A 57,671-nucleotide genomic window follows, 5' to 3' on the forward strand; every position below is an offset into this window, starting at 1 on the left:
CACATCGCGCGCGGTCTCGGCGATGTCGGCCAGGTGATAGGCGCTGTAGTGGAACAGGTCGCGGAACGTGGCCCACAGGAACTGTGCCTGCGGGTGCTGGCTCTCACGCAACTTGGCGAACTTCTCGGCCGGGTTCTTGATCTTGAGGATCTCGACCACTTCGGGTGCGGCAGTGCGATCGGCGGCGCGGTAATCCTGCTTCTGCAGGTCCAGCACCACGATGTCCTTGCCGACCTTGCGGAAGATACCGGCGCCGACCTTCTGGCCCAGCGCGCCCTTCGCGATCAGTGCGTCCAGCCACTTCGGCGACTTGAAATACTGGTGCCACGGGTCGTCCGGCAGCGTGTCGCCCATGGTCTTGATCACGTGCGCCATGGTGTCCAGGCCGACGACGTCCGAGGTGCGGTAGGTCGCCGACTTCGGGCGGCCGACCAGCGGGCCGGTCAGGCCGTCCACTTCATCGAAGCCCAGGCCGAACTCCTGCGTGTGATGGATGGTGGACAGGATCGAGAACACGCCAATGCGGTTGCCGATAAAGTTCGGGGTGTCCTTGGCGTACACCACACCCTTGCCGAGCGTGGTGACCAGGAACGCTTCCAGGCCTTCCAGCACGGCCTTGTCGGTGCCCTTGGCCGGAATCAGCTCCGCCAGGTGCATGTAGCGCGGCGGGTTGAAGAAATGCACGCCGCAGAAACGGTGGCGCAACTGCTCGGGCAGCACGTCGGAGAGCTTGTTGATGCCCAGGCCCGACGTATTGGAGGCAAGTACGGCGTGATCGGCCACATACGGGGCGATCTTCTTGTACAGGTCCTGCTTCCAGTCCATCCGCTCGGCGATCGCTTCGATGATCAGGTCGCAATCGCGCAACTGTTCCAGGCCGCTCTCGTAGTTGGCCGGCGTGATCGCCTCGGCCAACGCCTTGCTGGCGAGCGGGGCAGGGCTGAGCTTGCCGAGATTGGCGATGGCCTTGAGCACGACGCCGTCGGCCGGACCTTCCTTGGCAGGCAGGTCGAACAGCACGGTGTCGACGCCGGCATTGGTGAGGTGCGCGGCGATCTGCGCGCCCATGACGCCGGCACCGAGCACGGCGGCGCGACGAACTAGCAACGGATTGGACATAGCAATTAGCCTCTTGTGGAGCGTTTACGGTGTGGAATGAGCGCGGAAACCAGGTTCCGCGAAACGAATGAGTTCGCGCGCGGCACGCGCACGATGGTCGGCCTCGCTGACGCCCGCCGGGCGCTTGATCAGCCCGAAGTCGGCCATGGCATAGGTGAGCGCACCGGCCAGAAAATCCAGCCGCCAATACAGCTCTTCCTTGCTCAGGCCCGGCACGCAGCCGGCGATGGCCTTGCCGAATTCGCGCAGGACATGGCCGTAATGGTCGGACAGGAATTTGCGCAGGTTGTCGTTCTTTTCCGCGTAGGCGCGTGCGATCACCCGCACGAAGGCGCCGCCGTTCTGGCGGTCCTGTGCCATCGCCAGCGCCGGTTCGACGAAGGCGGCCAGCACTGCGGTGAGTTCGCCCGGCTGCGATTTCTTTGCCGCCTCCAGCTGTTGCAGGCGTGCAGTGGTCATTTCGTCCATGCGACGGCGGAACACCTCGTTGACCAGGTTTTCCTTGGAGCCGAAGTGGTAGTTGACCGCGGCGATGTTGACGTCGGCCTGGGTGGTCAGCTGCCGCAGCGAGGTGCCGGCAAACCCGTGCTGGGCGAACAGCTCCTCGGCGGCACCGAGGATGCGGTCCTTGGTGGAGAAGTGGGCGGGCTTGGGCATGCGCTGGGGTCGGACTCAATCAAACGATTGTTTGAGTCTACGGGTTTGGTTGCGGGCAGGTCATGCGGCAATGCAGCACGATTCAGGGGGCGGTGTGCAAACACGGTGGCGAAGAGATAGAATTGGCTATCGCAAAGAAGCCTAAGCCCGCGTTTTGACGCGGGTTTTTTTCATGATAACCTCGGGTCTTTAGTGGCCCGCCCAACGGAGAACTTCCCATGGCGCTGGAGCGCACCCTGTCCATCATCAAGCCCGACGCCGTCGCCAAGAACGTTATCGGTGAAATCTACAGCCGCTTCGAGAAGGCTGGCCTGAAGGTCGTGGCCGCCAAGTACAAGCAGCTGTCGCGTCGTGAAGCCGAAGGCTTCTACGCCGTGCACCGCGAGCGTCCGTTCTTCAATGCGCTGGTCGAGTTCATGATCTCCGGCCCGGTGATGATCCAGGCGCTGGAAGGCGAAAACGCCGTTGCAGCACACCGCGACCTGCTGGGCGCGACCAATCCCAAGGACGCTGCGCCGGGTACCATCCGCGCCGACTTCGCCGATTCGATCGATGCCAATGCCGCGCACGGCTCGGATTCGGTCGAGAACGCTGCCAACGAAGTTGCGTATTTCTTTGCCGCCACCGAAGTGGTCTCGCGCTGAGGCCGAGAGAGTCGAATCGTGAATGAGGTTGTGATCCCATCCGTGTTGCAGGACGTTCCCGTCCGTTCCCCGGAACTGCGCAAGCAGAACTTGCTCGACCTCGATCGCGAGGGACTGGAGCGCTTCTTTGCCGACACGCTCGGCGAAGCGCGTTACCGTGCCCATCAGGTGATGAAGTGGATTCACCATCGCTACGTCACCGATTTCGACCAGATGACCGACCTCGGCAAGGCATTGCGTGCGAAGTTGCACCAGCATGCCGAGGTACTGGTTCCAAATGTCGTCTTCGACAAGCCGTCGACCGACGGGACCCATAAATGGCTGTTGGCCATGGGCACCGACGGCAAGAACGCCATCGAAACGGTCTACATCCCCGACAAAGGCCGCGGCACGCTGTGCGTGTCCTCCCAGGTCGGCTGCGGGTTGAACTGCACGTTCTGTTCGACCGCCACCCAGGGCTTCAATCGTAACCTCACCACTGCCGAGATCGTTGGGCAGGTCTGGGTGGCGGCGCGCCATCTGGGTAACGTGCCGCACCAGCAGCGCCGCCTCACCAACGTGGTGATGATGGGGATGGGCGAGCCGTTGATGAATTTCGATAACGTCGTGCGCGCGATGAGCGTGATGCGCGACGATCTGGGCTACGGCCTGGCCAGCAAGCGCGTGACCTTGTCGACCTCCGGCCTGGTGCCGATGATCGACCGGCTGTCCACCGAAAGCGATGTCTCGCTGGCGGTTTCGTTGCACGCCGCCAACGACACGCTGCGCGAGAGCCTGGTGCCGTTGAACAAGAAGTACCCGATCGCCGAGTTGATGGAGTCCTGCGCGCGCTACCTGCGTGGCAACAAAAAACGCGACTCGGTGACCTTCGAATACACCCTGATGAAGGGCATCAACGACCAGCCGGAGCATGCGCGCCAGTTGGCCAGGCTGATGCGTCAGTTCGACAATACGGTGCAGTCCAAGGACGCCGGCAAGGTCAATCTGATTCCGTTCAATCCGTTCCCGGGTACGCGCTACGAGCGCTCTGGCGAGACGGAAATTCGCGCATTCCAGAAGATTCTGCTCGACGCGCAGGTGCTGACGATGGTTCGCCGTACGCGTGGCGACGACATTGATGCGGCGTGCGGGCAGCTCAAGGGGCAGGTCATGGACCGCACCCGTCGCCAGGCGGAATTCCGCCGCACATTGGAAGGGCAGGCCGATCGAGATGCGGCAGCGTGAACTTGCGTTAATGGCGGCCGTGGCGATCGCGTTATGCGCGGTCGGCTGCGGTGGTCGCAATGCCAAGGCCGGTTCGGCCAAAAGCGTGGAAGAAGTCGCGCCGGTCTATTCGTTCCGCGACAACAAGGCCACCAAAGATCGCCTGGCGGTGCAGGAAAAGCTTGGCCTGGCCAGTAACCGGATGCAGACCGGTGACTATGCGGGCGCCGAAGAGCAGATTCGCGCCGCGTTGAAGAAAGATCCGCAGTCGGTGGACGCCATCGGCATGCTGGCCCTGATCCAGGGTGGCCGCGGCGATGTCGCCGGTTCGGGCGCATCCTATCGCCGCGCCGCCGAGCTGGCGCCGCAGCGCGGAGATGTCTTGAATAATTATGGCGCGTGGGTATGTGCCAATGGGTCGCCTGCCGAATCGCTGATCTGGTTCGATCGCGCATTGGCCGACCGCACCTACGCATCGCCTGCGTCCGCACTCGGCAATGCAGGTGGTTGCGCACTCAAGGCGGGGCAGCCCGAGCGCGCGGCGAGCGATTTACGCAAAGCGCTCGAACTGGATCCGAGTAATCCCTATGCGTTGGAGTCGATGGCGCGGCTGGAGGCCGGACGGCGCAATTATTTTGAAGCACGTGCTTTTATCGAACGACGGCTTGCGGCTGCACCGGTAACGGCTTCCGTGTTACAACTCGCCATTCAGATTGAGCAAGGGCTAGGCGACAAGGTAGCTGCCAGCCGTTACCAACAGCGGTTGGTCAAGGAATTTCCTGACGCAGCGACCGCTAACCCCGGGGCCAATGCATTGTGATCAGTGATTCCAATCCGAACCCTTTCGAGCAGGAAAAGGGCTGCGGGCCGCAGTTACGCGACGCACGCGAAGCGGCAGGCCTGAGCATTGACGATGTCGCCGGCAAGCTGCGCATGCCGGCACACGTGGTGCGGTCGCTTGAGCAGGAAGACTGGCAGCGCCTGGGCGCCCCGGTTTTTGTGCGCGGTCAGTTGCGCAGTTATGCGCGGCTGCTGCATATCGATCTGGAGTCTTCGCTGCAGCAAGCCAGCATCGCGCCGATCGAACCGGTGAAGCTGGTCAGCCATACCCACACGCCACGTGCGCGCCGCATTTTCGAAAGTACTGCGCGCAAGGCGATGTATGTCGTGATCACCGGTGTGTTTGCGGTACCGGTCTGGTACGCAACACGCTCGCATCTGGACGGCAGGTCGCCGAGCACGGTGTCTCTGGACAGCATGCCGGTCGCAGCGAAGACAGGCACGGCCGGTAACGCTTCAGCGCAACCGGCCGCAGCGCCGCGCGAGCAGCCGGCGCCGTACATTGCGTCGATGACCCCGGTGCCGCGCGCAACGCCCGAAGCCGAAGCAGTACCGGCAGTGGCGGATGCTGGCAAAAGTCTGTCGTTGAGTTTCAGTGGCGACAGCTGGGTGCAGATCCTGGCGCCGGATGGCAGCGCAGTCGAAAAAACATTGATCCGTGCCGGTGAGCGTCGCAGCTATTCGCCGGGTCAGGTGGGCCGCATCGTGCTTGGCAATGCGTCGGCGGTAGAGGTTCAGCAAGGCGGCAGTATCGTCGATGTGAAACCGTTCCAGCGCGCTAACGTGGCCCGTTTTGCGGTATCCTCCGACGGCTCCGTGGTACCTGCTTCCGAGTGAAGCGGACTGCGGTTTTTCATTTTTCCCTTTTGATGTTCCGCGCCTCCGGGATGACGGAGCGAGAGTACGCATGGCGATCGACGATCTGCTGGACGAACACGAACAAGGCGAACGCGTTCGTTCCTGGTTGAGAAAGAATGGCGCGGGACTGGTGGGCGGCGTCCTGCTCGGTCTGGCCCTGATCCTGGGCTGGCAGTGGTGGCAGAAGCACACCACCACCGAATTGGTCGAAGCCAACGCGCGTTATGAAGCGGTGGTGAAGTCGATCCAGGGCAAGGACCTGGACAAGGCGGCCAAGGACATCGTGGCGCTCGACGACGGCAAGGGCGGCATCTATGCCGAGCTGGCGGCGCTACGTCTGGCCAAGGCGCAGGTCGATGCCGGCAAGAATGCCGAAGCGATCAAGACGCTGCGCGACGTGCCTGCACAAGGCGAGCTCAAGCAGATAGTGCAGCAGCGTTTGGCACGCGTGCTGACCGAGAGCGGCAAGCCGGACGAGGCGATCAAGCTGTTGGCCGATGCGCAGGATCACACCAGCCTGGAGATCCGCGCCGACGCGTTGGTCGCGCAGGGCAAGGCCGATGAGGCGCGTGCGCTTTACGCCAAGGCATTGACCACGGTGGATGTGGCCTCGCCGCAGCGCCGGTTGCTGGAAACCAAGCTGATGGATGTGGGCGGCAAAGTGCCCGATCCGGCGGAGCAGATTTGATGAAGCAGGACACCATGTACAAGCGCATTGCGTTGATCGCCCTGATGGGTATGTCGTTGGCGGGTTGCAGCACGGTCAAGGGCTGGTTTGCCGGTAAGGATGCTGCCGCCAAGAAGGCGCAGGAGCCTGCCGAGCTGGTCAAGTTCGAACCGTCGGTCAAGGTCGACAAGATCTGGTCCACCGGCATCGGCAAGGGCGAAGGGCACATTGGTGTGCGTCAGCGCCCGGCTGTGGCCGATGGCAAGGTGTACGCCTCGGCGATCACCGGCGGCGTGCAGGCGCTGGACCTGCAGACCGGCAAGCGCGTGTGGGAGTACAAGCCAAAGAAAGAAGAACGTAACGATCGCAAGTTCAAGCAGCGCCTGTCCGGCGGTCCCGGTGTTGGCGAAGGCCTGGTGGTGATCGGGACGCTGTCTGGCGATGTGATTGCGTTGAACCAGGCCGACGGCACCGAAAAGTGGCGCGCCAAGGTACCCAACGAAGTGATCGCCGCGCCTGCCATTGCACAGAGTCTGGTACTGGTGCGTAGCAACGACGGTCGCGTCAGCGCCTTCGATGCGGCGACCGGCGAGCGTCGCTGGTTCCATGCCGAGGAAGGCCCGACCCTGTCGGTGCGCGGCAATGCGCCGATCGTGACGGGCCCAGGCGTGGTGTTCGTCGGCAACGATAGCGGCACCTTGAGTGCGCTGGCGCTGCAGGATGGCCGCCCGTTGTGGGAGCAGGCCATCGGCGTGCCGGAAGGTCGCACCGAGCTGGAGCGCATGTCCGACGTGGACGGCGCACCGGTGGTGGATGGCACCACGCTGTATGCCACCAGCTTCAAGAACGAAACGCTCGCGCTGGAAGGCCCGAGCGGCCGTCCGCTGTGGACGCGCGATCACGGCGGCGCCGGTGGCGTTGGTGTGTCGTCCGCCATGGTGGTGGTGTCCGACAACGCCGGTTCGGTGTGGGGCCTGGACAAGAGCAGCGGTGCGGCGATGTGGTCGCAGGCTGCCTTGGCGCGTCGCTCCCTGACCGGTGTGGCGCATCCAGGGCGATTACGCCGTGGTTGGCGATTACAAGGGTTATCTGCACTGGCTGAAACTCAGCGATGGTGCACTGGCCGCGCGCGCTCGCGCTGGACGCGACACGCTGCTGGCGCAGCCGATAGTCGTCGATGGCATTCTGCTGGTACAAAACACCGACGGCGATCTCACCGCCTTCCGGTTGGCACAATAAGGACCTTGCGATGCTGCCCCTGGTCGCCCTGGTTGGACGGCCCAATGTCGGCAAGTCCACCATCTTCAATGCGCTGACGCGCACCCGTGACGCGCTGGTCCACGACCAGCCGGGCGTCACCCGCGACCGTAACTACGGCGTCTGCCGTCTCGACGAGGAGCGCCCCTTCATCGTGGTCGATACCGGTGGTATCGCCGGCGACGAGGAAGGCCTGGCCGGTGCGACTGCGCGTCAGGCACGCGCTGCCGCAGGCGAGGCGGATCTGGTGCTGTTCGTGGTCGATGGTCGCGAAGGCGCCTCATCGCTGGACGACGAAATTCTGGCCTGGTTGCGCAAGCTCGCGCGGCCGACTGTGCTGGTCATCAACAAGATCGACGGTACCGACGAAGAGACCGTGCGTTCGGAATTCGCGCGCTACGGCTTCTCCGATGTGGTTGCGCTGTCTGCTGCGCATCGGCAGGGGATCGACGAACTGCTTGAAGAAGTCGGTGCCCGTCTGCCCGCGGAAGGTGCCGGCGAGTTGTTGGATACCGATCCGGCGCGCGTGCGTATCGCCTTTGTCGGTCGCCCGAACGTGGGCAAGTCGACGCTGGTCAATCGCCTGCTTGGCGAAGAGCGCATGATCGCCTCGGAAGTGCCGGGCACCACGCGTGACTCGATCGCCGTGGATATGGATCGCGACGGTCGCCAATACCGCTTGATCGACACGGCAGGTCTGCGTCGCAGGGGCAAGGTCGAAGAGGCGGTGGAGAAATTCAGCGCGTTCAAGACGCTGCAGGCGATCGAACAATGCCAGGTCGCAGTGCTGATGCTCGATGCCGGCGAAGGCGTCACCGATCAGGACGCGACCATTCTTGGTGCAATCCTGGACGCCGGCCGTGCGCTGGTCGTAGCGATCAATAAGTGGGATGGACAGAGCGACTATCAGCGTGCGCAGGCCGAAGACCTGTTGTCGCGCAAGCTGGGCTTTGTCAGCTGGGCCGAGGCGGTGCGGATTTCCGCGTTGCATGGCTCGGGCATGCGCGAGCTGTTCCAGGCGATCCATCGCGCGCATGCATCTGCCACGCATGAGTTCAGCACCAGCGAAGTGAATCAGGCACTGGAAATCGCCTACGAAACCAATCCGCCGCCGAGCATTCGTGGCCACGTCTCCAAGTTGCGCTATGTGCATCCGGGTGGCGCAAATCCGCCGACGTTTATCGTGCACGGCACGCGATTGAAGGTGCTGCCAGAATCCTACAAGCGCTATCTGGAAAACTTCTTCCGCAAGCGCTTCAAGCTGGTGGGGACGCCGGTGCGTTTCATCTTCCGCGAAGGCTCCAATCCGTACGAGGGCAAGAAGAACACGCTTTCGGACCGTCAGGTTGCGCGCAAGCGGCGTTTGATGCGGCACGTCAAGGGCAAGTAAGTCTTTGCCGTATGCCATGGCGCCTAGGCGCCGTGGCATCGATGGATTGCAGCAGCATGTGCTGGGTAGCGAGCGGCGGGTAATGCGCCCGCATGCGGCGTCTGGATGACAGGCCTACGGGGTAGGCCCCGAGCAGTGATGGCACGCTGGTATCCTTCATGCCATGAACGACTATCCCACCCGTATTGCTTACGCGCAGGCGTTGCAGATTCTGCACGCCGTCGCCGGTGCTAATCGTCCGCCCGACGAAAACATTGCCACCGCGCGTGCCGATGGCCGCATCTCTGCCGCCGACCTGATTGCGCCACTGGCGTTGCCGCCATTCGCCAACAGTGCGATGGATGGCTTTGCATTTCGGCATGCCGATCTGGCTGGCGCGCAGACACGCTTGCAGCTTGTCGGCGAGCAGTTTGCCGGCGAGCAGTGGGGCGGCACGCTGGCCGAAGGGCAATGCCTGCGCATCACCACCGGTGCCCCGCTTCCAGCAGGTGCCGACACCGTGGTACCCAAGGAAGACACCGAGGAACGCGACGGCGTGGTCACCATCCGGTCCACACCCAGCGCGGGTGCATCGGTGCGCTTGGCCGGCAGCGATGTACGTGCAGGCGATCTGGTGATCCAGACCGGGCAGGTGCTGACTCCCGCGCGTATCGGGCTGGCTGCGGCGCTGGGGATGTCGCGACTGGCGGTGGCACCGCGGCCGACCATCGCGGTGCTGGCCACTGGCGATGAGTTGGTGGAGCCGGGCATGCCGCTTGGCCCCGGCCAGATCTACAACAGCAACCGCGACATGCTGATGGCGCAGCTGCGTGCGCTGGGCTATGCGCCGACCGCGTGGCCGACCTTGCCGGACGATCCGCAGCGCATCCGCACCATGCTGGAAGATGCGGCGGCTGCCTTCGATGTGGTGATTACCTGCGGCGGTGTGTCGGCTGGCGAAAAGGATTATCTGCCGGGACTGATCCAGGAGTTGGGGCAGATCCATTTCTGGCGTGTGCGTATGCGTCCGGGCATGCCGGCGGTGTTGGGCCAGATCGGGCGCTGCCTGGTGTTGGGGCTGCCGGGTAATCCGGTGTCTGTCCTGGCAACGTTGATCGCCTACGGTGTGCCGCTGCTGGACGGGTTGCAGGGACGCAGCGAGCCGCGCCCGGTGTGGCACGCCGCGCTGGCCAGTCCCTGGGAAAAACGTCACGAGCGCCTGGAATTCCTGCGCGGCCGCTTGGAATGTGGCACCGACGGACGTCTGAGCGCGCAGCCGCATCGTGGTGACGCTTCGCATCTGCTGCGTGGCGCGGCCGACAGCAATGCCCTGATCGTCCTGCCGGAGCAGGCGCGTCGCTTCGAGGCGGGCGAGATCGTGCGGGTGATTCCGTACGCGCTGTAGGCATACGACCAAGAGCGGCTCACTCAACGTGGTGAGCAGTCGTCAAGTGGTGTGGACGGCGCGCTCAGAATCGGTGTGTACAAGTGATTCCGAGCACGGGCCGCTCTGCCTAGCGGCTGCAACGTCGTTTTACTAGCTGCTCTAATGACTCGTCTGAGCGGCGACGCTGCTGTCGCGAGGGCAAGAAGGAAGCGGTGCGGAGAACGTGTGCGGCTTAGCTTCGCCGCGCTGCAAAAGCCGCTGTGGTACGCCGGCGCCTGAGGTGGGTTCGCTCAACGCGTTAGCGCGTCAACCGACGTTGATTGGCCGCCGAGTCGCGCCGGCGCATCTGCGCCGCTAGCGCGATCAGGGCGTTGATTGGACGTTGCAGACCTGCAATGCCGCTTCGAAAGCTGCGCTCAGCCGACTGCGCTGCCGCAAAAGGACGCGTAGTCCGCATAGCCGGGAAATGCGACACCCGGCGCGCATAACGGGCAGTGCGGGTCGGGCGGCAGGCGGATCTCGCGAAATCGCATCGACAGCGCGTCGAAGCTGAGCAGGCGGCCGCTCAGGCTGTCGCCGATGCCAAGCAGCAATTTGAGCGCTTCGGCGGCCTGCAATAGCCCGATCACACCCGGCAGCACGCCGAGCACGCCGGCTTCCGCGCAGCTGGGCGCAAATTCCGGCGGCGGCGGCTCGGGGAACAGGCAGCGGTAGCACGGCGCCTGCCCGCGATTGCGGCCGGCATCGAACACGCTCACCTGTCCTTCGAACTGTTGCACCGCGCCGTAGACCAGTGGCTTGCCGAGTTTGACGCAGGCATCGTTGAGTAAATAGCGCGCCGCAAAGTTGTCGGCGCCATCGACCACCACATCGACATCCTGCAACAACGCTTCCACGTTGTCGGCGGTCACGCGTGTCTGCACCGCCTCGACGTGCACGCGGGGATTGAGCGCGCCGAGGCGCTGCGCCGCCGAGTCGACCTTGGCAGTGCCGACGCTGTCTTCGGTGTGCAGGATCTGGCGCTGCAGATTGCTGCGGTCGACGACATCGTCGTCAGCCAGGCGCAGGTGGCCGACGCCTGCGGCAGCGAGATAAAACGCAGCCGGCGAGCCCAGCCCGCCAGCGCCGATCAGCAGCACGCGCGCACGTGCCAGCCGCTGCTGGCCTTGCAGGCCGACCTGCGGCAAGCGCAGATGCCGCGAATAGCGCTCGAGAAAATCCTGTTCGTCCGCCGGCAGTGTCGGGCGCACCAACGGCAGGCCATCGCTCATCCATGCAGTGGTCCCGCCAAGCACCGATGCCACCTGCGTGTACCCCTGTGCATGCAAGACCTCGGCCGTGTGCGCGGAGCGTTTGCCACTCTGGCAGATCAACAGGATTTCGCGTGCTTGGTCGGGCAGATGCTGGGTGGGTGCAGTTTCAAGATCGTGTTGCGCAATCGCCAACGCACCTTCGGCCTGGCCGCTGGCGCGCTCATGCAGGTGCCGGATATCGATCAACAAGGCGCCTTGCAGGGCGCGTGCACGCGCATCGGCGGGGGAGAGGTCATGGCTGTTCATGGCGCCATTGTCGCGCAAACATCGGGGGTTTGATGTGCGGTGGCTGACGGTGGGGATCGAGTGTACCCAGGCCGATCCTCTGGCCTTCGAGCGCGGTGTCGAAGAACCCTTTACAACGCCATCTTGGCGATGACTGTACGAAGTCTTCTGCAGGTGTGGCCCGCACCTGGCGCAGAAATTCTGCGGCAAGCTTCCGGCGATAACTGCAGCAGATCGATCAGCATCGCGAAGTGGCTGCACCTTGCGTTCAATCACGAGCTCAACAACAACCCGACGCTGCTGGCCGGAGCGCGCAAGTGACTAGGAACCACGACCAATCACTGCCTGGGTTGCCAGCGCGCAGATTTCCCACGCGAGATTGCAGCGCTGGTACGTCCGTAGCACTACGGATTTTCGTTTCTGCCGATGGCGTGGCGTGCTGCATTGTCATCAGGCTCACCCAGGCGGCGGTAGCGTAGCGGAATGGTCTTGCGTTGGATGTTCGTCAGACAGATGCGGACGGTCTCTGGAATCTGCGTGTTCGCGTCAACGCGCAAGTTATGCGCCGTCCGAATCCACCTGAGCATTCTTCGCTACGTCTTATCCCCCGCGCTTGGCTACAGAAGGAGAGATCTTGATGACACCCGATATCGATGCGCAATTGAAACAGCTGGTAGAACACTTGCCTGAGATTCGCAGCCAGCATCCGGACGATTTTTGGGACGTGTTCCACGCACGTGCCGAGAAAATTACTGCTGCTGCCCAGTCGCAGGAAGAGGCCGCGCAGATTGTTAAACGGATCGATGAAATTCTGGCCGCCAATCAGCTGGGACCAGCAGACCCTGGGGCGTGAGATCGCCGCTGCTCGGTTGCCAATCGCGGGCGATAGCGCATGAGTCGGTGCGACCTATTGATCGATTTGCATGTCTTGCGTGATTGAAAGCGGCGCTGCGTCAGTACTGCCTCGGCGCTGGTTTCGTCTTCATGCTGCTGCTTGTTCGTGATGCACGTATCCGGTTTCGCCTCGGTGAAACACGGTGCGTTGCGTGGTGCGTGCGGGGGCATCGTATGGTTGTGTGTGCGACCGCATCGCCAAACGCCGGTCTTCCAGGCGTGGTAGCAGACCGGTGAAGGCGAGACTGGCACCTTCTCGCATGCCTGGCTTGATGCCTTGCCTGTCGTGGTCGGGCGCATGCAGCGAGGCGTGTGCGCCTGCGCATGCCTGCGCGGCAGCTTCACCTCGCTTGGGCATCGCCTTCATGTGACCGCCGCCATGCTGCGATTTCATCGAGCGCGCAACAAGCTGGCATTTCCATGGCAAGCACCACACGCAAGATCGCCACCTTCAACGTCAACGGAATCGCCAGCCGGTTGCCGCACCTGCTGGAATGGCTCACGCGCGAGCAGCCGGATATTGTGGGTCTGCAGGAGCTGAAAGCCACACAAGAGGCGTTCCCGGAGCAGGCGGTTCGCGATGCTGGCTACGGTGTGATCTGGCAGGGACAGCGCGCCTGGAATGGCGTTGCCTTGTTGGCGCGCGGCGCCGACCCTGTCGAGATTCGCCGTGGCCTGCCCTGGGACCCGAGCGACACCCAGAGCCGCTATCTAGAAGCGGCGATTCATGGGGTGGTGGTGGCCTGTCTGTATCTGCCCAACGGCAACCCGCAGCCTGGTCCGAAATTCGATTACAAGCTGGCCTGGTTTCAACGCCTTATCCGGCATGCGAAGACGTTGGTGGAGTTGCCGCATCCGGTGGCCTTGATCGGCGACTTCAACGTCGTGCCGACCGATGCGGATATCTACGACCCCAAGGGCTGGCGCAAGGATGCATTGCTGCAGCCGGAAAGCCGGCAGGCGTACCAGACGCTGCTGGAGCAGGGCTGGACCGATAGTCTGCTGGCGGTGCATGGCGATGCGCCGATCTATACGTTCTGGGATTACTTTCGCCAGCATTTTGCGCGCGATCGCGGGCTGCGTATCGATCATCTGCTGCTCAATCGCGCATTGGCGGCCGGCTTGCAGGATGCGGGCGTAGACAGATGGGTGCGGGCCCTGGAAAAGGCCAGCGATCACGCGCCTACCTGGATCAGCGTGCGGGTACCGGACGCGATCGCCGAGACCATGGCGAGCGATGAAACCGCATCGACGACGCGCAAACGTGGGGCGACGAAAAAAACGCCAGTGCGCAAGCCGGCAGCCAAGACGGCGGCGAAAAAGAGCGGTTCAAAGCGTTCTGCGAAGCAGTCCGCTACGGGAGCGGTAGCGAAAAAGAAAAATGCAACGCGCACGCCGGCAGGCAGTTCAGCAAACGCTGGCAAAGCAGCAGCCAAGAAGGCTGTGCGCACGGTTGGCAAGACGTAATGGAAACGGCTATGCCATGCATCCGTTTACCAGCTGGTTGCTGTGCCAAGTCAGTCACGCCGTCGCGCTATAACGCTTGCTAATGAGGGTGGGGTACGGAAATGCGGCTTCAGCATCTTTCTCTGGCACTACGCTGTACTCCATGTACTCCAGCTGGAACGGCACTACAAATCACGCACTGCACGTGCGTTGATCCTTCAGTCGATGCCTGTTTGTGCAGTCGACGCTCAGAAGCTCTGCCAGCCACTCCTCAGTCATTCCATCCAGGCGACGAAGTTTGATCCGCTACGGCACATCGCCGATGCTTACGGTCAGCAGGACCAAGACATTGCTGAGGATAGACGCAGGATTACCAACCAGCGCGCTATAGAGGCAGCTCGATCGCGGCGCCCAGGTTATGGCGCTACCAGAACGCCACTGCCCACGCTGTACCGGCCACGCTGCAGGCCGGTATCCTAGCCAGGTCATCCACCGGTCGGCATCGCATTGCTCATGATCAGCTACGCCGAAGCACTTGCCATCGTGCACCAGCAGGTCGCCACGCTAGCCAGCGAGTGGGTGGACAGCGCCGATGCCGAGGGCCGTGTACTTGCGCAGGCGTTGTCGAGCCCGGCCGAGCTGCCACCATTCGATAACAGCGCCATGGATGGGTTTGCCATCGCCACACAGGGGCTTGGTGCTGCAGCAGGCAGCGAGCATGTAGTGGCGGGCACGGTCGCAGCAGGGACAGACGCCGGTGCGGCGGAGTTGGGTGCGGCGTGGGAGATCATGACCGGCGCTGGCGTACCTGCGCATGCCGATGCGGTGGTGCCGATCGAGCAGGTAGATGTTCTTGCCCACCACGACGCACGCCCCAGCCGCATCCGGCTGCGTGCGGATGTGCGTGCAGGGCAGCATATTCGCTGCCGTGGGGAAGATGTGCGCCTGGATGATGTCGTGATCGCTGCGGGTACCGTGCTGCGTGGTGCGCATTTGATGTTGCTGGCTGGTTTGGGATGCGCGCAAGTTCGGGTCGTGCGGCGACCACGGGTTGCGCTGATCGCGACCGGCCGCGAGTTGATCAGCGACCCCACGCAACCGCTGCAACCCGGACAGATTCGCGATGGCACCAGCAGCTATCTGCGCAGCCAGGTGCACGCAGCGGGCGCGCTCCTGGTCTGGCAAGGGCAGGTGGGTGACGACGATGCGGCGTTCGACGCCGCACTTGCACAGGCGCGCCACGCTGGCGCCGACGTGATCTTGAGTACGGGTGCGGTGTCGCGCGGTCGCTATGACTTTGTGCCCGATGCACTGGCACGGCACGCAGCGCGCCTGCTGTTTCACAAGGTCGCCGTGCGACCGGGGAAGCCGGTGTTGCTGGCACGGTTTGCCGACGGCGTGTTGTACTTGGGCTTGCCGGGTAATCCTATGGCGAGCGCGGCCGGGCTCCGTTTTTTTGTCGAACCGGCCTTGCGCGGATTGCTGGGCATGCCGGACGAGCGCGGCCTGCGCGTGGCATTGGAGACGCCGCTGCAAGCGCGGCCGATCTGGCGCCAGCATCTGCGTGCGCGGTTGTACTGCAACGCGCTGGGCGCGCTGTGTGTGCAGATCCTGCCGCAGCAGGAATCGTTCCGGGTGGCGCCCTTGCTGCAGGCCAATGTCTGGGCGGTGCTGGAGCCGCAGGACGACGCAGCGGCGCCACATACGACGACGGAGGTGTTCGGGCTGGGCCATCTGCAGCCGGCAGCACCGGTGTTGATGGCATGAGCCGGCATGTGGACTGCACGACAGGCGCGTGCACGGCATGAGCGCCGCATCTCCATGGACTGGCGTGGTGCTGGCCGGTGGCCGCTCGTCGCGGATGGGGCAGGACAAGGCCATGCTGCTTTGGCGCGGGCGTCCATTGATTGCGCAGATGCAGGCGCTGCTGCGCGATGCGGGTGCGCAGGATGTACTGATCAGCGGCCAGCGCCCGGACTATGACGGCATCGCCGATACGCAGCCGGATCTGGGGCCGCTCGGCGGGTTGGTCAGCGTGATCGATCAGGTCGCCGATCTGACCACGCTGGTGGTGGTGCCGGTGGATATGCCGCTGCTTTCCACGCAGTTGATAGAGCGATTGCTGGCACCCGCGCAGCAGCGCTGTGTCACTTTCGATGAGCAGATGTTGCCGATGCGCCTGTGCATCGATGCCACCGTGCGTGAAGCGTTGTCGACGTTGATGCATGGTGCTGCAGCGTCACGCTCGCTGCGCGCCCTGCAGCGTTCACTGCAGTGCCATCGCGTGGCTGTCACAGACAGCGAACGCGCCGCGTTCGTCAATTGCAATACGCCCGAGCAGTGGAGCCAGCTTATTCATGAAAATCCAGATTGAAGGTCAGCAGGTGCGGTTCCGTATCGACGAAGACGAACTGGCTGCTTTGCTTGCCGGGCGCAGTGTCGACAATCTCAGCCGCTTGCCAAGCGGGCAGGGCGCGCGGCTGGTGCGTCATAGCGTCAGCCTGACCGGCGGTCACGCTGCATGCAATTGCGCCACCGATCACTGGCAATTGCTGGTGCCGCGCGACGCTTTGGAACAACACGCCCGCCAACTTCCGAGCCGCGAGGGATTGAGCTTCAGTTTCGATGCGGGCGCCGGGCATGCAGAACACATGGCGCTGCACGTGACCTTCGATATCGATGTGCGCGACAGTGCGCGCAAGCGGTTTCCGAAGGAGTGAGTTGACGTCTTAGATGCGCCGTTGCTGCATGCGCGTGATGGGCCGACACAGGGATGGAATGCGGTAAACGCGCGTCCTGCGGTCTGCCCATCACCGACACGGCTGCAGTCTGCTTGCGACTTGAAACGGCTGAAAACGTAGTGAGCAGTCGTCAGGCGAGTAAGGACGGCACACCGGAAGCAGAGTGCATGAGCGATACATACGCACTCCGAGCACCGACCGCGCCGCTTGGGTGCTGCGTAGACGTTTCTGTTAACCGCTCTTCGTCACGGCGTGAGCCGCTTGCACCGTTCGGTGCAAATGCCTGGTACGCGCTCGCAGGCCAGTCCGCGTTCCTGCAGTGCGGCTTCGATCGGGGCCGCTGCCATAGGGCAGTAGCCGGTACCGCTGCGCAGCGCGACTACATGCAGGCCTTCGCTTGCCAGTTCCAGCAGCAAGGCGTGCTGTGCCTGAGGCTCGGGCGGCAGTGCGCGCCGCGAGGCGTCGCGGCGTGCCAGCTCGAGTACCGCGTCGGGCACATCCGCGCCGACCAGCAGTACATCGGCCAGATTCATCGCACGCAACGCCTTCAAGGTCAGCAGCCCTGGATCGCCGGGGCCGGTGCCGACCAGCTGCACGCTGCCGCGCGCCGGGACGGTATCAGCGTCGTCCAATGCCGCGTTGAACGCAGCGTCGGCTGCGGCATCGTCGCCGGCCTGCAGCAGCAACGGCACCTGCCCATCGATCACGCGATCGAACCAACGCCTGCGCCGGTTCATATCGGGAAATTGGCTGCGGATACGCTCGCGATGGCGCGCAAACAAACCAGCGAAGCGGCCCACCGATGCATCCAGCTCGCGCTCGAGCCGCTCGCGCAGGCGACGTGCCAGCATCGGCGCCGCACCGGCCGATGAAATGGCGATGACCAGCGGGTCGCGATCCACGATCGCCGGCACCTGGTACGTCGACAGCTCGGCATCGTCCACCACGTTGACCAGCCGCTGACGCGCGCCCGCGGCCGCAGCGACGCGTTGATTCAAGTCGGTGTCGTCGGTGGCTGCGACCACCAGCCAGACCGTGTCGATCCAGGCCGGATCGAACTCCCCGCCCAGCTGCTCGAAGCGCCCGGCCTGCATCAACACCGCAAGCTCAGGCGACAGCGCGTGCGCATACAGGCGGATCTGCGCGCCTGCCTTGAGCAGCGCGAGCACCTTGCGCGTGGCGACCTCGCCACCGCCGATCACCAGCACGGCACGCCCCTGCAGATTTGCGAACAACGGGAACAACGGCATCAGACCCACTCCAAAATGATGACTCGCACCAACGGCATGTTGCATGGCACCATCGGGCCACGTCCACACGCCTCGCCGCCGCCAATGCGTGTTTTGCTGGTCAACGATACCGAAAAGCCCATTGGCGAACTGCGCCAGGCGTTGACGCGCGCCGGCTACACGGTGCTCGACGATGTGGCATCGGTCGGTGCGTTGCTGCATGCGGTGCAGAGCCAGCAGCCGGATGTGGTGGTGATCGACGTGGATTCGCCGTCGCGCGACACGTTGGAGCAGTTGTCGATGCTGCACACCCACGCGCCGCGCCCGGTGGTGATGTTTTCCGGCGATGGCGACGACGCGCTGATCCACGCGGCGGTAGGCGCAGGTGTCACCGCTTATGTGGTGGATGGCCTGGCGCCGGCGCGGCTGGCGCCGATCGTGCAGGTAGCGCTGGCCCGGTTTGCGCACGAAAGCAGCATGCGCAAACGCCTGGACGATGTGCAGCAGGCCTTGCAGGACCGCAAACAGATCGACCGCGCCAAGGGTCTGCTGATGGAAAAACGTGGCCTCAGCGAGGCCGATGCGTACGCCGCGCTGCGCCAGCAGGCGATGAAGCAGGGCGTCAAGCTGGCCGAAGTGGCGCGACGCATCGTGGCCATGGCCGAGTTGTTGGGATGAACAGATGAGCCAAGCCGATCTCCCCGTATTGCGCGTGGCCTACATGCCGCTGATCGACTGCGCGCCGTTGATTGCCGCACACCGGCTGGGCCTGGATCGCGTGCACGGCCTGCAGCTGGACCTGCACCGGCAAGCCTCCTGGGCCGGCGTCCGCGACCGTCTGCTGGCGGGTGAGGTGGACGCAGCGCATGCGCTGGCCAGCCTGGTGTATGCCATCGATTTGGGCGTTGCCGGGCCGCAGTGCCCGATGGCGTTGCTGATGACGCTCAATCACAACGGTCAGGCGATCACCATGGCGCCGGCATTGGCGCAGGAGCTTGTCGACGGCCAGGCGTTGCCGCAGGTACTGAAAAACCTGGGACGACGCGCGGTGTTTGCGCAGACCTTTCCCACCGGCACGCACGCGTTGTGGCTGTATTACTGGCTGGCCGCGGGCGGCGTGGACCCAATGCGCGATGTCGATGTGCTCAGCATTCCACCGCCGCAGATGCCCGACGCCCTGGCCAGTGGATTGATCGATGGCTACTGCTCCGGGGAGCCCTGGGCGGCCGTGGCGCAGGTGCAGGGCAGCGGCGCGCGGGTGATCCGCAGTGGTCAACTGTGGCCCGGTCATCCGGAGAAGGTACTGGCCTGCCGGCGCGAGTTTGCCGCCTTGCAGCCGGAGCTGACTGAGCAATTGACCGCCTGCGTGCTGGAAGCGTGCCGCTGGCTGGATGCCTCCGCGGACAACCGCGCGCACTGCGCGCAGTGGTTGGCGGAGCCGCAGCATATCGGCGTGTCGGCGGCGCATCTGGCAGCGTGCCTGGATGCCGATGCAGATGCCGATGGTCTAGCGCGCGATGCCACTGCGCTGGCCTTCCATCGCCACGGCGCGGTGAACATGCCGTGGCTATCGGATGGCGAGTGGTTCCTGCGCCAGTTTCAGCGCTGGGGATGGCACGACATTCAGGACGACGATATCGCGCGGCTGCGCGACATCCATCGCTTGGACAACTATCGCCGTGCTGCGGCGCGCGTGGGGGTGGCTGTGCCGGATGGCGATCATCGGCGCAATCGGTTGTTCGATACACCTATAGGCGACTGACACGTTTTTCTTGCTGGGCCTTGCCCGGCCACCATCGCGGGACACGCTGTGCCTCCGTCCATGGAGCCCCTGATGCGGCATCCACGCCGCATAACGTCCCGCGACGGTAGGCGCGCAATGACCAGTGGAGAGGGCTGGTGTGTTGGTCTTCAATAAAGCGACCGACCAACGGTCTGGCGCGGTGTCCTCGCCGATTGCGGGACCGTGTGGCGGCATGGATGCCGCCACGGAGCGTCCAGAGATGGATTCACAGCGTGTCCCGCGAGCGGCGAGGGCACCGGGCGCTCGACGCAGTCAGTAGTTGCCTGTCCCTCTAACGACGCGACTCATCGACTTATCTTCTGCATCGCATCTTCTGCATCGCAATGCTTGGACAGCGCAGATGCATCCACTGCGGAGCCGCAGGTCCACGGCTTCGCTGCGGCACACGCGATGGGTGCAGCATGTTGATCTTGCCTAGCTAGCCACCTGGATGGTCGGCGCACGCTATTGGTGCGTAGCCGCACGAAAGACGGGAGTGGCGAGCTGCATCTGTCCACCAGAAAGCCGCGAAGCATTCTCGCGAAACTCGATGAAACGTCAATTTTTCAATGGCTTGCAGCAATGTGACGTATTGATGAAAAAGTTGGCACGCTGATTGCGTAGCAGTCACGTGCAGGTACAACGGCGTGCCTGCAACAACACGCACACGGTGCAGCGGTTCAACGGCGATCCGCACGCATCCAGGACAACGGCGTCCTTCCGGTTTACCGGAGGGGCGCCGTTTTTTTTGGCCATCGCATTCGAAGAGGTCTCTATGCAGCGCTCGTTCTGGCGATCCGGGCACACGCCCACCTTGTTCGCATCCTTCCTGTATTTCGACCTGAGCTTCATGGTGTGGTATCTGCTCGGGCCGTTGCAGGTACCGATTGCGCAAGCGCTGGGATTGGATACGCAGCAGCGCGCCTTGATGGTGGCGGTGCCCATCCTGTGCGGCGCGTTGCTGCGCCTGGTGCTGGGCATGTTTGCCGATCGCGTCGGTGCAAAGCGTGCCGGCGTACTCGCCCAGCTTGCCGTCATCGCCGCGTTGTTCGGTGCCTGGCAACTGGGCGTCAACAGCATGGGGCAGGTGTTGATACTGGGTGTGCTGCTCGGCATTGCTGGCGCCTCGTTTGCAGTGGCATTGCCGTTGGCATCGCGCTGGTATCCGCCCGAGCATCAGGGCACTGCGATGGGAATTGCCGGTGCCGGCAATTCCGGCACGGTGCTGGCCGCGTTGTTCGCGCCGATGCTGGCCGCCGCATTCGGCTATCAAAACGTGTTTGGACTGGCGTGCATCCCCTTGGTGCTGACGCTGATCGTGTTTGCGTCGATTGCCAAGGAAGCGCCCACACCGGTCGCACGCAAGCAATGGGCCGACTACGGCCGCGTGCTGGTGGGCAACCGCGATGCATGGCGCTTCATGTTTTTCTACGCGATCACCTTTGGCGGGTTTTCCGGCTTTGCGAGCGCGTTGCCGGGCTACTTCCACGACCAATTCGGCTTCGATGCGCGCACTGCCGGGTGGGCGACTGCGGCCTGCGTGCTAGCCGGTTCGGTGATGCGGCCGCTCGGTGGCGTCATTGCCGATCGCGTCGGCGGCACACGTGCCTTGCTGACGGTGTATCTGCTGGTGGCCGTGCTGGTGGGCATTGCCGGATTCGGTGCGGGTGGGGCCACGCTCACGCTGGCGTTGTTCGTACTGACCTTGCTGTGCCTTGGCGCTGGCAATGGCGCTGTTTTTCAGCTTGTGCCGCAGCGATTTGGCCAGGACATCGGGGTGATGACCGGCTTGATCGGCATGGCCGGCGGCATCGGCGGGTTTGCGCTGGCCGCGAGCCTGGGCGTGCTCAAGCAACACACCGGCAGTTATGCATTGGGCATGTGGCTGTTCGCTGCCTTCGCGTTGGGTGGCTGGGCGCTGCTGGCCGGGGTCAAGACCCAGTGGCGCAGCGAGTGGTCCACCGCCGGCGCGGCGCGCGTCTGACATGTCGACAGGAATCCAGGCAATGAAGCAACCCAGACTCGTCGTCATCGGCAACGGCATGGCCGGCATCCGCACCGTAGAAGAACTGCTCAAGCTGATGCCGGGCATGTATCACATCACCGTGTTCGGGGCCGAGCCGCATCCCAACTACAACCGCATCCTGCTCTCGCCCGTGTTGGCCGGCGAGCAGGAGTTCGACGACATCGTGTTGAACCCGCTGCAGTGGTACCGCGACAACGGCATCCATCTGCACTTGAACAAGGAAGTGACGCGCATCGATCGCGTGCGCCGCCGCGTTATCGCCGCCGATGGCACCGAAGCCGAGTACGACAGGTTGTTGATCGCCACCGGCTCGGTGCCGTTCGTGCTGCCGATTCCCGGCAATACGTTGAAAGGCGTGATCGGGTATCGCGATATCCAGGACACCCGCACCATGATCGACACCGCGCGCAGCAGACAGCATGCGGTAGTGATCGGTGGCGGCCTGCTCGGTCTGGAAGCGGCCAACGGGTTGAAAGTACGTGGCATGGATGTGACCGTGGTGCACCTGGCTGGCTGGTTGCTGGAGCGCCAGCTCGACCCGGTGGCCGGCAACCTGTTGCAACAGGCGCTGCGCGCACGCGGGCTGGAGTTCCGCCTCAATACCGCCACCAGCGCGCTGCTGGGCAATGCACAGGGCGAAGTGATCGGGGTGAAGTTTGCCGATGGCAGCGAGATCCCCGCCGATCTGGTGGTGATGGCCGCCGGTATCCGCCCGAACACGCGGCTGGCCGAAGAAGCCGGCATCCATTGCTCACGCGGCATTGTGGTCAACGACAGCCTGCAGAGTTTCGACCCGCGCGTGTATGCGGTGGGCGAGTGCGCCAACCATCGTGGCATTGCGTACGGTCTGGTCGCGCCATTGTTCGAGCAGGCCAAGGTCTGCGCCAACCATCTGGCGCAGTTCGGTATCGGTATCTATCGCGGCTCGGTGGCATCGACCAAGCTCAAGGTCACCGGCATCGACTTGTTTTCGGCCGGCGACTTCATGGGCGGCGATGGCTGCGAAGAAATCGTGCTGTCCGACCCGGCCGGCGGCGTCTATAAAAAGCTGGTGATCCGCGACGACGTGCTGGTGGGTGCGTGCCTGTATGGCGACACCAGTGATGGCGGCTGGTACTTCAAGTTGCTCAAGGACGGCACGCCGATCCAGGCGCAACGCGACCAACTGATCTTCGGCGAGAGCGCGTTGGGCGACTCGGGCACCGGCGGCCAGGACCGCGCCAGCGCCATGTCCGACAGCGACGAGGTCTGCGGTTGCAACGGCGTGTGCAAGGGGACGATTGTCAAAGCGATCAGCGAGCAAGGCCTGTTCACTGTGGACGAGGTGAAAAAGCACACCAAGGCGGCCAGTTCCTGCGGTTCGTGCACCGGCTTGGTCGAACAGATCCTGATGAACTGCCTGGGCTCCAACTTCCAGGAAACTCCGAAAACCAAGGCGGTTTGCGCGTGTACCGACTTGAGTCATGGCGAAGTGCGCCGCGCCATTCGCGAACACAAGCTTCTGACCCACGCACAGGCCTATGCCTTCATGGAGTGGCGCACGCCCAATGGCTGCGCCACCTGCCGGCCGGCGATCAACTACTACATGCTCTCGACCTGGCCGCATGAAGCCATCGACGACCCGCAATCGCGTTTCATCAACGAGCGCGCACACGCCAACATCCAGAAAGACGGCACATTCTCGGTGATTCCGCAGATGAAAGGCGGGGTGACCAACGCCAGCGAGTTGCGCCGCATTGCCGATGTCGCCGACAAGTACGCGGTGCCGATGGTCAAGGTGACCGGCGGCCAGCGCATCGATCTGCTTGGCGTCAAGAAAGAAGATCTGGTGGATGTGTGGCGCGATCTGGGCATGCCGTCCGGCCATGCCTACGGCAAGTCGATCCGCACCGTAAAGACCTGCGTGGGCAGCGAGTTTTGCCGCTTCGGCACCCAGAACAGCACGCAGATGGGCATCGATCTGGAAACCATGCTGGCCAACATGTGGAGCCCGCACAAGGTGAAGCTGGCGGTGTCCGGTTGCCCGCGTAATTGCGCCGAATCCGGCATCAAGGATGTGGGCATTATCGCTGTGGACTCGGGCTGGGAGCTGCATGTTGGCGGCAATGGCGGCATCAAGACCGAGGTTGCGCGCTTTCTGGTCAAGGTGACCACGGCCGAGGAAGTACGCGAATACACCGGTGCGTTTTTGCAGCTGTATCGCGAACAGGCCTATTACCTGGATCGCACCGTGCACTACATCGCACGCGTGGGGCTGGATTACATCCGTGCGCAGGTGGTCGACGACGCCGCCAACCGGCGTGCGCTGTACGAGCGGCTGTTGTATTCACTGGAAGGCCTGGTCGACCCCTGGAAGGCGCGCATCGCCGGCGAGCGGCGCCAGGAATACCAACCGCTGCGCATCGCCGCGCCAGCCGCAACGGTGGAGGAATGAGCATGCACAACGACGCATGGGTGCGCGTGTGCGCATTGCAGGACCTGCCGGCGCTGGGTGCGCGCGTGCTGGAAGTCGATGGGTTACCGCCGATCGCCATCTTCCGCACTGCCGGCGACCAGGTGTTTGCGCTGCGCGATCGTTGCCCGCACAAGGGCGGGCCGTTGTCGCAAGGAATCGTGGCCGGCGACACCGTGACCTGCCCGTTGCATGGCTGGGCGATCGGCTTGCAGAGCGGGCAGGCCTACGCACCGGACGTGGGCTGCGCGCCGCGCTACCCGATCAAGGTGGAAGCCGAAGCAGTGTGGATCGTGTTGCAGCCGGTGTCGCAACCGGATGCCGTGACCGAGCCGGCGACATGAGCGAAGGCCTGCAGGCCGCGTCGCCTGCCACGGCAGCGCAGTCGCACATGGCAGCGCCGATGCATCGCATCACGCGTTCGACCTGTTGCTACTGCGGTGTAGGTTGCGGCGTGCTGATCCACAGCGAGCACGACGCCGATGGCGAGCGCATCGTGGGCATCGAAGGCGACCCGCTGCATCCGGCCAATCACGGCCGTCTGTGCAGCAAGGGTCTGGCGTTGCCGCAGACCGTTGCAAGCACGCAGGGGCGTGTGCTTGCGCCGGAGTTGCGCCGGCATCGGCAGGCACCGCGTGCGCCGGTGAGCTGGGATCAGGCCCTGCAGCATGTCAGCAGCAAGCTGGCCGCCATCGTCAAGGAACATGGCCCGGATTCGGTGGCGTTCTATCTGTCCGGGCAGCTGCTTACCGAGGACTACTATGTCTTCAACAAGCTGGCAAAGGGCCTGCTCGGCACCAACAACATCGATACCAATTCGCGCCTGTGCATGTCCAGCGCGGTCACTGGGTACAAGCTTGCGCTCGGTGCCGATGGCCCGCCCACCTGCTATGAAGATCTGGAGCTGGCGCACACCGTGCTGTTTGCCGGCAGCAACATGGCGTATGCGCATCCGGTGCTGTTTCGCCGGCTTGAAGACGCACGCGCACGCAACCCGGACATTCGCTGGATCGTGATCGATCCGCGGCGTACCGATACCGCGGCCATGGCCGACCTGCACCTTGCAATCGAACCCGGCACCGACGTCGCCTTGTTCAACGGCATGCTGCATCACCTGATCTGGGAGGGTCTGGTGGATGCGCGTTTCGTTGCGGCGAGCACGCAGGAGTTTGATGACCTCAAGCGGATGTTGCGCGAGTACACCCCGCGCATGAGCGCCGAGATCTGCGGAATCTCGCACGAGGACCTGGTGCAGGCGGCCGAGTGGTTCGGGCGCAGCCCGGCGGCGCTGTCGCTGTATTGCATGGGCTTGAATCAGTCGGCGCACGGCACCGACAAGAATCTTGCGTTGATCAATCTGCATCTGGCCACCGGTCAGATCGGCAAGCCGGGCGCGGGGCCGTTTTCGCTGACCGGCCAGCCCAATGCGATGGGCGGGCGCGAAGTAGGCGGCATGGCGACGATGCTGGCGGCGCACCGCGAGATCGGCAACGCGGAGCATCGTGCCGAAGTGGAGCGGCTCTGGGGCGTGCCGGCGGGGCGTATCTCGCCGACCCCCGGCACGCCGGCGGTGGAGTTGTTCGAGCGGCTGCGCGCAGGCACCTTGAAGGCGGTGTGGATCGTCTGTACCAACCCCGTGCATTCGATGCCGGAAGTGGCCGGCATTCGCGCCGCGCTGGAACAGGCCGAACTGGTGATCGTGCAGGATGCCTTCTCCGGCACCGACACCGTGCCTTATGCCGACGTCTTGCTGCCGGCGGCCAGCTGGGGCGAGAAGGACGGCACGGTGACCAACTCCGAACGCCGCATCACCCGCGTGCGTAAGGCAGTGGAAGCGCCGGGGCAGGCGCGTGCCGATTGGTGGATTGCCAACGAAGTTGCGCGTCGACTGGAGGCGCTGCTGGCGCCCGCCACAGGCGCCGGCCTGTTTGCATTCGACAGCACCGCACAGGTCTTCGACGAGCATCGTGCGCTGACGGTAGGGCGCGACCTGGATATCGGTGGCCTGGATTACGCAGTGCTGGACAACGGGCCGCAGCAATGGCCGTTTCCTGCAGGGGCGACGCAAGGGCAGGCACGGCGTTACACCGATGGAGTGTTCGCCACTGCCGACGGCCGTGCGCGGTTTCATGCAACGCCGTATCGCAAGGTGGCAGAAGCCACCTCGGCACGCTTTCCGATGCGCCTGCTCACCGGTCGCCTGCGCGACCAATGGCATGGCATGTCGCGCACCGGGCGCGTAGCCGCGGCCTATGCGCACAGCCCGGAACCGTCCTTGCGCATGCACCCGGACGATGCCGTACGCCGCGGGCTGGTGGCTGGCGAATTGGTACAGGTGGCCAGCAAGCGCGGTGCGCTGGTGCTGCCGCTGGAGTTGTCGGACGAACTGCGCTCCGGAACCGTCTTCGCCGCAATGCACTGGAGCGGGCAGACGCTGTCCAGCGGCGGCATCAACGAGGTCAGCACGTCGGCGGTGGATGCGCGCTCGCACCAGCCGGAGCTCAAACACGCGGCAGTACGCGTGGAGAAGGCGGCGTTCGGCTGGCATCTGCTGGCGGCACGCCGCGGTGATGCGTTGGCATTGCAGCAGGCACTGCAACCACTGCTGCGCGAGTGCGGCTACGCGAGCTTGCGTCTGCATGCCGAGCCATTGGCCGATGCCGGTGGGCAGTGGGCGGTGCTGCATGCGGCCTGCGAGCGCGCGCCCGATCCTGCCTGGATCGATCGTCTGGTGGCTGCGCTGCAGTTGCCGGCCGGCGCCGACGTTCTGGAATACCGCGATCTGCGCCGCGGATTGATGCGCCGCGTTGGCTGGCGTACACAGGACGGGCAGAGCCATATCGATGGCCTGCTGCTGACTGCCGCATACCCCAGCGATGCCAATCAGTCGCTGCTGACGGTCGCCTTGGCCGGCAAGCCCTGGCGGGGTGCACGGCTGGCCGTGTTCGCACCGACGCCTTCCGCGCCCAGTGACCCGATCGTGTGCACCTGCATGCAGGTGTCGGCCGCCGCGATTCATGCGGCCATCGACGATGGCGCCGACGTGGCGCAGCTCAAGCAACGCCTCGGCTGCGGCACCGTCTGCGGTTCCTGCGTTCCGCAACTGACCCGGCTGTGCCGCCAAACGCGGCTGGCCTGATGCACCTCATCCCTCCACACACTGCGAGATCTCTCATGTCAGTCACACCTTCCTGCGCGCGTGATGTGGTGTTGTTGTCGGCCGGTCCCGGCGATCTGGAGCTGCTCACCATCAAGGCGGTCAAGGCGCTGGCAGTGGCGCAGGTGCTGTTGCTCGACGACCTGGCCAACCCCGACATCGTCACGCTGGCACCGCAGGCGCGCGTGATCCGCGTGGGCAAGCGCGGTGGTTGCCGCTCCACGCCGCAGGAGTTCATCTGCCGGCTGATGCGGCGTTATGCGTTGCAGGGCTTGCGCGTCGTGCGCGTCAAAGGCGGCGATGCGTTGTTGTTCGGCCGTGCGGGCGAAGAAATCGGTTTTCTGCGACGCGCCGGCGTGGGCGTGCAGGTGATCAATGGCGTCAGCGCCGCGTTTGCCGCCGCAGCGTCGCTGGAAGTGTCATTGACACATCGCAGCCATTGCCACGGCATCACGTTTGTTACCGCGCATACGCATGACCATGGTGAGCCGAACTGGGGCGCGCTGGCAGCCAGCGGCACAACGCTCGGCATCTACATGGGGTTGCGCCGTGCAGACGCGCTGGCGACGGCGTTGCTGGCGCATCTGCCGGCCAGCACGCCGGCCGCCATCGTGCAGGCGGCCACGCGGCCGGAGCAACAGCGCAGGCTGACCACACTGGGCGAGTTGGGCAGTGCCGCGGCAGCGCTGTTGCCCGGTCTGCCGACCCTGCTGCTGGTGGGCGATGCATTGTCCGAAGCGTCGGTGGCCTGCGACGATCGCTTTGGTGCGGTGCTGCAACATGCAGTGGGGTAAGCGCTACGCTGCGCGTCGTGGCGCACTGCCTGATGCGTGTGCTGTCTAGCGTGCGCACGTTCGAATCGCAGGACGACGCGAGCGATTTTGCTGGAGCAGCCTGATCCGCCGATGCTGGGTGTGTGTGGTTTTGAGCGCTTATCGCTGACCGCTGATCGGTCACCCAGCTTGCAGGCAAAACACTCAGCGGCCACCGGACGCGCTGCGGGGGTTTGGAGCGGCTGAAAACCTCAGCGAGCAGTCGTCAGGTAGGTGTGGACGGCGTGCTCAGAACCGGAAGGTGCGCGTGATACATGCCGATTCCTCGCACCGGCCGTGCCCGCCTGGCGGCGGCACAATCGTTTTGTCAGTGGCGTTTAGAGCCGGCACTACGCACTCAAGCTGATCCTGCGTGCCTGCTGAGCGCAACTGACGACGGCTCGTTTCTGTCAGCCCCTGCAGTGCGGGGTGAACCGACCATCCGACACGGCAGGATGCAGCGCAGACCACGCTGATCCGAATCGTGGCTGCCGTCGTGGACGCTCCTCCGTCGGTACGCGGGTGCGCGCTGTCGCCATGACCTGTCGTTGGCGACATCTGTTTCGTCATTTTTGGTAGCGCTACCCATCCTGCAGCGTGATGCGGCGGCTCCAGGCGCGTGAGGTGTGCAAGATTTGCGCAGCGAGCGCAGCCGTTTTTTCCTGCATGTGCTCGTCTGCCCCCATTTGGCCTGTGTTTTGGGTTGGCACGAATGTTGCGTTAAGCCCCTCACCGAATGACGTACCCGATGCATCGAGAGGAGGCACAGTGGAAGACGGACAGAACAGTACTCGTAGCCGGCGTGGCTTTGCCGCATTGGACCCGGAGAAGCGTCGCGTGCTGGCCAGCAGCGGTGGCAAGGCTGCACACGCCAGCGGTAATGCGCACGAATTCACCAGCGACGAGGCACGCGAAGCCGGTCGTAAGGGTGGCCAGGCCGTGAGCCGCGATCGCGATCATATGTCGCGTATCGGCAGCAAGGGCGGGCGATCCAAGCAGGCCAAGCCGCAGGAAGAATCCGCTTAGTCAACGGTTGGGCATGCAATAGCATGCCGTCATTGATTCAGGGGATGCAGGCCCTGCGCCGGCACGGCGCAGGGCCTGCTTTTTTAGGGCGCAAGCCCACGAAGCGCGCGCGCCGACAAACAATCGATTGCACGCAGATGACATCGGTACACGCCATCGCCGCAATGCCCGCGCTCCCAAGTCCATAACTGATTGATGCAAAACGCATTACAAGTGCCCAGGAAATTTTTGCAGACCTGCACGTGCTCGCCATCGATTGCAGTGCAAATTTTCCGCCTTTGGTGATCAAGCAGTCTAGCGTCGGCAGAATTTGCAGACCTTGCAGAATCTGCAACGTGATGAGGCGAGTGCGCAGAACGGTCTTGGCAGCGAATCACAAGACCGACAACGCGCCCGCATGCGTGCGATGCCTGGTCCAGAGCGCAGATGCGATAGCGCTATGCACGGGTTGCGCGACGCGTGCGCAACGAAGCGGCAGGCCGGACCGCTGCGCAAGGTCGAGGCCGGGTGCATTGAGCAAGAGCGGCAACTCAAGGCGCGCGTCGAGCAGCATCTTGAGCAAACGCGGAGTCGGCAATGCCTGGTGGAATCGTGCATCGAACGCTTAGCGGCTCGCCATCGTCGGCGAAGGACGCCATGGGCAAGATCGCTGCGTTCAACCCAGCCATGGGGTGTGACGACCTTCGATGAGGTCGTCGAGGACGCACTGGCCAGCTAGCTGCTCAAGAACCTGGAGATCGCCGCGTCCACCGCGTTACCCAGTGCAGCCAAGACCATACGCGATGTCCAGGCACAACGTGTCTGCTGGCAGACTCTGCCGCAGGACGAGGAACAGGAACAGGCGATGGCCGACTGGCTGCTTGCACTTCTGCCCGCGCTGATCGAAGAGTGCTTGGTTCGCGATGCCATCCCACACGGGAGTGCCACACAGTGGCCGCCAGCGCTGATGCTCTAGGCATCTTGAGAATGCGGGCTTTTTCTTTCTGCGCGGCGAGCGCTTACCCTTGGACGCTCTTTGGCAACCCGGCTCGATCATGACAACGCATCTCGATTATCCGATCGGTACTCCTGGCCAGGCGTGGGGCGATGGCGAACGCAGCGCATGGCGCGCGCAACAAGTGGTGCAACGCAGTTACGCCGCCGAGGTGGTGCAGGTCATCGATGCACTGGATGAGCGCTACCAACGCGTGCACTACGGCAGCATCGTGGCGGATTCCATGCAGTACCCGCTGCTGGCCTTGCGCAGTGCCGCGTGGGACAACACGCTGCCGTGCGCACTCGTCACCGGTGGCGTGCACGGCTACGAGACCAGTGGCGTGCAAGGCGCGCTGCTATTTCTGCAGCAACGCGCCGCAGAGTATGTGGGCAGGATCAATCTGCTGGTGGCGCCATGCGTCAATCCCTGGGGCTATGAGCGCATCCAGCGCTGGAACGCCGACGCGGTCGACCCGAATCGCTCATTCCGCGACAACAGTCCGGCTGCAGAGTCGGCGGGTTTGATGCAACTGGTCGCCGCAACCGCTGGCACGATGCTGGTGCATATCGACCTGCACGAAACCACCGACAGCGATGAGAGCGAGTTCCGTCCCGCGCTGGCGGCACGCGATGGCGTACCGTTCGTGCCTGGCAGCATTCCGGACGGGTTCTACCTGGTGGGCGATAGCGAAGACCCGCAGCCCGCATTTCAGCAGGCGGTGATCGCGGCAGTGGAGCAGGTCACGCATATCGCGCCAGCCGATGCGCAGGGGCAGATCATCGGTGCGCCGGTTACGGGTCATGGGGTGATCAACTACCCGGTGCGACGCCTGGGCCTGTGTGCCGGCGTCACCGCTGCGCGCTATCGCACCACCACCGAGGTGTACCCGGACAGCCCCCGCGCCACGCCGCAGCAGTGCAACGCCGCACAGGTCGCGGCGATTTGTGCGGCACTGGATTACGCACTCTCGTAAAGGTGAAAACACCCAGGCAGCAGCCTGAGCGCGGGCTCGCGACGCGCCTTAGCTGCCTGCGTGCTGCAGACGAGCGAGCGGCGCCGACCGGCATGTAATCCAGCGCAATCACGCGGCTTTTGCTCAAGGCAGGCGTCGCTGCACCCTGGCGTCCTGCACATAGGCCGCCACCAGTTGCGCCTCCATCGGCCTGGATAACAGATATCCCTGCGCCTCATCGCAGCCCCAGCTGCGCAGCAACGCAATCTCGTCCGCGTGTTCGATGCCTTCGGCAACGGTGCGATAGCCCAGCGCGCTGGCCAGTCGCACCACTGCTTCTGCGCGCATCTGCATGCCGGCCTTGTTGGCAATGCCGGTGACCAGCGAGCGGTCCAGCTTGAGCACGTTGACCGGCAACTCGGTGAGATACCCGAAATTGCTGTAGCCGGTACCGAAGTCGTCGATGGCCACGCTGACGCCGGCATTGCGCAGGGCGCGCAGGCGCGGGACGGCTTCCACGTTGCTGCGCAACCAGCGGCCTTCGGTGATTTCCAGCTCGACCCGCGTGGTCGGAATGGCCAGGTCCTTGCAGCGATTGATCACGTCGGCGGCCAGATTGATGTTGCCGAAATCGCGCGACGACAGATTGATCGAGATGGAAAAATCCAGGCCTTGCGCTCGCCATTGCGCCAACTGCAGCAATGCGCTTTCGATCACCCAGTTGGTGACCGTGCACATCAGTGCGGTCTTTTCGAACAACGGAATGAACTCGTCCGGACCGATCGGCCCCAGGCTGGCATGCTGCCAGCGCAGCAGTGCCTCGAACCCGACGACCGACAGATCTTCCAGATCGATACGCGGCTGGAACACCAACCGGAAATCGCCGGCTTGCAGCGCCTTTTCCGCATCCAGCGCCAACCGATACGAACGCTGGATGGCATCGTCCTGCGAGGCGCTATACCAGCACACCACGGCATTGTTGCCGATGGCATCGCCCAGCGACACCAGCCCCTTGCGCATCACATCGTTGGTATCTGGTTGTTGCGGTGCAAAGCGCACCACGCCGGCATGGAAGGTCAGCGACATCGGCACCCCGGCGGCATCGAACGGCTTTTGCAGCATGTCGCGCAAATCCAGCAGCAGGTCTTCCATCTCGTCGGGCGCCGAGTTGAGCAGAAAAAACGCAAAACGCATCGACGCAACGTGATAGACGGTGGCCTTGCCGCGCAGGGCGCGGGTCAGCACGTAGCTGGCGTGACGGATCAGCTCTTCCAGCGGCTGCATGCCCAGGGCCTGGCGCGCCTCGTTGGCCGCCTGCGTGTCGTAGACCTCGATAAAAGCTGCAATGGTCGGCACGCTGTGGCTGCCAAAGGCCAGGGCATCCAGATCCGATTGCAGCTGCCGCGCGTTGAGCAGGCCGCTGTGCGGCTCACGCCGGCCCGCGCCGAATTGCAGCTCCAGCTGCGCTGCCGTCACATTGGCAAACATCAGCAGCTGCTGATGTTCCTGGCTGGCGAGGCGGCGCTCGCGCGTGTCGATCACGCATAACGTGCCGGTGATGCCGGCCTGCGGCGCACCGACCGGCACGCAGGCAATAAAGCGTGCTGGCAGTCCGGGAAACGCCGCATCGCCCAATTGAATCGGCGCGAGTGCGGCGCCTTCGATCAACTCCGTCACACCATTGGCAGCGGCCGGTGCGCGTTGACACAGCGCGATGGCTTGTTCGACCTGGGTGGTGCTGATGCCGCGCGCCGCGAGCACCCGCATGCGGCCGGCTTCGGTAATGGTCAACGCCGCCGCTGGTGCGACCAGCGCGTGGCACAGCAGGCGAGCGATCTGTTCGAGCGGCTCCATCCCGCCGAGATCGATTGGCACCCCAGACCAATCGAAGTGGCGTTCCTGTGTTTTGTCTGCCGAAGCAAGCGTCATGTCGTCAGGTTCCGTGTTGAAGATCACACACTGCAGGGCCACTAGAAACAATTCGAGGTCACCAATGGGTGATGAGCCGGGGGCGTGATGCCGCCATCACGCACGAATCCTGCGCGCAATAGCGCGCACTCCCGTAAGCAGGCACAACAAATAATCGATAAAGGCTGCTCGTCTCACTTTGGGCTGGCCTCTACAAATACCGCATTCCACCGACCGGCGTCGAGAGTGGATTGGTTATATCGATCCAACCGGACTCAGGCAGACCATTTGGCAGTGATTCCGTTCTTTCGCAACACGACATATTCGCGGTCTCTTCTATTCATAAGGTTCGGCCCGCTGTCACGCAGTGTAATGCGTATTGGCTGATTAGGTGATTCGGACTCAACCAATGCATTGGCATGGATCACCGTGAAATACGTCTTGATTTCAGCTGTTTCGCCCGTCTGGCAAGGCTATGACTGCATTAAAGGCGGCCGTTCAAGCGTTTGAAGCGGGCACAAGTAAACACGTCGACAGTTTATGTCCGTGTAACGCGCGGGTGCGTGGTTAGTGATACTCCGCACAGTTCAATTGAGGCGATTCGCCTATTAATTTGGCAACGTGTTTACCAGGGATTGGTATTAACCACTCTCATGCTTGAGCGAGCGGGTTGAAGCGAGTCACGCTTTAAATCCACCGAATCTTTAATCCACTTCCGTCTTTTGAAGGCGCGCATGTGTGCGCGCTGATCTATCGCGCGGCAATCAGGGGAATCAAAATGAATCGTGCATTTGCGCTGGTCTGGAACGCAGCCATTGGCAATTGGGTCGTGACGCATGAACTGGTGCGGCGTCGACGTAAGCCCGGAGCGACGCGCCGTGCATTGCCCAGCCTGGTGGTTCTGGCGGTGGGGGCCGCCGCTCCCGCATTGGCCTGGGGTGCGTGCACACCCGCATTGCCGACTGCCGGCGCAACCGTCACCTGCACCGGTCTGCCGATCCTCAGCAATGCTTTTTCGAGTAACGCGAATAATCTGACCGTCAACGTTGCGGCGGGCACGCAGATGACGGCTGGCTTGCTGGGCGGTACCGCCATCGCGCTCGGTGGCACCAATGCAACGCTCAACAACAGCGGCACCATCGACCCGTCCGTGCTGGGTCTGCTGTCGGTGTTGAGTACCGGCGTCACCATGGGCAACGCAGGTTCGACATCGGTGATTGCCAACAATCTGTCCGGCGGCACCATCTACGGGACCGGCGGGTTGCTGGGCGCCAATCTGCTCAATCTCGATGGAATGGCGTTGGGTCTGACCTCCGCCAGCAATGGCGTCGTGCAGATCAACAATGCCGGCTTGATCAGCAGCCGGACGTTGCTCAATCTCTCGGTGCTGGGTGCCGACACGCCGGTGATCGCGGTCAGTGGCGGCGGCACCGTCAATGCGGTCAATACCGGCACCATCGATGGACGCGTCGGCTTTCAGAGCTCGGCCACCGGCAACAGCTTCGTCAATTCCGGCACCATCAACGGCAGCGTGTCGATGGGTGCCAACAGCACCAATACCTTCACCGCAGTGACGGGCGGAAGCATCAACAGTGCTGGCGGACTCGGACTGGAATTGCTTGGTCCAGGCGGTTTGCTGAGCTTTGCACGCACCGGTGTGGTTGATGGCGGCGCGGGCGGAACCAATACGCTGATCCTGCAGAATTCCGCGACAGGAACCGGTAGCGGCATTACCGGTGTCGGCGCGGCAAGCACCGATCAGTACATCAATTTCGGCAGTCTGCGCGTCAACAGCGGGACCTGGACGCTGGGCGGCGCAAGCAACTTTGGCAGCAGCGCACTCAATGGCGGTGTCCTGCAATTTGCGATACCCGCGCAGTTGGGCACGGCGATCACCGCCAACGGCGGCACGCTCGAAGCCACCGCTGCCGGCCTGACGCTGGCACCGGCCGGCGGTATTGCGATCGCGGCGGGCGGTTTGACGGTGCAGGGCACCAATGCGCTGACCATCGGCAGCACGCTGACAGGCACGGGGGCGTTGACCAAGGCCGGTACCGGCGGATTGAATCTGACCGGCGCCAATACCTTCAGCGGTGGCGTCAACCTGAGCGGCGGCGCGCTGACCGCGGGCAATAGCGCTGCCTTGGGAACAGGCACCGTCACAGCGTCCGGCGGCAGCCTGCTGGCCGGTGCCGCACTCAACCTGGCCAACGCCTTTGTATTGAACAGCAACCTGGGCATTGGCGGGACCAATGCCGTGCGGCTCGGCGGTGTGGTCAGCGGAGCCGGTGCACTCAACAAGACCGGCTCCGGCACGCTCACGCTTGGCGGCGCCAACACCTATTCCGGCGGCACCACGCTGAGCGCGGGCAGCACGGTGCTGGAAACCTCCGGCGCGCTTGGCACCGGCACCGTCACTGCAGCAGGCGGGCTGCTGGACACCACTGCACCATTGACCTTGAGCAATGCGTTTGCGCTCAACACCACGCTTGGCCTGGGTGCCAGCGGCAATGCACTCACCTTGACCGGTGCGCTTGCCGGCACCGGCGGTCTCAACAAGACCGGCACCGGCACGCTGGCGCTCAACGGCGCCAACACCTATAGCGGCGGCACAACGCTGGCAGCGGGCACCCTGCAATTGGGGACTGCGTCCGCACTGGGCACCGGCGCGTTGAATGTCACCGGCGCCTCCAGTCTCAGCACCAGCGCACCGTTGGCGGTAACCAATGCGGTCAATCTTTCCGGGCCATTGACCTGGACCGGCGCGCAGGCGCTGACCCTTGGCGGCGCCATCAACGGCAGCGGTAGCCTGATCAAGAGCGGTGCCGGCGATCTCACGCTGACCAATATCAACGGCTATACCGGTGGCACCACGCTAAGCACCGGGCGCCTGGTGGTCGGCTCCAATGCTGCGCTGGGCACGGGAACCTTGACCGCCAGCGGCGGTGTGCTTGATGCAAGCACTGCAGCGACGTTGGGCAATGCGCTTGCGCTCACCGGCACGCTGGGCGTGGCCAGCAATGGCACCGCGCTGAATTTGAGTGGTGCGATCAGCGGCACCGGTGCGTTGAGCAAGCTCGGCACCGGCACGCTCACCTTGGGCGGTTTGAACACCTATAGCGGTGGCACCACGCTCGCCGGCGGCACTTTGCAGGTGACCAATAACGGTGCGCTCGGCACCGGTGCGCTGAGCTTGACCGGCAACGCCAATCTGCAGGGCACCACGCCCACCACGTTGACCAATGCAATCGCATTGAACACCAGTGCATTGACGCTCAATGGCACGCAGGCGCTGACGTTGGGTGGCGGCATCAGCGGTGCCGGCAGCCTGGTCAAATCCGGGAGTGGCGATCTCACCCTCACTGGCAACAATCTCTACACCGGTGGCACATCGCTGAGCGCGGGCAGACTTGTCGTCGGCAGCGACACAGCGTTGGGTGTGGGCGCATTGACCGCAGCAGCCGGCACCACGCTGGATAACGTCGCGATAAGCACGCTTGCCAACGCCATCGCGCTGACGGGTTTGGTCAGCATCGGCGGCAGCAACGCGCTGACGCTCAATGGCGGCATCAGCGGTGTCGGAAGCCTGGACAAACTCGGCCCCGCCAGCCTGATCCTGGCGGGAAACAACACCTACACCGGCGGCACGCTGCTGACTGCGGGCAGCCTGGTGCTCGGCAGCGATGCCGCACTGGGCACAGGCAGCCTCACCGTTGCCGGCGGCCTGCTCGATAGCACCGCTGCACGCGTGCTCGCCAACAACGTCGTGCTGAATGCCGATCTGCAGCTTGGCGGTAGCCAGGACCTGGCGCTCAATGGCGTCGTCAGCGGTGCCGGCGGTCTGGTGAAGAACGGCGGTGCGTCGCTGACGCTGACCGGCGCCAACACCTTTGCCGGTGGCGTGGATCTCAATGCAGGCGCCTTGCTGATCGACAGCGGGGCGGCATTGGGAAGCGGCGTGTTGACCGCTGCCAACGGCACGCAATTGCAGGCGACCACTGCAGCGACAGTGGGCAATGACGTCGTGTTGAACGGTGCGCTGTCGCTGACCGGCAACAACGCGCTCGACTTGACCGGCACGGTGAGCGGTGCGGGCAGCCTGATCAAACAGGGCACTGGCGCGTTGACGCTGACCGGCAACAATGGTTATGCCGGCGGCACGCTGTTGAATGCCGGTTCGCTGATCGTCGGCAGTGACACGGCGCTCGGGAGCGGCGCGCTCATCGCGGCCGATGGCACGCTGCTCAGCGCCGCTATCGCCGCGACCTTGCAAAATGCCGTCACGGTGAATGGCGCGCTCGGCATCGATGGCCAGGCGCTCACGCTCACTGGTGTGATCGATGGTGCGGGAAGCCTGATCAAAAGCGGCACGCAGACGCTCACGCTCACCGGCAACAACACCTGGAGTGGCGGGTTGCAGCTGCAATCCGGCGGGTTGGTGGTTGGCAGCAACACCGCCTTGGGTGCCGGCACGCTCACCGCTGCGGGCGGCACAACGCTCGATGCCACCACGGCGGTGACGCTGGCCAATGCACTTGCCTTGAACGGCGCATTGACGCTGCCCGGCACGCAGGACATCACGCTGGACGGCGTGATCAGCGGCGCCGGTAGTCTCGCTAAACAAGGCACGACAACATTGACCTTGGGCAACGCCAACACCTTCAGTGGCGGTGTCACGCTGGATGCCGGCCGCCTGGTGCTTGGCAACGCTGCAGCCTTGGGCGTGGGCGGCCTGGTGGTCAGTGGCGTCAGCGAACTGGATGCAAACACTGCGCTGGCTGTCGGCAATAGCGTGCAATTGAACAGCCAGCTTTCGCTGATCGGCAGCAACGACCTGGGCTTGAACGGCACCATCAGCGGCACCGGGAGTTTGGTCAAGAACGGCACCACCACCGTGTCGCTCAATGGCAGCAACACCTACAGCGGCGGCACCACGCTCAACGCCGGCACGATTGCGGTGGGGGCCGATAACGCACTCGGCACCGGCAGCTTGTCGGTCACTGGCGATTCGGTGCTGAGCAACGCCATCGCGGTGGCGTTGAGCAATGGCATCGATCTGGGTGCAGCGCTCACCGTCGACAACACGGCGGACATGCTGGCCAGCGGCACCATCAGCGGCGCGGGCGCATTGACCAAGACCGGCCTCGGCACCTTGACGCTGAGCGGCAGCAATACCTATACCGGCCCGCTGGCGATCCAGGCCGGCACCGTGGTGGCCAGCACGGCTGCATCGCTTGGCAACGCCAGTAACGTGGATGTGGCAGCCGGTGCGGTGTTGAACCTGACCAACGGTGGCCTGATCAATGCACTCACCGGTGCGGGGAACGTCGATACCGATGCCGGCGCCACCTTGCAGCTGGGCAGCGGCAATTTCGCCGGCAGCCTGGGCGGTGGCGGTAATCTGGACAAGGTCGGCCCGGGCACCGTGAACCTGCTCGGCACCAGCCTGATCGGCGGCGCCACGCAGGTGAGCGGCGGCGTCCTGGACGTGGTGGGCAGCCTGGGTACGAGCGCGTTGAACGTGGCAACTGGCGGCACGCTCACCGGTACCGGCCCCAGCGGCAGCATCGGTAGCGATGTGACCATCGGCAATGGCGGCCGGCTGGCATTGAGCAGCGGTTCGTCGCTCAGCATGGGCGGGCTGACGTTGGCACCGGGCGCGGTGATGGACGTGTCGCTTGCGGCGCCGAGCACTACGCGCCTGCTTGCGGTCAACGGCAATCTCACCCTGGACGGCACACTCAATGTCATCGACATCGGCGGCTTCGGTTCCGGCGTGTATCGGTTGATCGATTACACCGGTGTGCTGACCAACAACGGCGTGCTGTTCGGCAGCATTCCCGGTAGCGTCGATATCAGCCAATTGGCATTGCAGACCGCGATCGGCCAGCAGATCAATCTGGTGGTCGCGGCACCGGGCAGCATCGTGCAGTTTTGGGACGGCGTGCAGACCACCGCCAATGGCACGGTCGATGGCGGCTCGGGTGTATGGGGCACTGCCACCAACTGGACTGGCCAGGACGGCTCCGCCAACAGCACCTGGCAGGGCGATTTTGCAGTGTTCTCCGGCACTGCCGGCACGGTTGTCGTGCAGGGCACGCAAACCATCGGCGGCCTGCAGTTTGCGAGCGATGGGTACGTGCTGAACGATGCCGGTGCGAGCACGCTGGCGGTGACCAGCCCCCTCACCGCAATCCGCGTCGACCCCGGCGCCACTGCCACGATCGATGTAGACATCTCCGGCATCGGTGGCGTGCAGAAACTCGACACCGGCACCCTGGTGCTCGACGCATCCAACAGCTACACCGGCGGCACCTCGCTCAGTGGCGGCACGCTGGTGCTGGGCGATGCGCAAGCGCTTGGCACCGGCGCGTTGACCGCAGCAGCGGGCACCAGCCTCGATAGCAACCAGGCAGTGGCCGTGGGCAATGCGGTCGTCCTGGATGGCGCGCTGAATCTCATCGGCAGCAACGACCTGAGTTTGTCCGGGCCGGTTAGCGGTGTGGGCAGTTTGATCAAGAACGGCACCACCACGCTTACGCTCGACGGCAACAACAGCTACGCGGGCGGCACCGTGTTGAATGCCGGCACGTTGGCGGTGGGTAGCAACAGCGCCCTGGGTGTCGGCAGCTTGTCGGTGTTGGGTAATTCCACCTTGAGCAATGCGATCGCACTGGCGCTGGGCAACAGCGTCAACCTGGGTGCGGATCTGACCATCGCCAGTGCCGCGGATCTGGCACTGACCGGCACGCTCAGTGGTGCGGGTGCGCTTACCAAGACCGGGCTGGGCACCTTGACCTTGTCCGGCGCCAACAGCTTCAGCGGTCCGGTGGCGGTGCAGGCCGGTGTACTGGCCACCGCTGCCACCGGCAACCTGGGCACCACCAGCGCGGTGGATATCGCCGCGGGTGCCGGGCTGTCGTTGGGCAGCAATGCAGCGCTGGGCGCGGTGACCGGGCTGGGTGCGGTCGACATCCTCGGCGGCAACACGCTGCAGCTGGGCGTCAACAACGTTGGCAGTACGTTTGCCGGCAGCTTGAGTGGCGCCGGCAACCTGGACAAAGTGGGCACCGGCACATTGCAGCTCACCGGCACCAGCGCGCTGGGCGGCACCACGCAGGTCCTCGGCGGCACGCTGGATGTGGATGGCACGCTGGCCAGCGCTGGTGGCCTGAGCGTTGGCGCGGGCGGCAGCTTGAGCGGCAGCGGCGTGGTCGATGCGGCGGTCACCGTCAACAATGGCGGCCGTCTGGTGGTGAGCAGTGGTGCATTGCTGACCACAGGCAGTTTGAGCATGGCGCCCAACGCCACGCTCGATGCATTCCTGGGCATCCCGAGTCTGACGGGGGTGCTGCAGGTCAACGGCGACCTCACGCTGGATGGCACGCTCAATATCACCGACATCGGCGGCTTCGGCACCGGTGTGTATCGCCTGATCGACTACAGCGGTGCGCTGACCGACAACGGCCTGGGCATCGGCACGCTGCCCGGCACCGTGGACCCGACCCAGCTGACACTGCAGACCGCACTGGCCCAGCAGGTTAACGTGGTGGTGTTGGCGCCAGGCAGCAACGTGCAGTTCTGGGATGGTGCGCAAACCGTTGCCAACGGCAGCATCGATGGCGGCACCGCTGCATGGACGGCCGGCGGCACCAACTGGACATCGATCGACGGCCTGGCCAACGACACCTGGCAGAACAGCTTCGCGGTGTTTGCCGGCACTGCCGGGACCGTGGGCGTGCAGGGCACCCAGGGCATCACCGGCATGCAGTTCGTCACCGATGGCTATGTGCTGAGCGATGGCGGTGCCGGTGCGTTGAGCGCCAATGCCGCCAACACCATCATTCGCGTCGACCCCGGCGTGACCGGCACGATCGATGTCGCCATCGGCGGCGCAGGCGCACTGCAGAAACTCGATACCGGCACGCTGGTGCTCGACGCAGCCAACAGCTACACCGGCGGCACCTCGCTCGGTGGCGGCACGCTGGTGCTGGGCGATGCACAAGCGCTCGGGACCGGCGCGTTGACCGCAGCAGCGGGCACCAGCCTCGATAGCAACCAGACAGTGGCGGTCGGCAATGCAGTGATCCTGGATGGTGCGTTGAATCTCATCGGCAGCAACGATCTGAGCTTGTCCGGGCCGATCAGCGGTGCGGGCGGCTTGATCAAGAACGGCACCAGCACGCTCACGCTCGACGGCAACAACAGCTACGCGGGCGGCACGGTATTGAATGCCGGCACGTTGGCGGTAGGCAGCAACACCGCCCTGGGTGTCGGCACGTTGTCGGTGACCGGCGATTCGGTGCTCAGCAATGCGATTGCTGCCGCGTTGGGCAATGCGGTCAACCTGGGTGCCGCGCTCACTGTCGACAACCCGGCCGATCTGACCCTGGCCGGCGCCATCGGCGGCAGCGGCGCACTGATCAAGACCAACACCGGCACGCTGACGCTGGACGGCAGCAACAGCTACACCGGCGGTACCACGGTCGGTGCCGGCACGCTGGCAGGCGATAGCGCGAGCTTGCAGGGCGCGATCGTCGACAACGCCACCGTCGTCTTCAATCAGGCAGCTAACGGAGTGTTTAGCGGCTCGATCACCGGCACCGGCAACGTGATCAAGGACGGCGCCGGGGCGCTGTTGCTCAATGGCGCCAATGGCTACAGCGGCGGCACCACCATTGCGGCCGGCAGCTTGATCGGCGACAGCACCAGCGTGCAGGGCGATATCGTCAACAACGCGGCACTGGTGTTCAACCAGACCACCGGCGGTGTGTATGCCGGCGTGGTCAGTGGGAGCGGCTCGCTGGAAAAGGCCGGCACCGGCGCACTGCAACTGACCGGTGCCAATAGCTACACCGGCGGCACGTTGGTGAGTGCCGGCAGCTTGATCGGCACCACGACCAGCCTGCAGGGCGACGTGGTGAACAACGCCACGCTGGTCTTCGAACAAGCCACCGATGGCACATTTACCGGCCTTGTCAGCGGCACCGGTAGTTTGGTGAAGCGGGGTGCCGGCGTGCTCAGGCTTGCTCGTGCCAACACCTACAGCGGCGGCACCGCCATTACCGGCGGCACACTGCAAGGCACTACCACCAGCCTGCAAGGCAACATCCTCAACGACGCAGTGCTGGTGTTCGACCAAGCCGGCGATGGCACGTTTGCCGGCAACATCACCGGTAGCGGTGCGCTGATCAAGGACGGCAGCGGTGCGGTCACGCTGGATGGCGTCAACGCGTATCTCGGCGGCACCACGATCAATGCGGGCAGCTTGATCGGCGACACCGACAGCCTGCAGGGCAACATCGCAAACAACAGTGCGTTGGTGTTCCTGCAGAACGCCAACGGCACCTATGCAGGCACGCTGTCGGGCACCGGTAGTCTGCTCAAGGACGGCGTAGGCACGTTGTTGGTTACCGCAGACAGCAGCGGCTTTACCGGCCCGACCACCATCACCGCAGGCACCTTGAGCGTGGGCAACCCGGCCAACCCGGGCGCCGCCATCGGCGGTCCGGTGACGGTGGGGCCGGGCGGTACGCTGACCGGCAGCGGCAGCATCGGCAGTCTGACCACGACCGGCGGCACCCTGGCCATGGGCGGCACCACCGGCACGATCAGTGTGGGCGGCAACGCTACCATCGGCCCTGGCTCCACGGTGCAGGTCACGCCCGGTACGGGCGGTGCGGTGACGCCTTTGACGGTAGGCGGCGCGGCCACGCTAGCACCGGGCAGCACGTTGGTATTGGTGCGTGCGGTCGACCTGCCATTGTTCACCGAGATTCCGGTGATCAACGCGGCCGGCGGCCTCACCGGACAATTCACCAACGTCGTGTCCGACTACGCGTTTATGGATCCCAACGTCAGCACTACTGCAACGGCGCTGTCGATATCGATGGGCCGCAATACCGTTGGCATGGTGGATGCGGTGACCACGCCCAACCAGCAGTCGACTGCTGGCGCAGTCGATGGCCTGCCGGTGACCAGCCCGGTGTATCAGGCGGTGATACGTCTGCCGGACGACCCGGAGGCAATCGCCACCGCCTTCGCGTCGCTGTCGGGCGAAAGCCATGCCAGCACCGCGACCGCCATGCTGGACAGCCGCTTTCTCAATAGCGGCATCGGCGGCCACCTGCGCGGCGATAGCCAGGACACCCGCATCGGCGACACTACGGTGTGGATTACCGGGCGTAGCCTACCCAACCGTGTCGATGGCGATGCCAATGCGATTTCGGTGCGCCGCGAAGACAACGGCATCATGGCCGGTGCAGAACGTCGCATCGGCGAGCGCAGCGTGCTCGGCGTGGCGGTGGGCAGCCAGGACATCGAAAGCTGGTCGCGCGAGTGGGGCGACCGCGCCGACATCGATGGCACGCACGTCGGTGTGTATGGGCAGGCCGACTGGTCCGCGTTTTCGCTGCAGGGCGCCGTGGATTACGCGGACTACAGCGTGGACGGCTCGCGTCGGGTGATGCTGCCCGGCGTGCTTGAAGAACGGCTCACCAGCGAATACGACGCCACTGCGGTAACGGTGTCGGTGGAAGCCTCCTGGAATCTGCGCACCGGCAATGCGGTGTACAGCCCGTTCATTGCCGCCGACTACACCCATCTGAAGACCGATGGATTCGACGAGCGCGGCGGGATCGCCGGGCTGACCGTCGACAGTGCCACGGACACGTTCACCACCAGCACGTTGGGTGTGCGCGGGCGTTGGGAGCTTGGTCGGCAAGCCGCGCTGTATGCCTCGGTGGGTTGGCGGCATGCGTTCGGCGATCGCGCCGTGCAGCGTTCGGCGGGCTTCATCGGGACTGGCTCGGAGTTCGCAGTGCAAAGCGTCACGCTGGCCAAGAATGCCGCCATCGGTGAGTTGGGAGTGAGCCTGATTACCTCGCCCAACAGCCGCCTGTCGCTGTCGTTGCAAGGACTCAACGGCGATGGACAGACCGCGTATGGCGGGCAGGTGACCTGGGGCTGGAGTTTCTGATCGGCTCTACGCAGTGAACGACAAAGCCCCGGCATGCCGGGGCTTTTTTTTGTGTGCCGATCCGCTTGATCGGGTGCGTATCGACGCGTCGTCGTCGATGAGGTAACCGATCTGTGCCGGTTTGCTCGTGGCTTGCGCTCTGTCTCGACCAGCGCAAGCGCGTCGGCAACCATGTGCGGGGCGGCTGGTGAGCATGGGCGGGGATCGACTGCAGATCACGTCGGTAGCGTGCATTGCCGCAGTCCCGCATCGGTCGAAAACAGCGCTTTTCAAGCGTTTTTTGCAGCCCGTGGCATCGCCTGGAGTGCCTCCGTAGCGTGCAAGCCCACGGCCACGCGTGCTGTGGCAGTCGCGCTGCCACACGCACAGACGCACGAAGGCCCCGGCATGCCGGGGCCTTCGTTGTCGCTGGCATTACGCGGCCAGCGGAGGGTGGTGCGCTACCACCACCATCGCCGGATCAGAACTGCCAGCGCAGACCGACATTGGCGTTGATGCTGTTGGAATCGGAACGACCACGCTCGGCGCCCACATTGCCGTACAGCGAAAACGCGTCGTTGACCTGGTAACGCACGCCGACCGACGCGCGCACGGCCTGCTTCGACACCGGCGTCCCGGCCACATTGAAGCGCGCTTCCGGCAAGCCGGTGAACCAGGCGGTGAAGTCGGCATTGGGGTTGCCCAGCAACGAGCGATACGCGACCAGACCATCGAAGCCCCACTTGCCGCGCGCCAGATGACCGCGGACGCCCACCTCGCCGTAGCCAGCGCGCAGGGTGTCGCTGCCGGCGCTCAGGCCCAGACCGGTCACCGACGCCTCGCTGAAGGCATCCTGGGTCTGGCTGACCACGCCTGCAGCAACGAAGGGCGACAGCCCGGCATGCGGCAGCAAGCCGACTTCCGCGCGCAGCGACCAGTTGGTGTCGTGGCGACGGTCCTGCAGAAGCTCGCCGATGCTGCCGGCCTGCACGTTGCGCTCGGTGTCCACATTGCTCATGCCATACGAGCCAATGCCCGACACGTACGCCTGGCCGATGGGCTGATACAGATACGCGGTCATCGCATAACGGTCCGCGCGCAGGCGGCTGGCCGACGCATCGATGTGCGCGCGGTCCTGGCCCGAGGTCACTGCCGCACCGACCACCGTGCCGGCACTGCCCAGCGGCAGATCCACACCAAAGGTGGTGGCCTGCTGGGTGTAGTCGGCCGAGGCGAACCCGCTGCGGCTCAGATCGCCATCCAGGTAGCTGCCCTGCATCCAGGTGGTCAGCGTGGTGGTGTCGGCCAGATAGGGCAGGCGATCGGCAGCAACGCGTGCATCGTTGAGTGCCGACTGGAAGCCCAGCGTGCGCTCGATACCGTGCACCTGGCCGGCCAGGGTCGGCAGCGATGCGGCAACCTGCGCATTGGATGCCGCCAGCAGCGAGCCGGTGGCGCTGATCAGGCCACCCAGGTTTGCGGTGTCGCCGGAGGCCACGCGGGTGTCCAGCACCTTGACCAGCGCATCGGCCTGGGCGGCACCGTTGACCACTGCCTGCGGCGCACCGGCGGCCTGCGCGCTGGCAGCCGACGCATTACGGGTCAGGGTTGCGGTGACGGTGGTCGGGTCGTAGGCAAGCGATGCGGTCCAGAAGAAATTGTTGGCGTACTGCACGCGGTCGAAGGTGCCTTGCAGGACCCCGGCCTTGACGATCTTCTCGCTGCTGCCGACGGTGTAGCCCGCCGCTTCCGGCAGCAACAGCAGATTGCCTTTCAGGCTGGCCAAACCGGTGACGGTCAGGCCCTTGCCCAATTCGATGGCGGTCGTGCCGGTGTTGTCGACCAGGCTGTAGCCGCCGTTGATCACGCCGCCGCGCGACTCGAAGGTGGCCGAGTTGGCTACCAGAAGATCCGAGCGCAGGCTGCCGGACAGCGCGAGCACGCCATCGAGAATGGTGGTGCCGCCGGTATAGGTGTTGTTGCCGCTCAGGGTGAGTTTGCCGGTCCCGCCCTTGGTAAAGCTGCCAGTGCCGGAAATGTCGTTGCTAAAGGTGCTGTCGTAGCCCGCACCTACGCTGATCCCCCAGTTGCTGGCGAACTGGCCCGGGCCCTTGATCGCCTTGGCCGCGTTGACCAGGCCCCAGCCATACAGCGCATCCACGCCCGGGTCGCCCAGATCGGTTGCGGTGGTCAGCAGGGTCTGCTGCAGGTTGGACGCGCTCATCCACGGATACACGCTCAGGACCTGCGCCGCGACGCCGCTGACCGCAGCGGTGGAGAACGAGGTGCCGGCGATCTGGCCCTGTAATTCGGTGCCGGCCAGCGCCGGCGCGGTGAAGCTGCCCGGTGCCACCAGGCACCACTGCGCCGCGGCGCCGCAATGATTGGAATAGCTGGTCAGACCGGCCGCATTGCCGGCAATGTCGACATTGATCGCGCCCACCGCCAACCAGTTGTTGCGCACGCTGGCTTCCTGCACCGGCGTCGCTGCCGGATAAGAGGCTTCGGCAGCGCCTTCGTTGCCTGTCGAGGCGACGATCAGTGCGTCTGCCTGCACCAGCGGCGTCAACGCAAACCGCCAGGCGGCTGCCGCGTTCGCGCTGCCGGCGGCGTCGGCATACGAAGCGCCCAGCGACAGGTTGGCGATGCGCACACCCGAGGCGGCCAGATCTACCGCAGCGCGGCGGGCCTGCTGAGTGCCGCAGGAATTTTCGGCGCAGATACGTGCATAGAACAGGTCTGCATCCGGAGCCACGCCACCGGCAAAGCCGTCCTGCGCCGAGCCCAGCACCAGCGCCGAGACGATCGTGCCGTGGCCGCGCAGCGCATTGGACGACGACTCGGGCGTGCCCGGGCTGGCGGTGTAATCGCTGAAGCCATCGACCTTGCCGGCAATCGGCGCGTAACTCGGCACCAGGTTGTCGTCCAGCACCGCAAGCTTCACGCCCTGGCCCCGGGCACCGGCTTGCTGCGCCAGATCGGCATTGATCGGCACCAGCAGATTGCTGCCGACGCCTTGATAGCGGGCAGGCGCAGGCGTCGGAACCGGCGCGGTCTTGGGCAGCGGATCGGACGTGGTGCCCGGGGTGGTGGGCGCGGTCGGCGTGGGGGCCGGCGCAATCACGGTGCTCTGCGGCGGATCATTGCGGACGTTGCCGCCACCGCCACCACCGCCACATGCGGTCAGTACGAGACAGGAGGCGATGGTGGTGGCAAGTAGCGAGCGATTCATAAGAGTGGTCGATTCCGTTGTAGGCGCGCCGCTACTGCTGATTCTGAAATTTGGCGCAGAAGGTCCCAGCGCTGGTGGTCACCAACGAAGGCGTTTAATTTCACGTTTTATTCACTTCAAACCGCAGCGGTCCGTCCCCTCGGAGTTGCGCTGACGGAGCATGCGGCGAATACGCTGATGCACTCGCCGTGTGCTTGCGGTTTGTTTAACGGCGCTATCCATAAACTCTAAAGTCTGAATGGACAGTTGCTATTCAGAGAAAAGAATCGAGCGATAGGCATCGCCGATTTAATCCATAGCTAAATCGGATTAGAAACCGACTAGCAGGCCAAAATGCAGAAAAACGTCGGACCGAACTCAACAATTATGCGTCACATTTCGCAGAGGGCGGTAAGCCTAAATGCGATCGAGCGCGCGGGTAATCAGGGAATCATGTCAAAGATGTCGGTGAATCCCTCACCCTTGGTAGCGGATTCAACCGCAAGTTAGTCACTCTAACGGACTCTGCCGTATGCGGGCAAATTTTGAATAATGTTGTTTAATGCGACGGTTAAAGCTGTCTAAACGATCGTTATCGCTCGCCTTTTTTGCGATAAAAACGCCCCCGGGAAATGCCGACCGGCCTCTTCCGATTGTGCAAAATTCGACGTCTGAAGGCGCCGATTTCGCAATCGGTTGCATTAAAAATGAACAAATTGAATAATTCCGTTTATTTTTGGGGGAATTTTAATTATTGCTTTCTCGGCGAATCGAGTGTGGGCTGGCAATTATTTGATTATCCATTCTCGAAATCCCGGTTGGTTTGCGGCGCGAATTGGAGAGTGGCGACCGTAAAGGGCAAGCTTTCGACATCTTCGGCATTCGAAGCCTGCAAAGGTTCAGCTCGCTGGGTGCGGAGGCCAGTGATCTCTGCTCCCGCCGTACCGCGAAAGCCGGTGGCGTCGCGGCTGTGACTGTTTGGGGGATCTGCTCAGGCAAGGCTGTGCCGTCTTCATTGACGGCACAGCCTGGAGACCGACTCTGTGGCCGGGCTATCTTCACAGGCTGCCGTGGGCGATCACGTCCGCAGCCGACTAGTAGGTCACCAGGTACTCCAAAGGCCACTGCTGAACATCCGCAAGATCCACCCACCACCCGCATGGGTTCGGAAGGTATGGAGTGGTCAGATGCACATGGAAGTCCGCACTGGCACCCGAATGGCGCGTGGAGTGCCTTGAGCGGTGCGCGGGCAGGTGACGCAAGCGCTAAACGACGCGTTTGCAGCGCAAGACACGCAGCGTCGAGATCAACGGGTCAAGGTGCGCGCTGGCCGGGCGCGGTGGTCGTCGCTTTTTCCTGACCAATGCGCACCGCATCGTGCAATCAGCGGATGGGGATGGCGATGGACGGCGCCGACAGGGGCAGCGGCACCTCGCTGCTTGCCTCCCAACACGCCGATTTGCGGGGTGTGTTGAGGACGCTGCAGATGAGCGCGCACCCGACCGCTGGCGCGCACCTGCGGTCGGGTGCAGAGCGCGGTGCAGCTCGGCAGCAATCTATCCTGGCAACACATCGGCCAACGCATCAGGAGACAGATACGCAAGCGCCAGGAGCCGCCCTACCTGTAGACAAGTCGCTGCCCGCCACGTGGCGGCACATTGGGCGAATCTTTACGCTGCGGCTGCGGCTGCGGCTGCGGCTGCGTCGGCCAATGGCTGCATTAGTTGGTCAGTACCGTCACTGCGTCTTGGCCAGGGCGGCCTTGGCGCGGGTGCCGGCCGCGGCACCGACCCGTTTATCCAGCACCTGCGCAAGCGCATTGAGCTGCGCGCTGCTCACACCGATGTTCATGCTGATCTTCAGATGCGACTGCAATTGCGAATCCACTCCCTCCAGCGCTGCGAGCATGCTCACCGTTGCCAATTCGCGGCTCACCCAATCGAGGTTGTCGCGCGCAAAAATGTCGCCGAACAGGTGCGTCTTCAAGTACGCATCGATGGCTGGTGCGAAGTCGAACAGCGGTCCCGACACCGCAGCCCCCACCAATTGCGTCTGATTGGCGGTACCCAACGCAAGCAGTTTCGGCCCTGTCGGCACCGGGCCGGGTAGCACGCCCTGCGCGTCGGTCACACCGCGCTGCTGTCGCGCCTGGACCACCTGCATCAACGCCGCAAGTGCATTGAGGCTGCGCGGGAAGCCGGCATAGGCGTAGACCTGCACCAACACTTCCTTGCATTCGTTGATGGTCAGCCCTGCATCCAGACCTGCCTCCAACGCATTCTTCAAACGGTCGATATCGCCGGTTGCCGCAAACGCGGCAATCGGGGCGATGGCTTGCTGCTGGGGCGACAGGCTTTCTGAGATGGGCATACCGATAGACTCCGGGGAACGTGCTGCCGCGGGGGAGGGGGCAACGACACAAACAGCGACCGCGCCAAGGGCGCAGACCACTACACGAGCGATCAATGGGCGCCAACGAGGCGCATTGATCGGTCTCTCAGGTCCAGATCTAGGGATCGATACGGTGAAATCCAAGCGTTAACCTCCTATTGCGCGGCAACCAACAACGTTACGCACGGCTGCCAGGCGGGGTGTGGGCGGCACACAGAGACCGGAATGTACGAGCGGTACATGCCGATTCCGAGCACCCGCAGCCCCGTTGGGTAGTCGCGCAGTCGTGTTGTTGGTCGCTCTTGGTGAATCGATTGCTACAGGCCAGACGCACTGCGCGAACGCGACATGCACGCACCGTTGCGGGACTCGACAGGGCAGGGCGCCAGCATGCCGTATCCGCATGGCTGTTCCATCCGTGTGCGCCGCATGCAGTTATGAGATGCACTCATCAGCGAGTGTCCGCACCACCTTGTTGCGATGAAGTCCCTGAAAGAGCGAGCGCCCGCTGCAGGCAAACACTCGCCGCATGCCAACACTCGCCGCATATGCCATGCCAACGCCATGACGATGCAATGCGGTCTTTCCGCATCGCCCAGCGCAACAGCGCAACAGCGCAACAGCTTGGCGCCTGCAACAGTGCGTTCGTGACATGTAGAGATGCGATGCGCTGAATATCGCCTTTCTCATCACACGCCAGCTGGCAGCATCGGGGCACGTTTCGCCATCGCCCCAATGAGTTCGCCATGAATACAGCCGCCGTTTCGCCCCGTCGCTGGGCCATCCACCCGTTCCATGCAGCCGTGCTCGGCGGTGTATGGCCCTTGTTTCTTGGCGCGCTATTGAGCGACTACGCCTACTGGAGCAGCTACCAGATTCAATGGAGCAACTTTGCATCCTGGCTGTTGGTCGGCGCCATGGTGGTGACCACCATCGCGCTCGTGGCCGCCATCGTCGCGCTGGTGCGCGGCAGCCGCAACTTCATCTATGTGATCGCATTGGTGGCAACCTGGATCGTGGGATTTTTCGATGCGCTGCATCACGCGCGCGATGCGTGGGCCATCATGCCGGCGGCATTGACGCTGTCGGCAATCGCCACACTGTTCGCATTGGTCGCCACCTGGTCGGGGCTGTCGGGTCTGCGCGTGGGAGGTGCACGATGAGCCGCTACACGCGTGTACTTGCCGTCTCGGTTCTTGCTGCTGCACTGGCCGCCTGCGGCAAGGCACCCGAGCTCGATCAGCATGGCGCCACGCCAGAGCTGCCGTCCCCGGATCGGGGGGTGCTGCCCGACATGACGATCGCCGAACCAAGTGCATGGGGCGACCGCAAGCCGACCGTCCCGGCGGGCTATCGCATTACCGCCATTGCCACCGACCTCGGCATTCCACGCCAGACGCTGGTGTTGCCGAATGGCGACATCCTGGTGGCCGAAGGCCGCGGCGGCTCTGCGCCAAATCTCAAGCCCAAGGACATCATCGCCGGCCCGATCAAGGCCAAGGGCACGTCCAAGGCCAAGAGCGGCAATCGGCTGACGTTGTTGCGCGATGCCGACGGCGACGGCACCTATGAATTGAAGACGGTCTTTGCCGACAAGCTCAACGCGCCTTACGGGCTTGCGCTGATCGGCAATGCGCTCTATGTCGCCAACCAGGATGCGCTGGTGCGTTTCGACTATCGCGACGGCCAGACCAAGGCCAGCGGCGCGCCGAGCAAACTGACCGATCTACCGTCGGTCATTAATCACCATTGGACCAAGGCGCTCACTGCCAGCGCAGATGGCCGTTATCTGTATGTGGCGATCGGCTCCAACAGCAACATCACCGAACGCGGCATGGCTGCAGAAGTCGATCGCGCGCAGGTCTGGCAAGTGGACGCGGCAACCGGTGCGCATAAGCCCTATGCCACCGGTTTGCGTAATCCCACCGCACTGGCGATCCAGCCCGGCACAGGCGCGCTGTGGGCAGTCGTCAACGAGCGCGATGAAATCGGCCCGAACCTGGTGCCCGACTATCTGACTTCGGTACGCGAAGGCGGCTTCTATGGCTGGCCCTACAGTTATTGGGGCAAAAATGTGGACGCACGTGTGATGCCGCAGGACCCGCAGAAAGTGGCCTCTGCCATCGCACCCGACTACGCGCTGGGGTCGCATGTGGCCGCGCTGGGTGTGGCGTTCTCGTCTCCGGTGCTGGGCGCGAAGTTTGCCGACGGCGTGTTTGTCGGCGAACACGGCAGCTGGAACCGCGACCCGCCAGTGGGCTACAAGGTGGTGTTCGTGCCGTTCCGCGATGGGCGCCCGGCAGGTCAGCCGATCGACTTCGTGTCCGGCTTCCATGGCGATGACGGCAAGACGCGCGGCCGCCCGGTGGGTGTCACCGTCGACCCGCGCGGTGCCTTGATCGTGGCCGACGACCTGGCCAACATCATCTGGCGCGTGACGCCAGAGGCCGCTGCAGCCGCGCCACAGTAAGCAGCAACGCGAGAGCCCGCCCGGTTGCATGATGCGCCGGGCGGGCTTTCTTTTGCCGTTCTGATCACACGAGACGGCTAGTCAGCAAGATGCTTGGCAGTGCGCCCGAGTAGCGCAGGGCGGGTGCGCAGCAACGCAATGCATGCGGAAGACTGCGCGCTGTGACAGCGACGCGTTGCGACGGGTTGTGTACATCCACGTGCATCGTCTACTTCAAAGATCGTCGTGCGCAACTTGCAAAAGATAGCCATCCCCTTCGCATTCGCATACAGTGCCGGCCCTGCGTCGGCACTGCCGCGCGGACGTCGGGCGTCAGGATCGCGCCGGGCAAGGCCATCCGGCTAAGAGCAGCTAACAAAATGACTGGGCAGCCGCCAGGCGGGCGTGACCGGTGCTCGGTGCGGCATGTACCACGTGTATACGTCGGTTCTGAGCGCGCCGTCCACACCCGCCTGACGACTGCTCGCTACGTCATGTTAGCCGCTCCAAGAGTGCACACACGGGAAGAATGCAGGGACGACTTCTACCGATTGCCAAGGGACGTTGTTGTCGATGTTGTTTAGATGGTTGTTGGGTGTTGTGGGTGTCTTACTCGTTTTTCCTGCCGGCGCAGCAGAGCTTGTCGGTCGGGCCGCCGTCACCGATGGCGACACCATCACCGTGGCGCACAAGCGCATCCGGTTATGGGGAATCGACGCGCCGGAAAGCGCGCAGCAGTGCAATGATCCAGACGGCCGTCCGTGGCCCTGTGGCCGTCGCTCTGCAGCGGCGCTGGATGGTTATCTGATCGACAAGACCGTGCGGTGTCAGCAAAAGGATACCGACCGTTACGGACGCGTCGTTGCCGATTGTTTTGTTCAAGGGCAATCGGTCAACGGCTGGATGGTGCGCAATGGCTGGGCGGTGGCGTATCGCCAATACGCCACCGCGTTCGTTGCCGATGAGCGCATCGCGCAGCAGCAAAAACGCAATCTCTGGCAGGGAACCTTCCAGCAGCCTGCCGAGTACCGGCGCAACAAACGCCATCACGTTGCATCACGCGCAGCAGCAATTGCACCGGCAGCCGTGCCGGGCAAGTGCGCCATCAAGGGCAATATTTCCGGCAAGGGCAGCAAGATCTTCCACATGCCTGGTCAACGCGATTACGCGCGTACCAGCATCTCGACCGAGAAGGGCGAGCGCTATTTTTGCTCGGCCCAGGATGCGCTGAATGCCGGTTGGCGGCGCGCCGTACGTTAAGCGGAGAGGGGACTCAGTCGGCCAGGCACGGGAGGCACGCACCTGCAGTACGCGCACTGGCCGCGTCTGCTTTGCGCTGTTGCAGCCCTGCGCCTGAGGCGCCATGCCACGCCGATCAAAACGCGTGGTTTGCTAGCATCGTTCGCTCCACGACAACGCAGCGATCCGATGCCGATGCTCCACATCCCCGAGCCCGATCTGTTCGCGCCTGGCCAAGGCGAGCCATCTCTGCGCTGGGGCGTGCTCGGTCCCGGCGGGATCGCATCCGCATTCGTGCGTGCGTTGCGCAGCAATACCCATCAACGCCCGGTGGCAGTTGCCTCACGTAGCAGCGAGCGTGCGAACGCGTTTGCGAAGACCTGGGCGATCGACCGTGCGTACGACAGCTATCAGACGTTGGTCGATGACCCGAACGTCGACATCGTCTACATCGCCACGCCGCATAGCGAGCATCTGCAGCATGGGCTGCTGGCGCTACGCGCCGGTAAACATGTGCTGATCGAAAAGCCCATCACAACCTGTGCCGACGATGCGCACCTGCTCGTGCAGGAAGCGCGTGCACGCGGCCTGTTTTTGATGGAAGCGATGTGGAGCCGCTACCTGCCGCAGACCTCGGTGATCCGCAAACTGCTTGCCGATGGCGCGCTGGGCGATGTGCGCCACGTGTTTGCCGACCTGAGCCAGCGTGGACCCAGCGACCCTGCACATCGGCAACGCAGTCCCGAACTTGGCGGTGGTGCGCTGCTGGACCTGGGCGTCTACGCCGTGCAGTTTTCCTCGATGATCCTCTCTGCGCCCACCGCAATCACTGCCGTCGGTGAGCTCACTGACACCGGCGTCGATGCCTTTTCCACCATCGTGCTGTCGCATCGCGTGCATGCGCAGTCCACCTTGATCAGCTCCATCGTCGCGCGCAGCAGTTCTATGGCCTACGTCACCGGTACCGAAGGGAGCATCGACCTGGTCGGCGATTTCCACAATCCAACCACGCTGCGGATTGGCAATAACGCTGACGCCAGCACGCCGGTCGAATGGACCGACCCGACCGGCATCAAGGGCTATGAAGGGCTGTCATGGCAGGCAAACGCCGCCGCACGCTATATCGGGGAAGGCCGCAGCGAGTCGCCGCTGCATCCGCTCCACGAAGTGGTGCAGATCATGACAACGCTGGACGTGGCGCGTGCACAGCTGCACGCGGCGGCTGCAACGGCTGGCTGATACCGCTTGACGCGCCTCACCGTTGTCAGGGGAGCCGCTACATCACGGATCGCAAGCACCTCACGACTGCGCCGCACCAACACACCCACATCGCGTCAATCGCACTGCCTGCACGCCCAGCAACCACAGGCAACGCGGCGGCACCGATCAATCGCCCTCGCGTCGCACCCGTGTACGGTAGGCAGACATATTGTCGCCATCGATCTGCGTTTGGCGCGTGCCGATGATGGTATCGACCTTGACGTCGGTACCGGTCACCGGCTGTGCATCGACCTTGGTTTCGCGCTCGAACGCATGCGATTGATCGGTGTTGCGGTAGTACCGATACAGCATCCAGTACAGCGCCGAGCCACCGGCCGGGCCCGCCAACAGCAGAAAAAGAACGCCATCATCGCTCATCAAACACCTGCCAGAAAAAACAGAACCGCCGCTTCGATCGCGGTGCCGGCAGTCAGCGCGGCCAGCAACAGTTTCCACTGCTGGACCGGCACGCTGCCCATGGTTTCGCCGGTGCGGCCATTGACTGCGATGTAGTGCAGCATGCCGCCGTCGCGACCGGGCTGATGGTACGAATACAACCACACCGGCAGATACATCGACACCCAGCGCGTGCCGTGCACGTCCAACCGCTCCGACTCCCAGCGCACCCCACGACCATAGCGCCTGACCGACGGCTCGACCTGCGCACGTGCGATCGACAGCAGCTGGTCTTCCAGCCGGGGGCGTAGCTGCGCGATGTCGCGGTCGCGCTTTTCCGAGCTGAAACCGGCCAGATACGACGCATTCCAGCGCACGGCGTTCTTGGTATCGAACGGCAGGATCGCGTTGATGATGTTGTTGGTGTTGACCCGGCTATCCAGATTGCCGCGCGCCGCGGACGACTCCAGCGGCAGATCGTCCACCGTGAATTCGATCTGCCGACGCACCTGGTACACGTCGGCGTCGTAGTAGGTCTGCTTGTTCTTTTCGGTGCCGCGGGTGTACTGCCGTAGCTTGATCTCGCCCATTCCCGACACGCTGGCGCTCACATTGCCGTCGACGATCATGTAAGGCAGATACACACCCACCACGTTCTCGGGGGTGAACTGCTGCTTGAATGCCTTCAACGCAAACAACCGGCGCTTGCCCACGAACTGACGGATGCGCGCTACCGCATCCTGCTTGTCGATATGGAAGGGCAGCACCGCGTCGGGAACCGCGCCGTTGGCCACCTGTTCGTTGACGCCGAACACATGCCGGCACCAATGGCAGCGCGCCGTCATGGTGCTTTGCGTGTTGATGGTGACCTCGGCCCCGCAACCGACGCATTTGAAGCTCATCAGGCTGGCCGCCTCCGCAGCGATGTCTTGCGCACCGGAGGCGACGACCGTGCCGCGCAACGCGTCGAGGCCTTGCCCGAAGCCGAATGCCTCTTCGACCCGCACCCCTGGCCACTCGGCGCGGCAGTACTGACAGACCAGCAGGTCGGTGCCGAGCTTGGGGCGGATATCGCTGGAGCCGCAGGCAGGGCAGCGGTTGAGGCCGTCCTTGAGCTCGGCAGCGGCGGTGTCGATCGCCAACGGATCGGGAGCCAGCACTTCCTCGCGGATCGGGCCGGGCAGGGTGGCCGGGTCGAGCGGCAGGCTACCCGGCAACGGCGGCACGTCCTGGGGTGAGCCTGGACCGGTAGGCGGTGCCGCACGCAATGGCGGCAGTGGAGGCGGCTGCAGTGGCGGCAGCGGCGGCGGAAAGCGGGGATCGGACATGACGGCGAGCGCGCTTACAGACCCAACGCCCTGGCCTTTGCGGCGTCGTAATCGGCCTGCGTGATCAGGCCCAGATCCAGCATGTCCTTGGCCTTTTTCAACTTGGCCACCGGATCGTCCGCCGCAGGCGTTGCTGCTGCGACAGGCTGCTGCAACGCACCCACACCGCCTGCCAAGCCCGTGGCCATGCCCACGCCCACCAGACCTGCCGCTCCGCCGTGTTCGCCTGCCGATTGCAGACCCTGCGCAACGCTCGCTTGCAGGTTGGAGTTGCCGCGCGCCCCGGCCAGCGCATCGGCGCGCTGCACGGTCTTGAGCAATTCGCGCGTGTTGGCGTCGTACTCGATCGACACGATGGTGGTCTTGACGATTGCCAGACCACGATCGGATTTCCACTGATACGCCTGCTCCACTGCATCGGACAGGCTGCGCGCAAACCCCAGCGAATCCTGCTGCAGTTTGGTGATGCGATTGCCCTTGGCCGGGTCGTTCGTATACAGGCTAAAAGCGGGCGCGAGCGAGCCGACCACTTCGTTGAACAGCTGACTGGCCGCGGCGTTATCCAGATCGGTGAAGTCGAAGATCGCGCCCGGTTGCAGATAGCGCGCCGGCACAAAATTATTCACGAACAGGATGGGGTCGACGATCTTCAAGGTGTACGCGCCGCGCGTGATCGCGCCCACTTGCGTGCCCAGAAAGCCGTCGTCCCAATAGATTTCGGACTGTGTGCCGAAGCGGTTATCCGGCAATTCCTTCAACGAGACAAAAAATGCTACCTGCTGAGATCCCGGCTGACCCCCGAACTTGAAGCGCTCCCAACTCTGCCGGATCAACGGCGCCACCAGCCCGTCGCCCGCAAATAGCGATTGCGCATTGACATCGTCCGAGCGCCATTCGTAACCGCCGGGTTCGGCCACAAACCCGGTGATGGCGCCATCCTGCAACAGCAGCAATCCATAGCCTTCGGGCACCACGATCTTCGAGCCATTGCTGATGATGTTGGACGACGCGCTGGTGTTGGCGCCACGCCCGGCGTTGCTGCCGTGCGAAACCGCAGCGAACAGCGCTGCCGTCGCCGGTAGATCCGCCGGCACGGTATAGAAATCCTTCCACTGGTCGGCCAACACGCCGCTGACCGCACCCGCCACTGCCTGGATCAGACCCATGACAACATCCTGTAATTGGTAGACCCGCAGCGTACCCGTCTTGCGCACGCAACTCTATGCCGTGCGTCGGGTGCGGCGTGCCGCCGATGGCGCCTGCAGAGCGGTCAGACCCTGCATCGAAGACAGCGGGTTGCACCGCACGACTGCCTGACATGCAAAACCCCGCATCAGCGGGGTTTTGCATTCGTGCATGGCGGCGGCGTAGGGCAGTGCGCTACGCCAGCGCGGTCATCACGGCAGATCGCACTTGATCTTGCCGTCTACGTAATAGGGTTTGGGGACGTCGGGATTGGTGCTGGTCTTTTCGAACACCACCTCGAACGAGGCCATATC

The 57,671-nt window shown here is 64.0% G+C and carries 38 protein-coding genes, 3 other RNA genes and 1 pseudogene (2 of these 42 cut by a window edge); 29 read left to right on the forward strand and 13 right to left on the reverse strand.

Annotated features, from left to right (window positions below; all coding sequences use genetic code 11):
* Together ACZZ0O_RS16705 and ACZZ0O_RS16710 are read right to left on the reverse strand one after the other, a co-directional pair.
* On the reverse strand, window positions 1-1,119 hold the beginning of the coding sequence (locus ACZZ0O_RS16705) for a 3-hydroxyacyl-CoA dehydrogenase/enoyl-CoA hydratase family protein (RefSeq protein WP_115527757.1). Its footprint begins 1,254 nt before the window's first position; the window shows 1,119 of its 2,373 coding nt (coding positions 1-1,119); it begins with the start codon at window positions 1,117-1,119; its stop codon lies beyond the left edge, outside the window.
* 24 nt (window positions 1,120-1,143) lie between these two features.
* Entirely contained in the window at window positions 1,144-1,776 is a 633-nt protein-coding gene (locus tag ACZZ0O_RS16710) for a TetR/AcrR family transcriptional regulator (protein ID WP_065467771.1), read from the reverse strand.
* 218 nt (window positions 1,777-1,994) lie between these two features.
* Between ACZZ0O_RS16710 and ndk the strand changes: the two genes are divergently transcribed.
* The 8 genes and pseudogenes from ndk (at window position 1,995) to ACZZ0O_RS16750 (ending at window position 10,019) form a co-directional block, all read left to right on the forward strand.
* Window positions 1,995-2,420, forward strand: coding sequence for a nucleoside-diphosphate kinase (ndk, locus tag ACZZ0O_RS16715; protein WP_002812972.1), 426 nt, complete (start codon window positions 1,995-1,997; stop codon window positions 2,418-2,420).
* Window positions 2,421-2,438: 18 nt separating this feature from the next.
* A complete protein-coding gene (rlmN, locus tag ACZZ0O_RS16720) occupies window positions 2,439-3,644 on the forward strand; it encodes a dual-specificity RNA methyltransferase RlmN (RefSeq protein ID WP_055854364.1) in 1,206 nt (401 codons plus the stop codon).
* Window positions 3,645-3,654: 10 nt separating this feature from the next.
* Entirely contained in the window at window positions 3,655-4,443 is a 789-nt protein-coding gene (gene pilW / locus ACZZ0O_RS16725; RefSeq protein ID WP_115562001.1) for a type IV pilus biogenesis/stability protein PilW, read from the forward strand.
* Window positions 4,440-5,300 (forward strand): RodZ domain-containing protein, encoded by an 861-nt coding sequence (locus ACZZ0O_RS16730; protein WP_463591310.1) that lies wholly within the window; start codon window positions 4,440-4,442, stop codon window positions 5,298-5,300. Before pilW ends, ACZZ0O_RS16730 begins: the two co-directional genes overlap by 4 nt.
* 70 nt (window positions 5,301-5,370) lie before the next feature.
* Complete coding sequence (locus ACZZ0O_RS16735) at window positions 5,371-6,009, forward strand: YfgM family protein (RefSeq protein ID WP_055854356.1); 639 nt, start codon at window positions 5,371-5,373, stop codon at window positions 6,007-6,009.
* Window positions 6,009-7,227 (forward strand): annotated as a pseudogene (bamB, locus tag ACZZ0O_RS16740) (outer membrane protein assembly factor BamB). The gene ACZZ0O_RS16735 and the pseudogene bamB overlap by 1 nt, the downstream one beginning before the upstream one ends.
* A gap of 10 nt (window positions 7,228-7,237) precedes the next feature.
* Complete coding sequence (gene der / locus ACZZ0O_RS16745; RefSeq protein WP_115527763.1) at window positions 7,238-8,635, forward strand: ribosome biogenesis GTPase Der; 1,398 nt, start codon at window positions 7,238-7,240, stop codon at window positions 8,633-8,635.
* A gap of 163 nt (window positions 8,636-8,798) precedes the next feature.
* Window positions 8,799-10,019 (forward strand): molybdopterin molybdotransferase MoeA, encoded by a 1,221-nt coding sequence (locus tag ACZZ0O_RS16750; protein ID WP_463591311.1) that lies wholly within the window; start codon window positions 8,799-8,801, stop codon window positions 10,017-10,019.
* 398 nt (window positions 10,020-10,417) lie between these two features.
* Here ACZZ0O_RS16750 and moeB read toward each other — a convergent pair whose 3' ends face one another.
* Window positions 10,418-11,560: a molybdopterin-synthase adenylyltransferase MoeB gene (gene moeB / locus ACZZ0O_RS16755; protein WP_463591312.1), complete on the reverse strand. Its 1,143-nt coding sequence runs from the start codon at window positions 11,558-11,560 to the stop codon at window positions 10,418-10,420.
* Between the two features lie 616 nt (window positions 11,561-12,176).
* Between moeB and ACZZ0O_RS16760 the strand changes: the two genes are divergently transcribed.
* The 5 genes from ACZZ0O_RS16760 (at window position 12,177) to ACZZ0O_RS16780 (ending at window position 16,599) form a co-directional block, all read left to right on the forward strand.
* Complete coding sequence (locus ACZZ0O_RS16760) at window positions 12,177-12,392, forward strand: hypothetical protein (protein WP_463591313.1); 216 nt, start codon at window positions 12,177-12,179, stop codon at window positions 12,390-12,392.
* Between the two features lie 461 nt (window positions 12,393-12,853).
* Window positions 12,854-13,900, forward strand: coding sequence for an exodeoxyribonuclease III (xth, locus tag ACZZ0O_RS16765; protein WP_463592474.1), 1,047 nt, complete (start codon window positions 12,854-12,856; stop codon window positions 13,898-13,900).
* Window positions 13,901-14,392: 492 nt separating this feature from the next.
* Entirely contained in the window at window positions 14,393-15,646 is a 1,254-nt protein-coding gene (locus ACZZ0O_RS16770) for a molybdopterin molybdotransferase MoeA (protein ID WP_463591314.1), read from the forward strand.
* 37 nt (window positions 15,647-15,683) lie between these two features.
* Window positions 15,684-16,253: a molybdenum cofactor guanylyltransferase gene (locus tag ACZZ0O_RS16775; protein WP_463591315.1), complete on the forward strand. Its 570-nt coding sequence runs from the start codon at window positions 15,684-15,686 to the stop codon at window positions 16,251-16,253.
* Window positions 16,237-16,599 (forward strand): hypothetical protein, encoded by a 363-nt coding sequence (locus ACZZ0O_RS16780; RefSeq protein WP_115512961.1) that lies wholly within the window; start codon window positions 16,237-16,239, stop codon window positions 16,597-16,599. The genes ACZZ0O_RS16775 and ACZZ0O_RS16780 overlap by 17 nt, the downstream gene beginning before the upstream one ends.
* A 127-nt stretch (window positions 16,600-16,726) precedes the next feature.
* On the opposite strand, the gene ACZZ0O_RS16785 is transcribed toward ACZZ0O_RS16780, so the two are convergent.
* Window positions 16,727-16,800, reverse strand: a non-coding RNA gene (locus tag ACZZ0O_RS16785) — sX9 sRNA.
* 65 nt (window positions 16,801-16,865) lie between these two features.
* Window positions 16,866-17,870, reverse strand: a complete 1,005-nt coding sequence (locus tag ACZZ0O_RS16790) for an NAD(P)-dependent oxidoreductase (RefSeq protein ID WP_463591316.1) — start codon at window positions 17,868-17,870, stop codon at window positions 16,866-16,868.
* A gap of 84 nt (window positions 17,871-17,954) precedes the next feature.
* Between ACZZ0O_RS16790 and ACZZ0O_RS16795 the strand changes: the two genes are divergently transcribed.
* The 7 genes from ACZZ0O_RS16795 to cobA all read left to right on the forward strand — a co-directional run bounded on the left by ACZZ0O_RS16795 (window position 17,955) and on the right by cobA (window position 28,061).
* Window positions 17,955-18,527: an ANTAR domain-containing response regulator gene (locus ACZZ0O_RS16795; protein ID WP_055854586.1), complete on the forward strand. Its 573-nt coding sequence runs from the start codon at window positions 17,955-17,957 to the stop codon at window positions 18,525-18,527.
* Between the two features lie 4 nt (window positions 18,528-18,531).
* A complete protein-coding gene (locus ACZZ0O_RS16800) occupies window positions 18,532-19,611 on the forward strand; it encodes a CmpA/NrtA family ABC transporter substrate-binding protein (RefSeq protein ID WP_463591317.1) in 1,080 nt (359 codons plus the stop codon).
* 835 nt (window positions 19,612-20,446) lie between these two features.
* Window positions 20,447-21,616 carry a nitrate/nitrite transporter gene (locus ACZZ0O_RS16805; protein WP_463592475.1) on the forward strand — a complete coding sequence of 390 codons (1,170 nt, stop codon included), beginning with the start codon at window positions 20,447-20,449 and terminating at the stop codon, window positions 21,614-21,616.
* A gap of 58 nt (window positions 21,617-21,674) precedes the next feature.
* Window positions 21,675-24,092: a nitrite reductase large subunit NirB gene (gene nirB, locus ACZZ0O_RS16810; RefSeq protein WP_238155957.1), complete on the forward strand. Its 2,418-nt coding sequence runs from the start codon at window positions 21,675-21,677 to the stop codon at window positions 24,090-24,092.
* Window positions 24,089-24,454, forward strand: a complete 366-nt coding sequence (nirD, locus tag ACZZ0O_RS16815; RefSeq protein ID WP_463591318.1) for a nitrite reductase small subunit NirD — start codon at window positions 24,089-24,091, stop codon at window positions 24,452-24,454. The genes nirB and nirD overlap by 4 nt, the downstream gene beginning before the upstream one ends.
* Window positions 24,451-27,249, forward strand: a complete 2,799-nt coding sequence (locus tag ACZZ0O_RS16820) for a nitrate reductase (RefSeq protein WP_463591319.1) — start codon at window positions 24,451-24,453, stop codon at window positions 27,247-27,249. The genes nirD and ACZZ0O_RS16820 overlap by 4 nt, the downstream gene beginning before the upstream one ends.
* A gap of 65 nt (window positions 27,250-27,314) precedes the next feature.
* Complete coding sequence (gene cobA, locus ACZZ0O_RS16825) at window positions 27,315-28,061, forward strand: uroporphyrinogen-III C-methyltransferase (protein ID WP_463592476.1); 747 nt, start codon at window positions 27,315-27,317, stop codon at window positions 28,059-28,061.
* Window positions 28,062-28,280: 219 nt separating this feature from the next.
* Here cobA and ACZZ0O_RS16830 read toward each other — a convergent pair.
* Window positions 28,281-28,356, reverse strand: a non-coding RNA gene (locus ACZZ0O_RS16830) — sX9 sRNA.
* 491 nt (window positions 28,357-28,847) lie between these two features.
* On the opposite strand from ACZZ0O_RS16830, the gene ACZZ0O_RS16835 reads away from it, so the two are divergent.
* From ACZZ0O_RS16835 to ACZZ0O_RS16845, 3 genes are all read left to right on the forward strand, one after another.
* Window positions 28,848-29,105 (forward strand): KGG domain-containing protein, encoded by a 258-nt coding sequence (locus ACZZ0O_RS16835; RefSeq protein ID WP_005990975.1) that lies wholly within the window; start codon window positions 28,848-28,850, stop codon window positions 29,103-29,105.
* Window positions 29,106-29,544: 439 nt separating this feature from the next.
* Window positions 29,545-29,823 carry a DUF892 family protein gene (locus ACZZ0O_RS16840; protein ID WP_463592477.1) on the forward strand — a complete coding sequence of 93 codons (279 nt, stop codon included), beginning with the start codon at window positions 29,545-29,547 and terminating at the stop codon, window positions 29,821-29,823.
* A gap of 316 nt (window positions 29,824-30,139) precedes the next feature.
* Window positions 30,140-31,054: a M14 family metallopeptidase gene (locus tag ACZZ0O_RS16845; protein WP_463591320.1), complete on the forward strand. Its 915-nt coding sequence runs from the start codon at window positions 30,140-30,142 to the stop codon at window positions 31,052-31,054.
* A 123-nt stretch (window positions 31,055-31,177) separates the two neighbouring features.
* On the opposite strand, the gene ACZZ0O_RS16850 is transcribed toward ACZZ0O_RS16845, so the two are convergent.
* Entirely contained in the window at window positions 31,178-32,989 is a 1,812-nt protein-coding gene (locus ACZZ0O_RS16850) for an EAL domain-containing protein (protein ID WP_463592478.1), read from the reverse strand.
* A 730-nt stretch (window positions 32,990-33,719) separates the two neighbouring features.
* On the opposite strand from ACZZ0O_RS16850, the gene ACZZ0O_RS16855 reads away from it, so the two are divergent.
* A complete protein-coding gene (locus tag ACZZ0O_RS16855; protein WP_463591321.1) occupies window positions 33,720-43,919 on the forward strand; it encodes an autotransporter-associated beta strand repeat-containing protein in 10,200 nt (3,399 codons plus the stop codon).
* 460 nt (window positions 43,920-44,379) lie between these two features.
* Here the strand turns inward: ACZZ0O_RS16855 and ACZZ0O_RS16860 are convergent, their stop codons facing one another.
* Together ACZZ0O_RS16860 and ACZZ0O_RS16865 are read right to left on the reverse strand one after the other, a co-directional pair.
* Window positions 44,380-47,130, reverse strand: coding sequence for a S8 family serine peptidase (locus ACZZ0O_RS16860; RefSeq protein ID WP_463591322.1), 2,751 nt, complete (start codon window positions 47,128-47,130; stop codon window positions 44,380-44,382).
* Window positions 47,131-48,846: 1,716 nt separating this feature from the next.
* The gene (locus tag ACZZ0O_RS16865; protein ID WP_463591323.1) at window positions 48,847-49,479 is read right to left on the reverse strand and encodes a carboxymuconolactone decarboxylase family protein; all 633 of its coding nucleotides are present in this window, start codon (window positions 49,477-49,479) and stop codon (window positions 48,847-48,849) included.
* Window positions 49,480-50,246: 767 nt separating this feature from the next.
* On the opposite strand from ACZZ0O_RS16865, the gene ACZZ0O_RS16870 reads away from it, so the two are divergent.
* From ACZZ0O_RS16870 to ACZZ0O_RS16890, 5 genes are all read left to right on the forward strand, one after another.
* A complete protein-coding gene (locus tag ACZZ0O_RS16870) occupies window positions 50,247-50,663 on the forward strand; it encodes a hypothetical protein (protein ID WP_463591324.1) in 417 nt (138 codons plus the stop codon).
* Complete coding sequence (locus ACZZ0O_RS16875) at window positions 50,660-51,970, forward strand: PQQ-dependent sugar dehydrogenase (RefSeq protein WP_463591325.1); 1,311 nt, start codon at window positions 50,660-50,662, stop codon at window positions 51,968-51,970. The genes ACZZ0O_RS16870 and ACZZ0O_RS16875 overlap by 4 nt, the downstream gene beginning before the upstream one ends.
* 405 nt (window positions 51,971-52,375) lie before the next feature.
* Window positions 52,376-52,452, forward strand: a non-coding RNA gene (locus ACZZ0O_RS16880) — sX9 sRNA.
* 70 nt (window positions 52,453-52,522) lie between these two features.
* On the forward strand, window positions 52,523-53,209 hold the full coding sequence (locus ACZZ0O_RS16885) for a thermonuclease family protein (RefSeq protein ID WP_463591326.1): 687 nt from the start codon (window positions 52,523-52,525) through the stop codon (window positions 53,207-53,209).
* 168 nt (window positions 53,210-53,377) lie between these two features.
* A complete protein-coding gene (locus ACZZ0O_RS16890) occupies window positions 53,378-54,427 on the forward strand; it encodes a Gfo/Idh/MocA family protein (RefSeq protein ID WP_463591327.1) in 1,050 nt (349 codons plus the stop codon).
* Window positions 54,428-54,574: 147 nt separating this feature from the next.
* Here the strand turns inward: ACZZ0O_RS16890 and ACZZ0O_RS16895 are convergent, their stop codons facing one another.
* The 4 genes from ACZZ0O_RS16895 to ACZZ0O_RS16910 all read right to left on the reverse strand — a co-directional run.
* A complete protein-coding gene (locus ACZZ0O_RS16895) occupies window positions 54,575-54,826 on the reverse strand; it encodes a hypothetical protein (RefSeq protein ID WP_463591328.1) in 252 nt (83 codons plus the stop codon).
* The gene (locus ACZZ0O_RS16900; protein WP_463591329.1) at window positions 54,826-56,172 is read right to left on the reverse strand and encodes a TFIIB-type zinc ribbon-containing protein; all 1,347 of its coding nucleotides are present in this window, start codon (window positions 56,170-56,172) and stop codon (window positions 54,826-54,828) included. Before ACZZ0O_RS16900 ends, ACZZ0O_RS16895 begins: the two co-directional genes overlap by 1 nt.
* A gap of 14 nt (window positions 56,173-56,186) precedes the next feature.
* The gene (locus ACZZ0O_RS16905; protein WP_463591330.1) at window positions 56,187-57,338 is read right to left on the reverse strand and encodes an SPFH domain-containing protein; all 1,152 of its coding nucleotides are present in this window, start codon (window positions 57,336-57,338) and stop codon (window positions 56,187-56,189) included.
* 231 nt (window positions 57,339-57,569) lie between these two features.
* On the reverse strand, window positions 57,570-57,671 hold the 3' end of the coding sequence (locus tag ACZZ0O_RS16910; protein ID WP_055854279.1) for a hypothetical protein. The gene runs 174 nt beyond the window's last position; 102 of the gene's 276 nt are visible here — the last part of the coding sequence; its start codon lies beyond the right edge, outside the window; the stop codon is at window positions 57,570-57,572.

It is taken from the genome of Xanthomonas sp. AC360 (assembly GCF_979258225.1).

What these genes read in the sequence shown, in the direction of transcription:
- ACZZ0O_RS16710 (WP_065467771.1), bottom strand. Translation starts at nt 1,776, where the DNA reads ATGCCCAAGCCCGCCCACTTCTCCACCAAGGACCGCATCCTCGGTGCC.
- ndk (WP_002812972.1), top strand. Translation starts at nt 1,995, where the DNA reads ATGGCGCTGGAGCGCACCCTGTCCATCATCAAGCCCGACGCCGTCGCC.
- pilW (WP_115562001.1), top strand. Translation starts at nt 3,655, where the DNA reads ATGGCGGCCGTGGCGATCGCGTTATGCGCGGTCGGCTGCGGTGGTCGC.
- ACZZ0O_RS16735 (WP_055854356.1), top strand. Translation starts at nt 5,371, where the DNA reads ATGGCGATCGACGATCTGCTGGACGAACACGAACAAGGCGAACGCGTT.
- der (WP_115527763.1), top strand. Translation starts at nt 7,238, where the DNA reads ATGCTGCCCCTGGTCGCCCTGGTTGGACGGCCCAATGTCGGCAAGTCC.
- ACZZ0O_RS16750 (WP_463591311.1), top strand. Translation starts at nt 8,799, where the DNA reads ATGAACGACTATCCCACCCGTATTGCTTACGCGCAGGCGTTGCAGATT.
- moeB (WP_463591312.1), bottom strand. Translation starts at nt 11,560, where the DNA reads ATGAACAGCCATGACCTCTCCCCCGCCGATGCGCGTGCACGCGCCCTG.
- ACZZ0O_RS16760 (WP_463591313.1), top strand. Translation starts at nt 12,177, where the DNA reads ATGACACCCGATATCGATGCGCAATTGAAACAGCTGGTAGAACACTTG.
- xth (WP_463592474.1), top strand. Translation starts at nt 12,854, where the DNA reads ATGGCAAGCACCACACGCAAGATCGCCACCTTCAACGTCAACGGAATC.
- ACZZ0O_RS16770 (WP_463591314.1), top strand. Translation starts at nt 14,393, where the DNA reads ATGATCAGCTACGCCGAAGCACTTGCCATCGTGCACCAGCAGGTCGCC.
- ACZZ0O_RS16775 (WP_463591315.1), top strand. Translation starts at nt 15,684, where the DNA reads ATGAGCGCCGCATCTCCATGGACTGGCGTGGTGCTGGCCGGTGGCCGC.
- ACZZ0O_RS16780 (WP_115512961.1), top strand. Translation starts at nt 16,237, where the DNA reads ATGAAAATCCAGATTGAAGGTCAGCAGGTGCGGTTCCGTATCGACGAA.
- ACZZ0O_RS16790 (WP_463591316.1), bottom strand. Translation starts at nt 17,870, where the DNA reads ATGCCGTTGTTCCCGTTGTTCGCAAATCTGCAGGGGCGTGCCGTGCTG.
- ACZZ0O_RS16795 (WP_055854586.1), top strand. Translation starts at nt 17,955, where the DNA reads ATGCGTGTTTTGCTGGTCAACGATACCGAAAAGCCCATTGGCGAACTG.
- ACZZ0O_RS16800 (WP_463591317.1), top strand. Translation starts at nt 18,532, where the DNA reads ATGAGCCAAGCCGATCTCCCCGTATTGCGCGTGGCCTACATGCCGCTG.
- nirB (WP_238155957.1), top strand. Translation starts at nt 21,675, where the DNA reads ATGGCCGGCATCCGCACCGTAGAAGAACTGCTCAAGCTGATGCCGGGC.
- nirD (WP_463591318.1), top strand. Translation starts at nt 24,089, where the DNA reads ATGAGCATGCACAACGACGCATGGGTGCGCGTGTGCGCATTGCAGGAC.
- ACZZ0O_RS16820 (WP_463591319.1), top strand. Translation starts at nt 24,451, where the DNA reads ATGAGCGAAGGCCTGCAGGCCGCGTCGCCTGCCACGGCAGCGCAGTCG.
- ACZZ0O_RS16840 (WP_463592477.1), top strand. Translation starts at nt 29,545, where the DNA reads ATGCACGGGTTGCGCGACGCGTGCGCAACGAAGCGGCAGGCCGGACCG.
- ACZZ0O_RS16845 (WP_463591320.1), top strand. Translation starts at nt 30,140, where the DNA reads ATGACAACGCATCTCGATTATCCGATCGGTACTCCTGGCCAGGCGTGG.
- ACZZ0O_RS16855 (WP_463591321.1), top strand. Translation starts at nt 33,720, where the DNA reads ATGAATCGTGCATTTGCGCTGGTCTGGAACGCAGCCATTGGCAATTGG.
- ACZZ0O_RS16860 (WP_463591322.1), bottom strand. Translation starts at nt 47,130, where the DNA reads ATGAATCGCTCGCTACTTGCCACCACCATCGCCTCCTGTCTCGTACTG.
- ACZZ0O_RS16865 (WP_463591323.1), bottom strand. Translation starts at nt 49,479, where the DNA reads ATGCCCATCTCAGAAAGCCTGTCGCCCCAGCAGCAAGCCATCGCCCCG.
- ACZZ0O_RS16870 (WP_463591324.1), top strand. Translation starts at nt 50,247, where the DNA reads ATGAATACAGCCGCCGTTTCGCCCCGTCGCTGGGCCATCCACCCGTTC.
- ACZZ0O_RS16875 (WP_463591325.1), top strand. Translation starts at nt 50,660, where the DNA reads ATGAGCCGCTACACGCGTGTACTTGCCGTCTCGGTTCTTGCTGCTGCA.
- ACZZ0O_RS16885 (WP_463591326.1), top strand. Translation starts at nt 52,523, where the DNA reads ATGTTGTTTAGATGGTTGTTGGGTGTTGTGGGTGTCTTACTCGTTTTT.
- ACZZ0O_RS16890 (WP_463591327.1), top strand. Translation starts at nt 53,378, where the DNA reads ATGCCGATGCTCCACATCCCCGAGCCCGATCTGTTCGCGCCTGGCCAA.
- ACZZ0O_RS16895 (WP_463591328.1), bottom strand. Translation starts at nt 54,826, where the DNA reads ATGAGCGATGATGGCGTTCTTTTTCTGCTGTTGGCGGGCCCGGCCGGT.
- ACZZ0O_RS16900 (WP_463591329.1), bottom strand. Translation starts at nt 56,172, where the DNA reads ATGTCCGATCCCCGCTTTCCGCCGCCGCTGCCGCCACTGCAGCCGCCT.
- ACZZ0O_RS16905 (WP_463591330.1), bottom strand. Translation starts at nt 57,338, where the DNA reads ATGGGTCTGATCCAGGCAGTGGCGGGTGCGGTCAGCGGCGTGTTGGCC.